The 55,908-nt window shown below is 59.9% G+C and carries 56 protein-coding genes (2 of these 56 running past the window's edge); 3 read left to right on the top strand and 53 right to left on the bottom strand.

Features of this window, described 5'->3' with window-relative positions:
* The 22 genes from CAG25_RS17230 to CAG25_RS17125 all read right to left on the bottom strand — a co-directional run.
* Positions 1-854, bottom strand: partial view of a phage tail sheath subtilisin-like domain-containing protein gene (locus tag CAG25_RS17230; protein WP_064593835.1) — the 5' portion only. The gene continues 643 nt to the left of window position 1, outside the view; the window shows 854 of its 1,497 coding nt (coding positions 1-854); its start codon is at positions 852-854; the stop codon falls past the left edge of the window.
* Positions 854-1,033 (bottom strand): DUF2635 domain-containing protein, encoded by a 180-nt coding sequence (locus CAG25_RS17225; protein WP_039771254.1) that lies wholly within the window; start codon positions 1,031-1,033, stop codon positions 854-856. Before CAG25_RS17225 ends, CAG25_RS17230 begins: the two co-directional genes overlap by 1 nt.
* A complete protein-coding gene (locus tag CAG25_RS17220) occupies positions 1,030-1,614 on the bottom strand; it encodes a hypothetical protein (RefSeq protein WP_085612316.1) in 585 nt (194 codons plus the stop codon). Before CAG25_RS17220 ends, CAG25_RS17225 begins: the two co-directional genes overlap by 4 nt.
* Positions 1,615-1,673: 59 nt before the next feature.
* On the bottom strand, positions 1,674-2,702 hold the full coding sequence (locus CAG25_RS17215) for a phage tail protein (protein ID WP_085612315.1): 1,029 nt from the start codon (positions 2,700-2,702) through the stop codon (positions 1,674-1,676).
* Positions 2,703-2,711: 9 nt separating this feature from the next.
* Entirely contained in the window at positions 2,712-2,924 is a 213-nt protein-coding gene (locus tag CAG25_RS17210; RefSeq protein WP_007954888.1) for a tail protein X, read from the bottom strand.
* Positions 2,917-3,300 (bottom strand): phage tail protein, encoded by a 384-nt coding sequence (locus CAG25_RS17205; RefSeq protein WP_085612314.1) that lies wholly within the window; start codon positions 3,298-3,300, stop codon positions 2,917-2,919. The genes CAG25_RS17210 and CAG25_RS17205 overlap by 8 nt, the downstream gene beginning before the upstream one ends.
* Positions 3,297-5,756 carry a phage tail tape measure protein gene (locus CAG25_RS17200; protein ID WP_085612313.1) on the bottom strand — a complete coding sequence of 820 codons (2,460 nt, stop codon included), beginning with the start codon at positions 5,754-5,756 and terminating at the stop codon, positions 3,297-3,299. The genes CAG25_RS17205 and CAG25_RS17200 overlap by 4 nt, the downstream gene beginning before the upstream one ends.
* 128 nt (positions 5,757-5,884) lie before the next feature.
* Positions 5,885-6,466, bottom strand: a complete 582-nt coding sequence (locus CAG25_RS17195; protein ID WP_085612312.1) for a phage tail assembly protein — start codon at positions 6,464-6,466, stop codon at positions 5,885-5,887.
* A gap of 116 nt (positions 6,467-6,582) precedes the next feature.
* Complete coding sequence (locus CAG25_RS17190; protein WP_011332717.1) at positions 6,583-7,089, bottom strand: phage major tail tube protein; 507 nt, start codon at positions 7,087-7,089, stop codon at positions 6,583-6,585.
* Positions 7,089-8,255 (bottom strand): hypothetical protein, encoded by a 1,167-nt coding sequence (locus tag CAG25_RS17185; protein WP_064379034.1) that lies wholly within the window; start codon positions 8,253-8,255, stop codon positions 7,089-7,091. The genes CAG25_RS17190 and CAG25_RS17185 overlap by 1 nt, the downstream gene beginning before the upstream one ends.
* A gap of 2 nt (positions 8,256-8,257) precedes the next feature.
* Positions 8,258-8,443 carry a hypothetical protein gene (locus CAG25_RS17180; RefSeq protein ID WP_085612311.1) on the bottom strand — a complete coding sequence of 62 codons (186 nt, stop codon included), beginning with the start codon at positions 8,441-8,443 and terminating at the stop codon, positions 8,258-8,260.
* Positions 8,444-8,545: 102 nt separating this feature from the next.
* The gene (locus CAG25_RS17175) at positions 8,546-9,094 is read right to left on the bottom strand and encodes a DUF4376 domain-containing protein (RefSeq protein WP_085612310.1); all 549 of its coding nucleotides are present in this window, start codon (positions 9,092-9,094) and stop codon (positions 8,546-8,548) included.
* Between the two features lie 25 nt (positions 9,095-9,119).
* The gene (locus CAG25_RS17170) at positions 9,120-12,182 is read right to left on the bottom strand and encodes a tail fiber protein (protein ID WP_256575382.1); all 3,063 of its coding nucleotides are present in this window, start codon (positions 12,180-12,182) and stop codon (positions 9,120-9,122) included.
* Positions 12,183-12,818 (bottom strand): phage tail protein I, encoded by a 636-nt coding sequence (locus tag CAG25_RS17165; protein WP_085612309.1) that lies wholly within the window; start codon positions 12,816-12,818, stop codon positions 12,183-12,185.
* Positions 12,815-13,810, bottom strand: coding sequence for a baseplate J/gp47 family protein (locus tag CAG25_RS17160; protein WP_085612308.1), 996 nt, complete (start codon positions 13,808-13,810; stop codon positions 12,815-12,817). The genes CAG25_RS17165 and CAG25_RS17160 overlap by 4 nt, the downstream gene beginning before the upstream one ends.
* On the bottom strand, positions 13,807-14,139 hold the full coding sequence (locus tag CAG25_RS17155) for a hypothetical protein (protein ID WP_007954853.1): 333 nt from the start codon (positions 14,137-14,139) through the stop codon (positions 13,807-13,809). Before CAG25_RS17155 ends, CAG25_RS17160 begins: the two co-directional genes overlap by 4 nt.
* Positions 14,140-14,153: 14 nt before the next feature.
* On the bottom strand, positions 14,154-14,762 hold the full coding sequence (locus tag CAG25_RS17150) for a phage baseplate assembly protein V (RefSeq protein WP_085612307.1): 609 nt from the start codon (positions 14,760-14,762) through the stop codon (positions 14,154-14,156).
* 3 nt (positions 14,763-14,765) lie between these two features.
* Positions 14,766-15,287 (bottom strand): hypothetical protein, encoded by a 522-nt coding sequence (locus CAG25_RS17145; protein WP_085612306.1) that lies wholly within the window; start codon positions 15,285-15,287, stop codon positions 14,766-14,768.
* A 74-nt stretch (positions 15,288-15,361) separates the two neighbouring features.
* On the bottom strand, positions 15,362-15,700 hold the full coding sequence (locus CAG25_RS17140) for a phage holin family protein (protein ID WP_085612305.1): 339 nt from the start codon (positions 15,698-15,700) through the stop codon (positions 15,362-15,364).
* 94 nt (positions 15,701-15,794) lie between these two features.
* The gene (locus tag CAG25_RS17135) at positions 15,795-16,376 is read right to left on the bottom strand and encodes a DUF642 domain-containing protein (protein ID WP_085612304.1); all 582 of its coding nucleotides are present in this window, start codon (positions 16,374-16,376) and stop codon (positions 15,795-15,797) included.
* Between the two features lie 7 nt (positions 16,377-16,383).
* Positions 16,384-16,566 carry a Com family DNA-binding transcriptional regulator gene (locus CAG25_RS17130; protein WP_085612399.1) on the bottom strand — a complete coding sequence of 61 codons (183 nt, stop codon included), beginning with the start codon at positions 16,564-16,566 and terminating at the stop codon, positions 16,384-16,386.
* A 532-nt stretch (positions 16,567-17,098) separates the two neighbouring features.
* Complete coding sequence (locus CAG25_RS17125) at positions 17,099-17,833, bottom strand: XRE family transcriptional regulator (protein WP_085612303.1); 735 nt, start codon at positions 17,831-17,833, stop codon at positions 17,099-17,101.
* A gap of 210 nt (positions 17,834-18,043) precedes the next feature.
* Here CAG25_RS17125 and mutS point away from each other — a divergent pair, with 210 nt between their 5' ends.
* A complete protein-coding gene (gene mutS / locus CAG25_RS17120; protein WP_085612302.1) occupies positions 18,044-20,626 on the top strand; it encodes a DNA mismatch repair protein MutS in 2,583 nt (860 codons plus the stop codon).
* A 163-nt stretch (positions 20,627-20,789) separates the two neighbouring features.
* The gene (gene fdxA, locus CAG25_RS17115) at positions 20,790-21,113 is read left to right on the top strand and encodes a ferredoxin FdxA (protein WP_007908827.1); all 324 of its coding nucleotides are present in this window, start codon (positions 20,790-20,792) and stop codon (positions 21,111-21,113) included.
* 489 nt (positions 21,114-21,602) lie between these two features.
* Here the strand turns inward: fdxA and rpoS are convergent, their stop codons facing one another.
* The 8 genes from rpoS to CAG25_RS17075 form a co-directional block, all read right to left on the bottom strand.
* Positions 21,603-22,610: an RNA polymerase sigma factor RpoS gene (rpoS, locus tag CAG25_RS17110; protein ID WP_007954831.1), complete on the bottom strand. Its 1,008-nt coding sequence runs from the start codon at positions 22,608-22,610 to the stop codon at positions 21,603-21,605.
* A gap of 106 nt (positions 22,611-22,716) precedes the next feature.
* Positions 22,717-23,598: a peptidoglycan DD-metalloendopeptidase family protein gene (locus tag CAG25_RS17105; protein WP_085612301.1), complete on the bottom strand. Its 882-nt coding sequence runs from the start codon at positions 23,596-23,598 to the stop codon at positions 22,717-22,719.
* 211 nt (positions 23,599-23,809) lie between these two features.
* Complete coding sequence (locus CAG25_RS17100; protein WP_170844894.1) at positions 23,810-24,445, bottom strand: protein-L-isoaspartate(D-aspartate) O-methyltransferase; 636 nt, start codon at positions 24,443-24,445, stop codon at positions 23,810-23,812.
* Positions 24,446-24,486: 41 nt separating this feature from the next.
* On the bottom strand, positions 24,487-25,236 hold the full coding sequence (surE, locus tag CAG25_RS17095) for a 5'/3'-nucleotidase SurE (protein WP_085612300.1): 750 nt from the start codon (positions 25,234-25,236) through the stop codon (positions 24,487-24,489).
* Positions 25,224-26,282 carry a tRNA pseudouridine(13) synthase TruD gene (gene truD, locus CAG25_RS17090; protein ID WP_085612299.1) on the bottom strand — a complete coding sequence of 353 codons (1,059 nt, stop codon included), beginning with the start codon at positions 26,280-26,282 and terminating at the stop codon, positions 25,224-25,226. The genes surE and truD overlap by 13 nt, the downstream gene beginning before the upstream one ends.
* The gene (gene ispF, locus CAG25_RS17085; protein ID WP_085612298.1) at positions 26,279-26,752 is read right to left on the bottom strand and encodes a 2-C-methyl-D-erythritol 2,4-cyclodiphosphate synthase; all 474 of its coding nucleotides are present in this window, start codon (positions 26,750-26,752) and stop codon (positions 26,279-26,281) included. Before ispF ends, truD begins: the two co-directional genes overlap by 4 nt.
* Before the next feature lie 43 nt (positions 26,753-26,795).
* Positions 26,796-27,641, bottom strand: a complete 846-nt coding sequence (fghA, locus tag CAG25_RS17080) for an S-formylglutathione hydrolase (RefSeq protein WP_064593801.1) — start codon at positions 27,639-27,641, stop codon at positions 26,796-26,798.
* A 54-nt stretch (positions 27,642-27,695) separates the two neighbouring features.
* Positions 27,696-28,808: an S-(hydroxymethyl)glutathione dehydrogenase/class III alcohol dehydrogenase gene (locus CAG25_RS17075; protein WP_007954819.1), complete on the bottom strand. Its 1,113-nt coding sequence runs from the start codon at positions 28,806-28,808 to the stop codon at positions 27,696-27,698.
* Positions 28,809-28,924: 116 nt separating this feature from the next.
* Here CAG25_RS17075 and CAG25_RS17070 point away from each other — a divergent pair, with 116 nt between their 5' ends.
* Entirely contained in the window at positions 28,925-29,821 is an 897-nt protein-coding gene (locus tag CAG25_RS17070; protein WP_007954817.1) for a LysR substrate-binding domain-containing protein, read from the top strand.
* On the opposite strand, the gene ispD is transcribed toward CAG25_RS17070, so the two are convergent.
* The 23 genes from ispD to rpsB form a co-directional block, all read right to left on the bottom strand.
* A complete protein-coding gene (gene ispD, locus CAG25_RS17065; protein ID WP_085612297.1) occupies positions 29,818-30,525 on the bottom strand; it encodes a 2-C-methyl-D-erythritol 4-phosphate cytidylyltransferase in 708 nt (235 codons plus the stop codon). The genes CAG25_RS17070 and ispD overlap by 4 nt on opposite strands.
* Positions 30,522-30,800: a cell division protein FtsB gene (gene ftsB, locus CAG25_RS17060; protein WP_003222158.1), complete on the bottom strand. Its 279-nt coding sequence runs from the start codon at positions 30,798-30,800 to the stop codon at positions 30,522-30,524. The genes ispD and ftsB overlap by 4 nt, the downstream gene beginning before the upstream one ends.
* A 171-nt stretch (positions 30,801-30,971) precedes the next feature.
* Complete coding sequence (gene eno / locus CAG25_RS17055) at positions 30,972-32,261, bottom strand: phosphopyruvate hydratase (RefSeq protein ID WP_007954808.1); 1,290 nt, start codon at positions 32,259-32,261, stop codon at positions 30,972-30,974.
* A gap of 156 nt (positions 32,262-32,417) precedes the next feature.
* Positions 32,418-33,263, bottom strand: a complete 846-nt coding sequence (kdsA, locus tag CAG25_RS17050; RefSeq protein ID WP_007954807.1) for a 3-deoxy-8-phosphooctulonate synthase — start codon at positions 33,261-33,263, stop codon at positions 32,418-32,420.
* A gap of 5 nt (positions 33,264-33,268) precedes the next feature.
* Positions 33,269-34,900, bottom strand: coding sequence for a CTP synthase (locus CAG25_RS17045; protein WP_011332696.1), 1,632 nt, complete (start codon positions 34,898-34,900; stop codon positions 33,269-33,271).
* A gap of 274 nt (positions 34,901-35,174) precedes the next feature.
* A complete protein-coding gene (tilS, locus tag CAG25_RS17040) occupies positions 35,175-36,503 on the bottom strand; it encodes a tRNA lysidine(34) synthetase TilS (protein WP_085612296.1) in 1,329 nt (442 codons plus the stop codon).
* Between the two features lie 146 nt (positions 36,504-36,649).
* Positions 36,650-37,597 (bottom strand): acetyl-CoA carboxylase carboxyltransferase subunit alpha, encoded by a 948-nt coding sequence (locus tag CAG25_RS17035; RefSeq protein WP_011332694.1) that lies wholly within the window; start codon positions 37,595-37,597, stop codon positions 36,650-36,652.
* Between the two features lie 139 nt (positions 37,598-37,736).
* Positions 37,737-41,258: a DNA polymerase III subunit alpha gene (dnaE, locus tag CAG25_RS17030; protein ID WP_085612295.1), complete on the bottom strand. Its 3,522-nt coding sequence runs from the start codon at positions 41,256-41,258 to the stop codon at positions 37,737-37,739.
* A gap of 76 nt (positions 41,259-41,334) precedes the next feature.
* Positions 41,335-41,961: a ribonuclease HII gene (gene rnhB, locus CAG25_RS17025; RefSeq protein WP_064379016.1), complete on the bottom strand. Its 627-nt coding sequence runs from the start codon at positions 41,959-41,961 to the stop codon at positions 41,335-41,337.
* Positions 41,962-41,972: 11 nt separating this feature from the next.
* A complete protein-coding gene (gene lpxB / locus CAG25_RS17020; RefSeq protein ID WP_085612294.1) occupies positions 41,973-43,103 on the bottom strand; it encodes a lipid-A-disaccharide synthase in 1,131 nt (376 codons plus the stop codon).
* Positions 43,104-43,105: 2 nt separating this feature from the next.
* A complete protein-coding gene (gene lpxA, locus CAG25_RS17015) occupies positions 43,106-43,882 on the bottom strand; it encodes an acyl-ACP--UDP-N-acetylglucosamine O-acyltransferase (RefSeq protein ID WP_085612293.1) in 777 nt (258 codons plus the stop codon).
* Positions 43,879-44,319: a 3-hydroxyacyl-ACP dehydratase FabZ gene (gene fabZ, locus CAG25_RS17010; protein ID WP_003222142.1), complete on the bottom strand. Its 441-nt coding sequence runs from the start codon at positions 44,317-44,319 to the stop codon at positions 43,879-43,881. The genes lpxA and fabZ overlap by 4 nt, the downstream gene beginning before the upstream one ends.
* 106 nt (positions 44,320-44,425) lie before the next feature.
* Positions 44,426-45,481 carry a UDP-3-O-(3-hydroxymyristoyl)glucosamine N-acyltransferase gene (gene lpxD / locus CAG25_RS17005; RefSeq protein WP_085612292.1) on the bottom strand — a complete coding sequence of 352 codons (1,056 nt, stop codon included), beginning with the start codon at positions 45,479-45,481 and terminating at the stop codon, positions 44,426-44,428.
* A gap of 3 nt (positions 45,482-45,484) precedes the next feature.
* Positions 45,485-45,988 (bottom strand): OmpH family outer membrane protein, encoded by a 504-nt coding sequence (locus CAG25_RS17000; protein ID WP_003222140.1) that lies wholly within the window; start codon positions 45,986-45,988, stop codon positions 45,485-45,487.
* 45 nt (positions 45,989-46,033) lie between these two features.
* On the bottom strand, positions 46,034-48,424 hold the full coding sequence (gene bamA, locus CAG25_RS16995) for an outer membrane protein assembly factor BamA (protein ID WP_039769675.1): 2,391 nt from the start codon (positions 48,422-48,424) through the stop codon (positions 46,034-46,036).
* A 74-nt stretch (positions 48,425-48,498) separates the two neighbouring features.
* Positions 48,499-49,851, bottom strand: coding sequence for a sigma E protease regulator RseP (gene rseP, locus CAG25_RS16990; RefSeq protein WP_064593789.1), 1,353 nt, complete (start codon positions 49,849-49,851; stop codon positions 48,499-48,501).
* A 53-nt stretch (positions 49,852-49,904) separates the two neighbouring features.
* Positions 49,905-51,095, bottom strand: a complete 1,191-nt coding sequence (gene ispC / locus CAG25_RS16985) for a 1-deoxy-D-xylulose-5-phosphate reductoisomerase (RefSeq protein ID WP_085612290.1) — start codon at positions 51,093-51,095, stop codon at positions 49,905-49,907.
* On the bottom strand, positions 51,092-51,898 hold the full coding sequence (locus CAG25_RS16980; protein WP_064593785.1) for a phosphatidate cytidylyltransferase: 807 nt from the start codon (positions 51,896-51,898) through the stop codon (positions 51,092-51,094). Before CAG25_RS16980 ends, ispC begins: the two co-directional genes overlap by 4 nt.
* Positions 51,898-52,653, bottom strand: coding sequence for a polyprenyl diphosphate synthase (gene uppS / locus CAG25_RS16975; RefSeq protein WP_007954779.1), 756 nt, complete (start codon positions 52,651-52,653; stop codon positions 51,898-51,900). Before uppS ends, CAG25_RS16980 begins: the two co-directional genes overlap by 1 nt.
* A gap of 14 nt (positions 52,654-52,667) precedes the next feature.
* Positions 52,668-53,225 (bottom strand): ribosome recycling factor, encoded by a 558-nt coding sequence (frr, locus tag CAG25_RS16970; protein WP_011332684.1) that lies wholly within the window; start codon positions 53,223-53,225, stop codon positions 52,668-52,670.
* A complete protein-coding gene (gene pyrH, locus CAG25_RS16965) occupies positions 53,222-53,965 on the bottom strand; it encodes a UMP kinase (RefSeq protein WP_011332683.1) in 744 nt (247 codons plus the stop codon). The genes frr and pyrH overlap by 4 nt, the downstream gene beginning before the upstream one ends.
* 211 nt (positions 53,966-54,176) lie before the next feature.
* Positions 54,177-55,040: a translation elongation factor Ts gene (gene tsf / locus CAG25_RS16960; protein ID WP_064593783.1), complete on the bottom strand. Its 864-nt coding sequence runs from the start codon at positions 55,038-55,040 to the stop codon at positions 54,177-54,179.
* A 190-nt stretch (positions 55,041-55,230) separates the two neighbouring features.
* Positions 55,231-55,908 carry the 3' portion of a 30S ribosomal protein S2 gene (gene rpsB / locus CAG25_RS16955; protein WP_008052780.1) on the bottom strand. The gene runs 60 nt beyond the window's last position, so the window shows 678 of its 738 coding nt (coding positions 61-738); its start codon lies beyond the right edge, outside the window; it ends in the stop codon at positions 55,231-55,233.

The raw sequence follows: 55,908 nt of genomic DNA, 5'->3' as shown, positions 1-55,908 counted from the left end.
ATGTGCTGGTCGTTGCGCGCCTGACCGGCTGCCACCAGCGTGCCGACGGTGCCGCGCTTGGCGCTGTAGACGTGACCGAACAGTTGCTTGGCCCACGACCAGCGACCGGTGCTGTCGTCCATCACCGCTTGCCAGGTGTTGAGGGTGGCCAGGTCGGACCATGGCAGCGCGATGAATTCGAACGGCTCATCACCCAGTGCAGCAACCGCTTCAACCTGGTCAGGCACACCGACGCCGCCGGTCATGGCGGTGATCGCGGTAGTCAGGCCGGCCGGGGTTTCTTCACCGTTGCTCTTGCCCAGGCGATTGAATTGCAGGCTGATGTCGTTGCCGCTCTCGCCGGTCCATTTGGCGTTCAGAGTGACGACGCCTTCGGCGGCCGCAGCGCTCACCGGCAGATCGGCGGTGGCGTTGATTTTCTGTGCCAGGGCGGTGGCCGCCTGGGCAGCGGTGGCACCGTTGACCACGGTGGCCTGGACGCGGACGCCACCGACATACAGGTTGAGCACGCCGGCCTGAGTCGCGGTGCCGGTCAGGGTCAGCACGCCTTTGGCGATGGCGCCGGTGGCGTTGTGCAGCGGCAGGCACCAGATCTCACCGATCGGGTCGGCCTTGCGGAAGGTCTCGTACATCGACGCGAGCATCGAGCCCTGACCGCCAATGCTCTTGGCCAGCGCCACGCTGGAGACCAGCACCAGTTTGCCGACTTCGCTCGGAGCGATGTTGTCGTTGACCTGCGCCACGATCAGGCGGCGCATGGACGAGGACGCGCTATTGGCGGCCGAGTTGTCCATTTCGGCATAGAACAGCGGTACACGAATGTCCGCAGGAATGTTGCTGAATCCGATCGCCATTATTTGGCTCCCTTTTGTTTGGCTGTTGCGGTTTTGAGGGTGATATCGCCGTCGGCCAGACGCCGGCGCCACCAGGCGCTGTCCAGCACTTCACGGCCTTCCAGTGGCAGCAGGTCGCCGGCTTCCGGGTCCGGCACGGCACGGCCAGGGGCCGGCACTACGGTGATGCGGTTGCTCATGGGGTTACGTCTCCAGAGAAAGTCATTTCCACGCGCCCGTCAGGGCCCGGGCGTTTCAGGTTGGGGTCGGCCGGGTCGATCGCATCGACCCGCACGGTGGCCCCGGTAAAGGACGACAAACCGTCCAGTTCGCGTTCGTGCCAACTCTCCGCAGGCTGACTTGGCAGATTGCGGCCCAGCTGGAACTCGGCAAAAAAGCGCAGCCGGTAGAACGCGCGGCTGCTGTTGATCGAGACCGTTTCGCCGCCGTCGTAAACGATGGCGCTGTAGTTGGAATCGGGTTTGAAACCCACCAGTGCACGCCACAGTTCGGCGCGCAGGTCGTGCAACAGATCCAGCGCTTTTGTGGCGTCCGTGGCATCAAGTGCCAGGATGATTTCAAGGCGGTCGCGGATCGGTTGGCTGTAGGAGTTCTGTGCGGTGCTGGCGCTGGCTACGTCGGCCAGCGGTAAAACATGGGCCGAGGGCATCGGCAGATTCGGGTCACCTTGCAACAGCGCCAGGTCGACACCTGTCGCGATATGGCCGGCAAGGCTTGGGCATTGCGCACGCAGCTGCGTGAGGATCGGAGAGATCTTCATGGGGAGCGTTCCAGGTTTTGTGAATGACCACAGAGAGGTGTGGCGGTGAGACCGGGGGATCAGTCCTTGGCTTTTGCCTCGGGATCCCGGCCGGTCGCTTCGATCAGGCAGCGATAGCTTTCCTCGCGCTTGCCGCTGGCCGTGACCTTTTCAATCGACCAGCGACCGCGCATGAAGTCCGGCCAGGTATCGTCGAGTACCAGCAGACCTTCGGCTGCCAGCAGTGGATCGCCCGGGCAGGTGACCTTCAGCTTGTATTTCTCGCGCAGCATCTTGCGCACTTCGGCTTCGCCGATGGCTTTGGCTTCTTCTTCGCTGGCCAGTTTCTGGCGGATGACCTTGTAGGGTTCGGAACCAGTGATCACCTCCCGCAGCTTGCCGAGAGCACCGTCCCAGAATGAGGTTTTGCAACCCTGATTCTGGGTGCGGGCAGTCTCTTCCAGCGTGGCGCTGATGAAGGCGTGATCGCCCGGCCGGTTGTTGTGGGTCACCGACAGCCTGACGTCCGGTATCACCTGGCCCGACAGGTTTTTGAGCTGCGCCGGTTTCGCCAGTACGTAGAGGTTGTTGAACGGTTTGGCCACCGCGTCGTACTTTTTCGCCAGACGTGTGATGAAGCTCATGTCGGTTTCGTTCGACTGGTCGACGTGAGCGATCCTGATCAGCGCCAGTTCGGGATCCACGCGCGGCGAGAAACCGTGCCGCTCAACCAGTTTGCGAAACAGCCCGCCAAGCGTCGTGGGGCCATGACTGGCCGTGCGCCTTTCCTTGAATCCAGTGTCGTCCTTGCCGCTGAATGGCGCGGCGGTCGCGACCAGTGTCAGGCGCAGCGGGAACAGCGTCGGCGTCAGTCGAGTGACCTTGAACTGGCCCTTTTCGACCAGTCCGGTCTCCAGATAGCCCACCCGCAGGCCGATGGTGCCGCCCAGGGTCGGCAAACCTTCGAGGCCTTCCAGGTCGAGCACCAGCGTCAGTTGATCGGACTCCATTCCAGCGGCATCGATGTGTTCCCAACTGATCAGGCGCTGGTTGAGCAGAGCCGCGTTGGCGCCGTAGATGTCGATCGCCGGCGTAAATCCCTGTGCCATGCAGCCTCCTTAATCCCAGGCCAGAACCGGTTTGATTGCAGCCGGTTTCGAGTCGAGCTCCGGCAGCGTCACCCAGACACCTGCCGGCAGAATCGGGCCGTGCTCGGCCAGGGTCGGGTTGAGTGTCCAGAGGGCTTCTTCGGCGCTGTCATCGCTGCGACCGGTTTCGCGGTACAGCAAAAGATTCACCGAATCACCGGCCACGCTTCGTACCTTACGCATTGTTGAACTCCGACAATCCGATGACCCACTTGATTACCATCGCGGTGCCGTCATCGATGACCTCGCTCTGGTTTTCGTCGATGCTGTTGATCCGCCACAAACCCCAGTTGCGGCCGATGCCGTCAATCAACGGCAACGGTGCACGCAGTGCTTGCAGCGCACGCAGTTCATCGAGCCGTTCCATCCCCACGGCGTACATCGAGGTGCCGGAGATGGTCAGGGTTTCTGGCTTCTGCCCTGTCTGATGGGATCTGGGTTTGCTGTTGAGAATCTGCAGGTCAGTCCAGCCACCTTCGGATTTTCGCGTCAGCGTGCTGTAGGCAAAATCCCGGGACAGTCCGAAGATGAAACTGCCCAGTGCCATTTGTTGTTTCATGTGGCGACTCCATCGGTCAGGGCTGCGTCACGGCGGGTGGCGAGAGGATTGGTCGGCATGATCTGGCCCAACTGATTCATCGTTGTCTGCACGACAAGATTGGCCAGTGCCTGGGCACTGCCCTGATCCTGACCGTTGATGTGGATGGTGGAGTTGAACGTGACAGGCTGGCTGGCGGCTGTGGTGGCCAGTGCCGCGGGGATCGTGGAGGTCGCGATCAGGTCCTTACTGACCTGCGCAGAAGAGCCGAGACGATCGACTTGTTTCCCTAGCTTGTCGCCCAGGGAATCACCGATAGCCCCGCCCGCCATGCTCCCCAGCCAGCCGCCAACCATGGTGCCCACACCCGGCAGAATCAACGTCCCCAATGCAGCACCGACAGCGGCACCGGCAGAAGACCCGGCCAACGATGCACCGGACGACACGACAGCACGCTTATCGCCGTTCATGACGCCGGTGACCATTTCATATCCGGCGCTGAGCAACCGCAGCGGCGGTGCCCGTCTGGCAAGCAGTCTGCCTGCCCTGGCGTAAGAACCGGACAGTGGAGCGGCCGGCGCAGAACTGACGGCTGATGAGCCTGCAAATGCCGTCATCGTTCCCGGCCAGTACGTACTGGACATGCGGGGCAGAACGGGTCGTGCCGGCGGTGCACTGATCCGTGGTGGCCGAGGGGTCACCGCGCGGGGGCTTTTCACATCTCGACCGGTTTGCACACCTCTGACTCGAGCCCTGATGCTTGACTGGCGAGGCTTGAGCTTGTCGCCTGTCCGGCCGCCCAGCGGTTTGCAGCAGCAACAGTCATGGCCCGCGCCATTTCCAGCAGATGTTTGCTTCGCTTTCGGGTCTTCAATATCGGCAATCAGACCGCCAAGACCGAACGGCAATTTTGAAGCGACGCCTTTGAGCAGTTTGTCGGTGAAATTGCCGAATGCCTTGGCCATCACCGCCACTACGATGGCCGACAGTCCAGCGCCCGCAAGGGCCAATGCCGTCGAGGTCTTGGGATGGGCTTCGGCCATATCGGCCACGCCATTGGTCATATTCGTCAGCGAGTCCAGCGTGCCGGTCGCATCCGGCGCCAACGCCGTGATCAGACGATTGAGACTGGCATCGAACGCGTTCCAGCTTCGCTGCGGGTCTTTGCCCGTAGGCTCGGCGCTGCGCTCAATCGCGCCGCTGTAAGCCGGTGTCAGTGGATCATCGGGCTTAAGCAATGAAATCGGCGTCTTTGCCTCGCCGGGTTTGCCCATCCATTGACGCACGCCTCCCTCACCCGCGAATGACGATGCCAGGCTGCTCTGAGCCGCTCGCGAGGACACAAGCGTCGACGTTCCTTGCAGTGTGGTCGGAGCGATCAGTGAAAACGCTTTTTGCAGGTCTTCGGGTTTCGCCAGCAGTTTGCGTACACCGTCGTCGCCACTGAAAAGTGTCTTGATCAGCGCCGCTTGCTGCTCTGCCGGTTGCTGCTTCAATGCCGCCAACGCTTTGACAAGGTTGTCCGGTACGCTTTCGGTCAACTTGCCGGGATCAAGCCCCAACGCCTTCCACGCCGACTGCTCGGCCGCCGAGCCTTGGGTGCCTTTGCCCAGGGCTGCGCTGATGCTTTTCACCGCCGCCCCGGCACCGGCCTTGTCGACGTCGGCGTTGAGCAACGCGGCTGACAGCGCCGCCAACTGCTCGGGCAGGATCCCCGCTGCAACGGCCGACTCGCCGGATTGCTGCACGACCGAGCCGATGTCGGCAGCCGTCGCATTCAGTCCGCTGTTGCCCAGACGCTGAGTCGCATCGGCCAGCAGTTGACCTTGAGTACGATCCAGTTTCATCGAGACTTGCCAGCCCGACAGCATTTCACCGGCCGACTTCAGGCTGATGCCGAACGCCGAGGCATTGACCGCTGCATCCCGGGCAAAGTCCAGCAGCACTTGTTCCTTGTCGGTGCCCTTGAGACCCGCGCCAATCCCGGATCTGCCAGCCGCGACTTCGACCTGCACCAGATCCACGACCGTCGCCCCAGTGCCGGCGACCCGTTTGTCGGTGGCCAGTTTGAGGTTGGCTTTCGACAGCGTGTCGAGGTCGCCACTCAGGCCTTGAACCTGCTTGAGCTGGGCCATGGCGGTTTTCAGAGCCATGTCCGATTTCAGGTAGGCCGGAGGCGAGCGTTGTTCAATCTCAGCCTTGAGCTTTGACTTGCTCTCGCCGCCTGCCGCCGGTGCGGCAGTTACAACCGGCACCTTGAACGATGCCAGGGACGTGTTCAGCCCCAAAACAACGGCGCCGAGTTTGATCTGTTCACGCACCAGACTGCGGATGTCCAGGCTGGCCGTGAGCAGCGCCTCTTTCAGTTCGGACAGTGGTTTGATCAAGCTGTCTGTGGCCGATCCCCCTGCCGACAAACCGGAACCTGCGCCGCCGGTTTGCGCGGCGTACATCAGCGAAAACGATGTGTCTGCCATGCCGCTCTACTCCTGTTTCACGCCAAGGCGAGTGATCGCTATGTCGTAGCGGCGCAACGCCTTTTCGGCGTCCCACTCCAGAATTTCCGCCTCACTTACCGGGTAAATGAGCGGCACGATATCGAGGATTACTTCGATGTCGCGTTCTGAAAGAAGGCCGCCGGCTGGTTTAAAAAATCGTCGATGCGCACCTGCAATTGCGTCCAGTCCGGCACGCTCAACAGGGCCAGATCGGGGATCATCAGGCCGGTGCAATGGGCGGTGATGAACTCGGCGCGTTCCTTGGCCGTTTTCAGTTTCTTCATCACTTTGGTGGCCCGCAGCGCCGGCATTTCCAGGCTCAGCGAAGTCACGGTGCGGCCGGTGACGGCGAGCGGCAACAGCAGTTGCACCTGATCGGGATCGTCGGACTGTTCCGCGTCTTCGACCTGTTCGAGAAAGTACGACGCCGGACGGGTCGACATCTCGTGCACGTACTGCGCGATGGTCACGTAGTCCGGACGCTTGAGCTGGTCGAGTTCCTTGACCGACAAGCCGGTGGCCAGCAGCGCCAGTTCGAAGAACTGGTCGTCCTCATCGTCGCCTGCGCGTTCCAGCGCCTCTTTTTGGGCGGCGTAGAACAGCGGCTTGAGCTGGATCGATTCGATCTGCGAGCCGTCGTCACCGGTGATCGGCGACAACAGATCATGCTTGGGTGGCATCCACGACATGTATGAATTCCTTGGTGATTCTTGAGGGGGTGTTGCTAAACATCGGCCAGTCACACTGGCCCAATGTGGGAGCGGGCTTGCTCCCACAGGGGCGAGTGCCTGGTTTGCTTACAGCGTTACGGCATCAGCACCGCACGCCGGGCATCACCGAGAATGTCGACGCCGTTGAGCACGAACTTCTGGGTGCGCACGTCGATGTCGATCACCGGAATGCCGTTTTCCAGGCGGTTGTAGGTGCGGCAGGAGAACTCAAGAGTCGTCAGGGCTTTGCCACCCATTTTGATTGCTTCCTCCCCCATGGTTTTGAGCTTGCCGCCGATGGTGTGATAGGTGAACCAGGTGTTGCCGTCCTGATCCTGACCGGCTTCACGCACGTTCAGCAGAATGTCGTCGCCCAGTTTCACGCCCATCGCCAGCAGCACTTCAGCGCCAGTGCCTTGCAGCTTGAGCGTGGCATTCAGCGCCTTGGCGCTCTTGGCCATTTCCTCAACGATGAAGCGCCCGCCCGTCATGCTTTCCATGTCGAAGTCGATCTTCGGCGGAGTGAATTCCTCAACAGTCGCCGACAACGGCAGACCTTGCAGGGTGGCCGCGATGGCCTGTCTTACGCGGTTGGTAAACATTAGAGAACGTCCTCCAGGAACTGCTCGATGATTTCATCGCGGGCGTTGAGTTGATAAACCATGTGTTCGTTCGGCGCGTAGCGGCCGTAGTCGATGACCACGTACCAGGTGCCGTTCTTGTACTTCTCGACGCTGTTGAGTTCCGGGTGCAGGTACACGCTGCCGCCGGGAATGGTTTCGTCGGCGACCAGGGTTTGCAGCCAGTCGTTGATGCGTTTGACTTCCTGATCCATGAACGACTTGGTCAGGTTTTTCGCCATGGCTTTCTGGCCGGCCTTCACCAGCTTGCGGCTGATGGCGTCTTCCAGACCGACGTAGCTGATGAACTTGCCGGTGATCGAGCGGTTGCCCAGCAGCGAGAAGCCGCCAAGGATGGTGCGGGCGTAATAGCTGACGCCGTAGCGGTTGAGCAGATCGCCTTCGGTGGAGGTGTCGAGGATGTTGTACTCAACGACCCGCGACACGTCTTCGGCGTAGGTCACCTGGTTGCCCGGGCTTTCCCATTGCTTGACCTTGGCCAGCGCGGCAATCGCCAGACTGGATGGCGCGAGGAAGACGTTTTTCTTCGCGGCTTTCGAGTACACGGCGGGCATGTTGTGCACCACCAGGCAACGGTCGAAACCGAGGTCAGCGCCGCCCAGTTCCTGGCTGTACAGCACCTGATCGGCGACCGAGACGTCCTTGCCGTCCAGCACCACACGGGCCTTGATGCGCTTGCCGAACGAGGCGAACTCGCTGGCCACCGCTTTAGTGCCAGTGAAACCCGGTGCGCCGATGATGGTCAGGTCTTCCGGGACGCTGCCCAGTGCCGCCAGACCGAGCTTGCGACCGGTGGCTGGCTCAACACCGCCGATTACCGCGTTGACGGTGTCAGCCGGGGTCGCGCCCGCTTCGACGATCACCACGTAGACCGGCACCTTGACCACTTTGAGGATCTGGTAAACCGCGTGGTACAGGGTGCCCTCTTCCGAACCTGTCGGATCGAGCAGCGCGTGGGTGGTGAAACTGTTGATGCGAAACGGTGCGTTACGCGGAATCAGCGGATCGGCTTTCGGCGCGGTGCCGACCAGACCGATGACGTTGTCACCCAGGCCACCCATGGCCTCGGGGGATTCGGTGGCATTGACGGTAATGCCGTTGTGCTCGAAGTTCAGAACCTCAGCCATAGTCAGTCAGCCTTCTTGGCAGCGGCCTTCACGGCCTTGGTGGTAGATGTTTTCAGCTCCAGTCGACCGGCGCTGTGCAGGGCACTGGCCTCGACATCGAGCAGATCGAGTTCCTGGCCGACGCTCGACCAGTGCCCACCGCCGGTGGGGAATGGAACGAGCACGGTGTAGGTTTGGCGGGTTGCCATTTTTCGTTTCTCCATAAACGGGAAAGCCCCTCAAAGGGAGGGGCTTTGGCGGGTGTTGAATGTAATGGGCGGACAAGAAAACGCCCCGGGGTGCGGGGCGTTTTATTGAGGCTCGGAGGTCGGTCTAGCTGGCATGGAATCGGGCCAGCCTTCCTTGAGCATTTCATCGGAGAACGTGCCGTCCTCGATTGCCTGGAGCAATTCCAGTTCGCGGTCGAAACAAGCCTGCACGTGCGCCCTGACAGCCTGCGCAATTGAGAGAATCTGTGCGGCACCGATTTCGACGAAACCGCTAAGGGTTTTAAAATTGCAGCGGTACTGCGGATCAAGTACTGCGGAGAGACCTGTGCTCGCGATCAAAGCCTGACTCTCACGAGAGGTCTCGATGCGCAATCCCTCTACGGCAATACCTGATGCTTCCCGGGTGAAACGCTCAGCCGCAAACAGAGCCGCATAATCGGGTTCGATGTGAGGAAAAGGTAACTTGACCACCTCACCGTCAACCAACTTCCAGACACCGTCCCTCTCTGTTCTGGTCGCCAGAAATACTGCGTCACTGAGTTCAATCGCTTGTTCAGGAATAACGCTATGAATATCGGAGTCATACCGACCAGTCAGGTCTCCGTGTTCATCAAATGTTGCGAATTTCATAAATAGACCTCGTCACTCCGTTGTATTAGCGACCCACTGCAAAGTAGTAAAACTGTGCAGGTCCCTGACCCAGATTACGAATGGTCACGTTCGCTTTACTGATCCCTTTGATTTGCCCGATGTAGGTCGATCCGACGGGAGCGTCCACGGCCGTATTGGGGTAAGTGATAAATACTGACGGGTTGACCATTGGGTAGGCGACCGGAAACGCCTGCAAATAATTGGCTCCGGATGCGATGGCGGTCGTCATCCCCCACTGGAGGGTCAAGCCTCCGAGCCAGGTTGGGAAAATGACATAGCTGCCGCTCATGTCGCCGGAAACACTGATGGAGAAACCCCAGCGCATTTTTTTCGGGGTCACGAAGGTTTTATCGTCGGCACCTGCATCGACCTGTGCCTGGGTCGCTACCTTCGCAGTGCCTTGATTGAGTTCGGTAGCCTGCTGCGCCAGATCGGACAACGCTGCGACATCAATGCTTCCCTGATTGACCGGGGCGTTCCAGGCCTTGATGCACCACATGACAGCCAGGTTGCGCGGACGGGTGCCAACCAGGTGCCCATCAGTAAACAGCGCCGCCTGATTCAGCGAAACCGGGGAGGTGATTTCGCCAGAAGAGAAAAATGCGGCAGGATAGTCGGCCGCAAAGGCAACGTCGCCTCCGAGTACCGGGTGAGACTTACCGCTATTGTCTGGATTGAGTTTCCACGATGAGGCCGCAGCTTGGATAGCCTGCGCTGTCGAGGTCACTGCATCGTGCGCAACCAACGTCGCTTTTTGCCAGCTACCGACTGTCCGACCAGCGTCAACACCGCGACCATGATCCCAACCTCGCAGGAATTCGCCGCGAGATTCCGGCAACCGGAAATTCCCGGCTCCCTCATCGCCCTTGTTGAATGTAGTGCCGAGATACGCCGCCAGATCCGGATAGGTCGCAATGCTTTGCACGCTACCATCCAGCTCAAGATAACCGGCAGGAGCGACACCCGTTGGAAATGCCATGACCGCGCCAACCGGAACAGAAGATTTGAGCTGCGCGACTTCATTGGCCAGTGCGGCGACGTCGATGTTTCCCTGATTGATCGGCGCGTTCCAGGCTTTGATGCACCACATGACGGCGAGGTTGCGTGGGCGAGTTTCCACCGCATTGCCGTAGTTATAGGTTCTCACACTACCTATAGACAACTCAGCGTTATCGCCCCCGAATGTCGACCGTAGAGCCCAATCTGCTGCTGTATCCTTCAGCACAACAGAAGGAGTTTCTCCATTTGGATCGACTGCCTGTCCACCTCCAGATCCTGTCGGAAGGTAATGAGTATGTGCCTTGAGCGTATCCGCCTGATAGCTTCCGGCAGTTCGCCCAGTATCCACACCACGACCATGATCCCAACCCCGCAGGAATTCACCGCGAGACTCCGGCAAGCGGAAATTACCGGTGCCCTCATCTCCCTTGTTGAATTTTGTACTTATGTACGCCGCCAGATCCGGATAGGTTGCAACGCTCTGCACACTGCCATCCAGCTCAAGAAAGCCAGGCGGTACGATCCCAGTCGGGAATGCCATGACGGCGCCCACCGGAACGGCAGAGCCGAGGCGTGACACTTCCTTGACCAGTGCCGCTACGTCGATGTTTCCCTGATTGACCGGGGCGTTCCAGGCCTTGATGCACCACATGACGGCCACGTTGCGCGGGCGATTTTCATCCGCCGTGCGGGCCTGTCGAGCGTTATCGAAATTGACGTTGGTGTATGCATCTACAGCAGCCGTAACGCCCTTCGATACTCCCGACTTGCTGCCGGCATATACACCATTAAGCGCTTGAGCAAGGCCAGTAGCGTCAGCAGCAGCAATTGCGCCGGTCAAGCGTTGCATCGCATCTAGTTGAGCGGTTCCGAGCCCGCGTCCGGCGTCAACTCCCCGACCATGATCCCAACCCCGCAAGAACTCCCCACGCGCCTCCGGCAACCGGAAATTCCCGACACCCTCATCCCCCTTGTTGAACTTGCCGCCCAGATAGGCACTCAAGTCCGGGTAGGTCGCGCTGCTCTTGACGCTGTTGTCCAACTCCAGAAAGCCCGGAGGTGGCGAGTCAACCGGGAACGCGACAATCGACCCCACCGGCAACGCCGACGCCTTGGCAATCAGCGCCTCGACTTCAGCCTTGGTGTACGAATCCTTGATGCCGAAACCGGCCAGAGTGTCAGGGTTCGAGCCGGCCGTAGCGCGGCCATATTCGTCGACGCTCAGACTCTTGTAAGTCCCGGCAGCAATCCCGGTACGCCCTGCCAGCATCTTGAATGTCAGCGCGGTTGTGCCAAGGGTAATCGGCGCATTGGTGGTCAGGTGCCACAGTGAATCGCCGTTGAGCGTGCCCTCTTCCACCATCACCGTCAGGCCCGGTGTGACCTTGGCGCTGATGTTGGCATCGTTGGCCCGAATCCAGTCGCCGTTGGCGACGATCCACAGGCCGTTGTCCTTGGCCAGGGTCTGGTTCGGCAGCAGCACACGGTCGCCGGCAATCACCGCCACGCCGTCGATCTGCTGCGCACCGTTCAACACCACGTTGGCGGTGGCGGCGACACGTACCGACTGTTTGCCGTCGAGTTTGCCGAGTTCTTCGGCGAGGTAGCTCATGACCCACGCACGTGTGGCCTTGACCACCGTGTCATCAATCAACAACGTCACCAGCGAGGCATTGCTGGTCTCGAAAATCGAGCGGATATAAAACTCTTTGCCCGAGCCGGACGTTGCCAGAACCGGCTTGAACGACTCCGGGTATTTGACGATGGCGTAGAGAATCCCGGTGTCGGTCCACAGACCGGCTTCACGCACGTACCAGCCACCGACGTCCGGCGGAATGGTGACTTCGGCGAGCAGCCAGCTCGGATTTTTCTCGTCCTGGAACAGCGCGTTGAGCGGTCCGCGCCAGACTTCGCGTTTGAGCGCGGTAGCTGTCGCGGCCGGGTTGTAGACCGCGCCGCCGCCATCGCCGACGGAAATCTGCGTCAGCTTGATCGGCAGGCCCGCGGCCTTGCACGCCGTTTCGTAGGCAATCCCTGCGTTGGTGAGCAGGGTGTAATAGTCAGCCATTCAGGCCCCCTGAGGATAAATAGTGGATGTTTCGACGGTGTACAGCGCAGCCGCCATGAAGGCCTCGCCGGATGTCTCGAGCCCTTCGAGGAAAACCGGATAAACCGTGGTCAGCTCACCGCAGAAAGTCGCGGCGCCGATGACGTGGTTGCCGAATGCGCTGAGGCCGACCGACACCGACAGCACGTCCCGCTCGCTCTTGGCATCCGCCAGGCGTCGGTCGAGACGGGCGTCGATTTCTTCGCTGTAGGGTTGTTCGCTGAAGGCCCGCACGGAAAAGCTGTAGGGCTCACCGGGCGGTGTCTGCTCGTACCAGGCGCGGATTTCCGGCCTGAGCTGCAAACCCTTGGCGGCGTTCTCCAACGCCTTGCGAGTGCCGGCCTGGCGCGCGGTGGGCCAGGCCAGTTCGACGGTCAGGCGCTTCTCGGCTTCAGGCGCGTCAGTGCTCCATTCGGCAACACCACGATCCGCCGCCAGATACGGCAGGAACGCGACAGGTGTCGAAGCCGGATTCATCAGTTCGGGAAACGGCGGCGCGACGCGATCAAGCAATGCGCCGAAGCCGATGTCGAGGGCCCGTTCCAGCGCCGAGCTGTTGGCCGGCAGCAGGGTCGGACGCGGTGTCTGATCGGTCATAGCGTCTGTACCTCGACCTCGACCGCCGTGCAGTACGGCGCTTGAAATGCGCTGCAGACGATGGGCGTCAGCGGTTCAAGAATCTGCAATTGCACGGCACCGGCGCTGTGCAGCGTGTAGTCGATCCAGCTCGGATCGACCCGGCCTTCCAAACGATGGCAGCTGTCGGCGTAGGCCTGCAGGTGTTGCTGCGCAGCGACCTTGGTCAGGCCCGAATCCGGGCCGGAATTGATCTTGGCCACGACGCGGATTTTGTAGCGCTGAATCTCGGCGGCCTGCACCGTCACCCTGTCCGTCTCGGGACACACATCAGGCCGAGCAAAGTGTCGGCGCACGCCGTCGAGCAACGTCGGGGACGGTGTACCGTCGCCCTCGCGGGCAAGCACGGTGACTTGCACTTCGCCAGGCGCCGTGCGGCGACCGTTACCGTCCTTGACCTGTGCGGCGAGGCCGTCCGGGTCGAAGGTGTAGGTGACGTTCACGACACCCGCATCGGTGGATTCGACTTTCACCGTCGGCCGTTCGCCCAGGGTGAACACCTCACGGCGATACTGCATCCGCGAGCCCGCCGCCGGCGCATGGGGCGCCAGGTAATAGCGCAGCCGGGCGTCATCGTCGCTTTCGTAGATCGCCGGCACCGGCGGGAATGCCGCCGGGTCGCCCGGATCGAGCAACTGTCGCTCCAGGCCCATGTCCGCCAACCGCGCATCAAGGTTGCTGCCGGTGGCCCACCACGCCAGCATCTGCTTGATGCGAGCGTTGTATTTGCGTTCGTGGGTTTGCAGGCGAACGCAAAAGGCCTCCAGAGCCAGGGTCAGCAATTCGCTTTCGTTTTCCAGGCTGGTCTTGAGTTTTTCCGCGCTCTGCGGCGAGCGGGCGCCGACGTACTCGACCACGAAGGTCTTGAACTCGGCGAGCAGATCCTCGAAGGCATCGACCTTGATCAAGGAGGGTTCGGCCAACTGATTCTGGCCGGGGATCAACATGCTCATGTCACGACCTCGAAAGTCTGTTGGCGGTTTTTCCAGGTACCGGCAAACCGCAGCAGCAAACCGGCGCCCTGTCGGGTGGCGACGATCACGCCGGGCTGGAAATCGCCGATGCCGTTTTGCGGGTTATAGAACGCCTGGGCCGCGTGGCTCTGGGCGAGTAACAGGATGTCGTCGCCCAGGTTCTGCCCCAGCAGCGTGGGGATCAGCGAACCGTACAAGGGCCGTTTTTGCCGGGTGCCCAGCGGCGTGGTCAGGGCCCGGGTCGCGCGCTGCACGAATTGCAGCCAGTCGTCGACCGTGGCCCCGCTGTCTCTATCGATTCCGATCATGGGAAGCTCTTGATTCAGGGGCTGATGACGCGGCCCTGGTGATCCACCAGCGGACCGCTGAAGTGCACGCCAGAGGCGTCGATGGTCAGGCCGACGGCGCCCAGTTGCAGGTTGATCGCTTGCGGGGTCATCGCCAGCCGCGCCGGCCCAATACTCAGCTCAAGCGACTCGCGAGAACCGTTGAAGGCGGCCGGCCCGTTTTGCCAATGCAGCGTGTGCGTGGCGTCGTCGTAGCCGCTTTCGCTGCCGTCCTGATGAACACGACGAGTCAACGTCGGCACCGTCGAGGCTGGCGGAAAACGGTCACTGTTCAGGCCGAACAGCGCCACACTTTGCGCGCCGCTTTCACCGCTGCCGTAGTTGAACAGCAGACACTGTTCGCCCACCGTCGGGATCCGCGACTCGCTCTGCGCGTCGGCGCTCGGGTTGAAGAACTTGATGGCGGGTGTCAGCAATCCACCGTGGCTGACCCTGCAGGTGTTGCTCGCGGCATCGACGTCCTGACAGATGCCGATGCGGCAATAACTTTCGGCGCGCCGGTGCAGGTCTTCGATCTCTGCTTCCATCTCCGCCAGGCGCTCGATGATCGGACCCAGCTGCATTCGAAGTAGTGCGTCGAACATCGGTCAGGCCTCCAGCGTGGTGTATTGGTCGGGATCGTCGATGTCGCTGACTTCCCAGGTGCGGGCGAATTTCGGTGTACCGAGCGGGTCGTCCAGCAGGGTCGGACCGAGGTAGAGGGTCTGGTTGAAAGTCAGCGTCCAGGCTTTGCTCGGCTGATCGGCGCGGATGAGCACTGACGGCAATCCATCAATGTTCATCGGCAGATCGCATTGATCGCCGGACAGGCCCCAGCGGTTGTCGGTGACCAGATTCTTCAGGGCGGCGATCAGGTCACAGGCGGCAAACGCCGTGGCGGACAGCGCCGGAATGACTTGCAGCGACAGCGTCAGCACATGGGCAATGCGCCCGTTGGCGGCGCGCTCTCCCGGTGCATTTCGCTCGATGTCGATCAGCACCCAGGCCTTGTCGCCGGGTGCCGTGAAGTCATCGTGATTGCCGACCTGCACGTTCAGCTCGGAGCTGTTGCGCAAGGCTGTCGCCATCGCCGTGAACAGCTGCGAAGGCTGCTGGATCGGTGTGGGCATGCTTGACCTCCTTTTTCTGATGTCCACGCGAAGTCCCGCCGCACGGCGTGCAGCGAGACAGGAAAGTGAAGGGGTTACTGCGGGTCGCGCGGAGGAACGTCGCAGACGCCGATACGCTTGGCAGCCCAACGTTCGTAAAGGCCGATAGCGACGTCGGCACCGGCCATTGCCGTCAGGCAACCAAATGCCCCGGCAGCCCAGATCGACATGCCGGCGGCGTACAGCAGCATGATCGCCGAGACGCCGCAGATCATGCAGGCGCCGGAACGCAGGGCCAGGCGCCGCAGCAGTGACCAGCCACGGGCGCCCTCCTTGTCGGCGCGCCACATTTCGCCGGACACCCCGCCCACGACGGCAAGGAGGATGACCAGCCAGATCGGCATGTCTGCCAACGCTTGTTGCTCGCTTGTCATGTCACGCCTCCTTGAAAGTTTGATGTGTGATGTATTTTGATCTCAAACGATGTCTCTGAAAGCAGGCACTCAAGGAGTGCCCGCCGGCTATCCCTTAAAGAGGTACTACGCTGACCTTGTCAATGAACGCGAAATGAGCATTGGGATTCTGCTCGTTCCAGAAGCTCAGGGTCGTTTGCGAAGTAGTGGCGGTGAAGTCCAGGGTTCTTGTTTCCCATACGGTTGCATCACCTATCGCCACAGGCGTGTCGAAGCTTGTGGTTTGTCCGGCTACCTTGACGTTGATGACACCATTGCCGGTGCGATTCACATACTTCGAGTTACCGGCGCTGAAAGTCAGGCGATACTTTGCGCCCACGACGGTGTTGATGTTTTGCTGAATTCCGCCGCCGTTTTCGTAAACATAGTTGGCAAGATCAACGGCCATTGCGCCGTCCGCAGCAACCGAACTGCCGATGGCGGCGCGGACATTAATGTACTCGACACCGGACAGGAACGTTGTCCAGCCGTTGATGAAGTCAGCCTGAGCGGGTGTATTCAAGATGCAGTCGTTAGCGCAGCCAGGAGTTTCAAAGCTTCCATTGACAACCAGTTCGGCCGCAAAGGCGGAACCGCTGGCAGCCAGCAGCGTCAGGGACAACAGCATCGAACCCAGATGAGTTTTGATCGATTTCATTTTTTACCTATAGAGTCGGATAGTCTTGTGCACTTGATGTGCTCATGTCGCTCACAGGCGATCGCTCGAGGCTCGCGGCCTTCACATGATTCAATGTTCCGCAGCGGGAACATTTGATCTGGAGTTCTGTGTACTCACCCACCCGGGCGAGCAGTCGTTTGCAATGGCCACAGCGGCATTCTTTCAACATCTGCAAGTCCTTTTGATTCTCCGCCTGACTGGGTTTATGTCGTGAAGCTCCGTTGAAGCGGCCTGCGTCAGGCAGGCATTCCAAAAAGCCCGGCATTTCGCCGGGCTTTTCAGTAATGCGCTCCTTCGCCTTCCTTCAATCCTGTGTACGTGAAGGAAGCTGACTTTTCGGCGCTACTGGCGCGGTACGAGTCCATTCAAATTGTTTTTCCGACCGCGGTCCCTGCCCGCCGGATAACTGCTTCTGGTGCTTTACGCTGCACACCCGGGTCAGTTGCCAACCCTCTGAACCGTTGAGGCCGGTTCATCGCTGCCTGTTCTTGTGGAACTAAAGAGCTGTTGTTGCCAGCCGCTTTGTCGAGCGGCTTGGTGGCAAGAATATGCATGGATGCATATACAGTCAATGCGCAAATGCATTTATTTATGCACTGGAAATGCGCGAATGCATGAAAGCCCCGCCATTCAAGGATTGGCCGGTTTTCTACAGGCGAAAAAAAACCCGCCGAGGCGGGTTTTGTCAGAAAGGAATCAGGTTACCGGGCGTACATGCCCCACCAGAAGACGTGACCGAGGATGACGATCTGCTCTTCCTGCATGTCCTGGAAGCTGTAGTCCTCGTCCGGATGCTCATCGCGATTGAAGCTGCGCAGGCGGATACCGGTGGGCAGGCGATAAAGCTGCTTCACCCGCAGTTGACCGTTGTGGTTGATCGCATAAAGGTCGCCATCAATGATGTCGCCAATCCCGCATTTTCCCGCGTTGACCCCAACCGTGGCACCGTCGCGCAGCACCGGCAACATGCTGTTGCCCCGTACCGTCACGCATTTGGCCTGATCGAACTGCACACCGTTATGGCGCAGGCTGCGCTTGCCGAAGCGCAGGCTCGAGCGCTCGCTCTCTTCGATGACGAATCTTCCTGATCCAGCAGCCAATTCAACCTCGCGAAGAAAGGGTACCGACACCTCGTCGTCATCGACGGGGGTGTCGTCGTCCCACAGGCTTATGTCCTTGAGTTCGGAATGCAACTCGTCGCGTCCGCCGTTGCTGGCGGGCGCAACATCCGCGCGCCCGCGCAACTGATCGGTGCTCACGGCAAAGTACTCGGCGATCTTTGAGATGTGTTTATCCGAAGGATCGACGATCTTCCCGCTGAGAATCCGCGAGAGCGTGGATTGAGGCACGCCGGTGCGACGGTGGAGCTCCGTGGGGGAGATCCCGTGCTGGTCGAGCAGTGCTCTTAAGACGGTAGATACGTTGCGTTTTTGCATAACGCGCATAGTGCTTGAAGTTTTTCGCGAAGACAAATGCTGATTTGCATAAATCGTGCATAGTCGACCTTTTTAAGCCAGATCGTTGTCACCCGGCCGCGATGCCTGCGTCCGACAGACCGCCCATGGTAATCTTGCGCCCATCGCGGAAAAGCCCGGCCACTGCCGCGCTTTTGCCCCACACCTTTGAACGAGTTGCCTGACAATCCGATGAATAAAGCCGTCTCCGACCTGTCCTCCCACACTCCGATGATGCAGCAGTACTGGCGCCTGAAAAATCAGCACCCGGACCAGCTGATGTTCTACCGCATGGGCGACTTCTACGAGATCTTCTACGAAGACGCGAAGAAGGCAGCCAAGTTGCTGGACATCACCCTGACCGCGCGCGGGCAGTCGGCGGGTCAGGCGATTCCGATGTGCGGGATTCCGTATCACGCGGCGGAAGGCCACCTGGCGAAACTGGTCAAGCTCGGCGAGTCGGTGGTGATCTGCGAGCAGGTTGGCGACCCGGCCACCAGCAAGGGCCCGGTGGAGCGTCAGGTGGTGCGGATCATCACCCCGGGTACGGTCAGCGATGAGGCGCTGCTCGATGAGCGTCGCGATAACCTGATCGCGGCGGTGCTGGGCGATGAGCGTCTGTTCGGCCTGGCGGTGCTGGACATCACCAGCGGCAACTTCACCGTGCTGGAGATCAAGGGCTGGGAAAACCTGCTGGCGGAGCTGGAGCGGGTCAACCCGGTCGAGTTGCTGATCCCGGATGACTGGCCGAAGGATCTGCCGGCGGAAAAACGCCGTGGCGTTCGTCGCCGCGCGCCGTGGGATTTCGAGCGTGATTCGGCGCTGAAAAGTCTCTGCCAGCAATTCTCCACCCAGGACCTCAAAGGCTTCGGTTGCGAAACCCTGACCCTGGCGATCGGCGCCGCCGGTTGCCTGCTGGCGTATGCCAAGGAAACCCAGCGCACCGCCCTGCCCCATCTGCGCAGCCTGCGTCATGAACGGCTGGACGACACCGTGGTGCTGGACGGCGCCAGCCGCCGTAACCTGGAGCTCGACACCAACCTGGCCGGTGGCCGCGACAACACCCTGCAATCGGTGGTCGACCGTTGCCAGACCGCCATGGGCAGCCGTTTGCTGACACGTTGGCTCAACCGTCCGCTGCGCGACCTGACCGTGTTGCTGGCGCGTCAGACCTCGATCACTTGCCTGCTCGACCGCTATCGCTTTGAAAACCTGCAACCGCAGCTCAAGGAAATCGGCGACATCGAGCGGATTCTGGCGCGGATCGGCCTGCGCAATGCCCGCCCTCGCGACCTCGCCCGCCTGCGTGATGCACTCGGCGCGTTGCCTGAACTGCAAGTGGCAATGGCTGACCTGGAAGCGCCGCACCTGCAACGCCTGGCGACCACCACCAGCACGTACCCGGAACTGGCCGCGCTGCTGGAAAAAGCCATCATCGACAACCCGCCGGCGGTGATCCGCGACGGCGGCGTGCTGAAAACCGGTTACGACAGCGAGCTCGACGAGCTGCAGTCGCTGAGCGAAAACGCCGGCCAGTTCCTGATCGATCTGGAAGCCCGGGAAAAGGCCCGCACCGGCCTCGCCAACCTGAAAGTCGGCTACAACCGCATCCACGGTTACTTCATCGAACTGCCGAGCAAACAGGCCGAGTCGGCGCCCGCAGATTACATTCGCCGTCAGACCCTCAAAGGTGCCGAGCGCTTCATCACGCCAGAGCTGAAAGAGTTCGAAGACAAGGCACTGTCGGCCAAGAGCCGTGCCCTGGCCCGCGAGAAGATGCTTTATGAAGCATTGCTGGAAGATCTGATCAGCCAGTTGCCCCCATTGCAGGACACCGCCTCGGCTCTCGCCGAACTGGACGTGCTGAGCAACCTCGCCGAACGTGCGCTGAATCTCGACCTGAATTGCCCGACGTTCGTCAGCGAACCGTGCATGCGTATCACCCAGGGCCGTCACCCGGTGGTCGAGCAAGTGCTGACCACGCCGTTCGTGGCCAACGACCTGAGCTTGGATGACAACACCCGCATGCTGGTGATCACCGGCCCGAACATGGGCGGTAAATCCACCTATATGCGCCAGACTGCACTGATCGTGCTGTTGGCACATATCGGCAGTTTTGTGCCGGCAGCGAGTTGCGAACTGTCGCTGGTGGACCGGATCTTTACCCGGATCGGTTCCAGCGATGACCTCGCCGGTGGGCGTTCGACCTTCATGGTGGAAATGAGTGAGACCGCGAACATTCTGCATAACGCTACCGAGCGCAGCCTGGTACTGATGGACGAAGTTGGTCGCGGGACCAGCACCTTCGACGGCCTGTCCCTGGCCTGGGCAGCGGCTGAGCGTCTGGCGCAATTGCGGGCCTATACTCTGTTCGCGACACACTATTTCGAACTGACTGTGTTGCCGGAAGCCGAACCGCTGGTGGCCAACGTGCACCTCAATGCGACCGAACACAATGAACGCATCGTGTTCCTGCACCATGTGTTGCCAGGCCCGGCAAGCCAGAGTTACGGCCTCGCGGTCGCACAGCTGGCCGGTGTGCCAAGCGAAGTGATCGTGCGTGCTCGTGAGCACCTGAGCCGCCTGGAAGATACCGCGCTGCCACATGAGGCGCCAAAACCGGCCGTCAAGGGCAAACCGGCGACACCGCAGCAGAGCGACATGTTTGCCAGCCTCCCGCATCCGGTCCTGGATGAGTTGGCGAAACTGGATCTGGATGACGTCACACCGCGTCGTGCACTCGAAATGCTCTATGCACTAAAGAACCGGATCTAAGCACCGACGAACCGGATATAACGCAAACGGCTTCAAGCTGTTAGAATCTCGCGCGGTTCGGGATGCTGCTGGCTAATAGCCTGGCTGGCAGACATCGCTCCCGAACCTGGCGACCCCAACCGTGAAGGGGCAACGCTGCCGCCGCCTGAGGAGAAAATTAGAAATGACCTTCGTCGTCACCGACAACTGCATCAAGTGCAAGTACACCGACTGCGTAGAAGTCTGTCCGGTGGACTGCTTCTACGAAGGCCCGAACTTCCTGGTGATTCACCCGGATGAGTGCATCGACTGCGCCCTGTGCGAACCGGAATGCCCGGCCGTGGCCATTTTCTCCGAGGACGAAGTTCCGGAAGAAATGCAGGAATTCATTCAGCTGAACGTCGAGCTGGCCGAAATCTGGCCGAACATCACCGAGAAGAAAGAATCGCTGCCTGATGCCGAAGAGTGGGATGGCGTCAAAGGCAAGATCAAAGACCTCGAACGCTGATCTGTCCCGCGTTCGAATGAAAAGGCCCCTCGCGGGCCTTTTTGTTTTTGCGGGTTTGGCTTTTCTTCAGGCAAAAAAAGGGGCGGTTTGACCCGCCCACATTTTTTCCCTATTCCCTGTGTTCCTTTTCATCGTCCTGATGAATCGCGTCCTGCGATGTCCATTCCCCTCGTCCTTGAAGGGCGTGTCTATCCGTCGACACAACCCAGATACTAAAGAGTTGCCCGCCGGGGGCAACTGGCCTCCAGCGTACGAACCTGTTGTCATAAGCCCTTAACATTAAAAAATAACCATATAAATCAATATTTTACTAATCATCGATGAACGCAATCGCCTTCGGCAGCAGTGTAAAAATAACGAACACTTACGATACAGTCAGCAAAGGCTTACAGCGCAAACCTACAAGGTGGGAGTAACTGCCGCTTTCAGCACACAAACAAAAAGCCCCGAACCAGTCGGGGCTTTCTGCATAGCGGTCAGGCGGGCGGCTTATTGAAACAGCGACTCGCTCGACAGGCCGTTTTTCTCGAGAATTTCCCGAAGGCGTTTGAGGCCTTCCACCTGGATCTGTCTCACCCGTTCCCGGGTCAGGCCGATCTCCAGGCCTACATCCTCCAGCGTGCTGCTCTCGTGACCGCGCAGGCCGAAGCGGCGTACCACCACTTCGCGTTGCTTGTCGGTCAGCTCCGAGAGCCATTGATCGATGCTCTGCGACAGGTCGTCATCCTGCAGCAGTTCGCACGGATCGGTCGGACGGTCATCCGTCAGGGTGTCGAGCAGGGTTTTATCCGAATCCGGACCCAGCGAGACGTCGACCGAAGAAACCCGCTCGTTCAGGCCCAGCATGCGCTTGACCTCGCCCACCGGTTTTTCCAGCAGGTTGGCAATTTCTTCGGGTGAAGGTTCGTGGTCGAGCTTTTGCGTCAGCTCCCGTGCAGCCCGCAGGTACACGTTGAGCTCCTTGACTACATGGATCGGCAACCGGATGGTCCGGGTCTGATTCATGATTGCGCGTTCGATGGTCTGACGGATCCACCAGGTCGCGTAGGTCGAGAAGCGGAAGCCGCGCTCGGGATCGAACTTTTCCACCGCGCGGATCAATCCGAGGTTGCCCTCTTCGATCAGATCCAGCAGCGACAGCCCCCGATTGACGTAACGCCGGGCGATTTTGACCACCAGCCGCAGGTTACTTTCGATCATGCGCTTGCGCCCGGCAGGATCGCCACTTTGCGACAAACGCGCAAAATGAACTTCTTCTTCCGGGGAGAGCAGAGGGGAAAAGCCGATTTCGTTGAGGTACAGCTGCGTGGCATCAAGTGCCCGAGTGTAATCGATGTACTTATGTTGTTTAAGTGAAGCGGAGTGTTTGGATTTGGCACGAACGGAAGGTGGAGCAGCCCCTTCATCATTCGACATCGAATCCGAATCGATGCCGGTCTCCATCAGGAGAACCTCATCGTCGATGTCAAACTCCGGCACTTCTTTACTGAGAGCCATTGTTATAGTCCTTTGGTGAGTTCGACCCCAAGCTCAAGCGACGCCTTTATCCTTGGCAACGCTGGAGCCTGTCCCCTCTACGTGACGGAACAGGCTGGTCTGCAAATCAACGTCTTGGCAGGAACTGCAGCGGATCTACAGGTTTACCTTGTCGGCGAATCTCAAAATGCAGTTTCACCCGGTCTGTACCCGTTGACCCCATTTCGGCAATTGTCTGTCCGACCTTGACCTGCTGCCCCTCCCGTACCAACAGCCGACGGTTGTGTCCGTAAGCACTGACGTAGGTTTCGCTGTGTTTGATGATGACCAATTCGCCGTAGCCCCTTAAGCCACTCCCGGCGTATACCACCGTCCCATCAGACGCAGCTAAAACAGGCTGTCCCAAATCTCCGGCGATATCAATTCCTTTATTCAAACTACCGTTTGAAGAGAATTTTCCAATGAGAATGCCATTAGATGGCCATCCCCAGCCGGTCGGGGCCGGGCCCGGTGGAGGCAGTGGAGCAGGTGTTTGCTTGTTGGCGACGGACGGTACAACCGTCGTTGAAGCCGCGCCGGAACCCGTGGTTGTGGTGGTTGTCGTGCCATTTGCCTGGCGCCGGATAACCGTGGTTTTGCTGGACGAAGACGCTGAAGAACCGGAGTTGCTGACGACCGCCGTCGACGTTGAACCGGTACGGCCGTCGAAGCGAATCGTCTGACCCGGATGTATCGTGTATGGCGTAGGAATATTGTTCCGGGCGGCGAGGGCTTTGTAGTCCCAGCCGTAGCGAAAAGCGATGGAAAACAGGGTATCGCCCGGACGGACTACATACTGCCCGGTCGTCACGACCGGACGCTGGGCCACCGTATTGTTGCGATCGACGACCCGAACGTTGCTCGATTTTGTGCTGGAGCAACCGACCAGCAAGGTGCTCAAGACAAGGCCAGTCACCAGGCGCTGAAAGCTCGTGTTACCCATACGCTGCGCAATGACTGTGAGACTCACCCGCCGCTCCCTTTGTGGTGGCTGAAAAATATGGAATAGCGATTCCGGCATGAAACTTCGCAAGTATAACGGGCGCAACCGGCTTTACCTTTATAGAAGCGCTATCGCTCGGCGCACACGTTTGCTTGTAGACGATCCGTCCTGTTTAAACACTCGCTGCCGCTGTAAGACAGGCACGCGCGAAAGGAATTCAGCGGCCTCGAACAAATGCTCAGGCCAGCGGCCCATTGAGCAATGGCACGAAACGCACCGCCCCGAGAACGTGTCGAGAGAAGCCGTTTTCTTCACGCACGATCAGCATCAATTGCTGCACTTCACCAGAGCCGACCGGGATCACCATCCGCCCGCCCGGTGCCAGTTGGTCGAGCAACGCCTGAGGCACGTCGGTGGCGACTGCCGTGACGATGATGCCGTTGTACGGAGCCAGCGCCGGCCAGCCTTCCCAGCCATCGCCCCAGCGAAACACCACGTTGCGCAAGTTGAGCTCGACCAGGCGTTCCTTGGCCCGATCCTGCAGCACCTTGATGCGCTCGACCGAGAACACCCGCTCGACCAGTTGCGATAGCACCGCTGTCTGGTAACCGGAACCAGTGCCGATCTCCAGCACTTTATCCAGCGGCCCGGCCTCCAGCAGCAGCTCGCTCATGCGCGCCACCATATAAGGCTGGGAAATGGTCTGGTTGTTGCCGATCGGCAGCGCGGTGTCCTCATAGGCCCGGTGCGCCAGCGCTTCATCGACGAACAGGTGCCGCGGGGTGCGACGGATCACTTCCAGCACGCTGGCGTTGGAAACGCCCTCTTCATACAGACGCTGGATCAGGCGCTCACGGGTTCGCTGGGACGTCATCCCGATGCCGCTGCGCAGCCTGTCGTCTTGTTCACGAGCCATTAATTGAGCCCCTCCAGCCAGCCGTCGAGACCTCTGAAGGCATCATTGAAGGTGCGATCGAGCTGCAACGGAGTGATGGATACGTAACCCTGCATCACCGCGTGGAAATCGGTGCCCGGCCCGCCGTCTTCCGCGTCACCTGCAGCAGCGATCCAGTAACCGGCCTTGCCGCGCGGGTCCACGACTTTCATCGGCGCCGCCGCACGGGCGCGATGGCCGAGACGGGTCAGTTGAATGCCGCGAATGTGATCGATCGGCAGATTCGGAATATTCACGTTCAATACCGTGCGCGGAGGCAGATCGAGCCCGGCATGGGCTTCGACCAGTTTGTGCGCAAAGTAGGCGGCCGTGGGCAGGTTGTCGACCTGCCGCGAAACCAGCGAGAAGGCAAACGACGGGCGCTCGAGAAAGCGGCCCTCGAGGGCGGCTGCCACGGTCCCGGAATACAGCACGTCATCACCCAGGTTGGCGCCCAGGTTGATCCCCGACACCACCATGTCCGGCTCACGTTCAAGCAAACCGTTGAGCCCCAGATGAACGCAGTCGGTCGGCGTACCATTGAGGCTGATAAAGCCGTTGGCCAGGTATTGCGGGTGCAATGGACGGTCGAGTGTCAGCGAACTGCTGGCACCGCTCTTGTCCTGTTCCGGGGCGATAACCACGCACTCGGTGTAATCCGCCAGCGCAGCATAAAGCGCGGCAAGACCGGGCGCAGTCACCCCATCGTCGTTAGAAATCAGAATACGCATGGGCTGTCCGTCTGCCCCACCGGCACCAGATCAACGAGTTCGCGCACCAATACGGTGGCGAAGCATCCGGCCGGGAGGACGAATTCCAGTTGCAGAATGTCAGGCTCGGGATAATGCCACGTCAACCCGCCAATGGGCAGCCGCAGGATGCGACGTTCGTGGCTCATACCGGCATTAATCAACCAATCGCGCAGATCCGCCTCGCGTGCGGCAATCCCCTGCTCCAGATCATGGACAACCCCGGCCGCCGGCGAGTCACCTTCGCCCCACTGCGGACCGGTCGGGTGCAGGTCGAGAATCGCCAGACGCGGATCACTGCACTCGGCTTCACCGGCCGGGAAAAAGCTGCGGCTATCGGTGAACGCCAGCAGATCGCCGACCTGGGCACGCTGCCAGGTGCCATCGGCGACCCGTGCTGCGAGCACCTGATTGAACAGAAAACTGCGCGCGGTCGACAGCAGGCGCGAGCGCACATTGCGCTGCTCCGGCAGTGCCTTGCGCGCGGCCCAGGAGCGGGCATCGACAACGTTGCCACCGTCATGGCCGAAACGCTGGGCGCCGAAGTAATTCGGGATGCCCTGTTTGGCGATCAGTTGCAGACGCTCGTCGATGGCGGCCTTGTCGCCATTGAACTGGGTCAGGCGCAACGTGAAACCGTTGGCCGAATGCGCACCGCGTTGCAGCTTGCGCTTGTGGCGAGTGGTCTTGAGGATTTTCAGCGTGTCGTTTTCCGCCGCCGACAGATCCGGATCGGCCTTGCCCGGCAATTGCACGCTGAACCACTGGCGGGTCAGCGCCTGACGGTCTTTCAGACCGGCGTAACTCACCGTGCGTAGCGGCACGCCGGCGGCCTTGGCGATACGGCGTGCGGCCTCTTCCGTATTCAGGCCGCGCTTCTCGACCCAGATCCACAGGTGCTCGCCGTCACCGCTGAACGGAATGTCGAGGACTTCATCGACCTGGAAATCTTCGGCGATGGCTTTCAGGATCGCGGTGCCGAGGGCATCGCCATAGGCCCGCGGGCCGAGCAGTTGCAGTTCGTTCATGCGCGCAGCAACAAGGCAACGGAATGCACGGCAATGCCTTCTTCGCGACCGACGAAGCCGAGCTTCTCGGTGGTGGTGGCTTTCACGTTCACTTGATCCGGTTCTACTTGCAGATCCGCGGCAATCAGCGCGCGCATCGATTCGATATGGGGGGCCATTTTCGGTGCCTGGGCCACGATGGTGTTGTCGACGTTGCCGACCTTCCAGCCTTTGGCGTGGATCAGACTGACCACATGGCGCAGCAGGACACGGCTGTCGGCACCCTTGAATTGCGGGTCGGTGTCCGGGAAATGCTTGCCGATATCACCCAGCGCCGCCGCGCCGAGCAAGGCGTCGCTCAAGGCGTGCAGCAGGACGTCACCGTCGGAGTGAGCGAGCAGCCCGAAGCGGTGTGCGATTCGCACGCCGCCCAGAGTAATGAAATCGCCTTCAGCGAAACGGTGCACATCATAGCCGTGGCCAATACGCATAAAAAAACGCCCCGAATTTTGTCAGGGCGTGATTCTACCTGCATTAGGCCTTGAGGGCGCGCGCGTGATGCTGCAAGTGGTCGTCAATGAAGCTGGCGATGAAGAAATAGCTGTGGTCGTAGCCCGGTTGCAGACGCAACGTCAGCGGGTGGCCCGCTTGTTTTGCGGCTTGTTGCAGGGCTTCCGGTTTGAGTTGGGTGGCGAGGAAATCGTCGCGGTCACCCTGATCGACCAGCAATGGCAGCTTTTCGTCCGCCTCGGCGATCAGCGCACAGGCATCCCACTCGCGCCACTTCGAACGGTCTTCGCCCAGATAGCGGGAGAACGCTTTCTGGCCCCACGGACAATCAATCGGATTATTGATCGGCGAGAACGCTGACACTGACTGATAACGCCCCGGATTGCGCAACGCACAGACCAGCGCACCGTGACCACCCATGGAATGGCCGCTGATGCTGCGTTTGTCCGACGCCGGGAAATGCGCTTCAACCAGTGAAGGCAATTCCTGCACAACGTAGTCATGCATCCGATAGTGCCGCGACCAGGGTTCCTGCGTGGCATTCAGATAAAACCCGGCACCGAGACCGAAATCCCAGGCCCCGTCGGGATCACCCGGTACATCCGGGCCGCGCGGACTGGTGTCAGGTGCCACGATGATCAGCCCCAGTTCAGCCGCCATGCGCATGGCACCGGCCTTCTGCATGAAGTTCTCGTCCGTGCAGGTCAGGCCCGACAGCCAGTACAGCACCGGCAGCTTGCCGCCCTGCTCTGCCTGGGGCGGCAGGTACACGGCGAACACCATGTCACAACCGAGCACTTCGGAACGATGGCGATAGCGCTTGTGCCATCCGCCGAAACTCTTCTGACAGGAGATGTTTTCCAGACTCATGTAGGACTCCTACGCACCACGGCCGCGCGGTGGCGGCCGTGGCATCGGGATTGATCAGAAATGAATGACGGTACGGATGCTCTTGCCTTCGTGCATCAGGTCGAAGGCCTTGTTGATATCTTCCAGACCCATGGTGTGGGTGATGAAGGTATCCAGCGGGATTTCGCCGCTTTGCGCCATGTCGACATAGCTTGGCAGTTCGGTCCGGCCACGCACGCCACCGAACGCCGAACCGCGCCAGACGCGACCGGTCACCAGTTGGAACGGACGGGTGGCGATTTCCTGGCCGGCGCCGGCAACACCGATGATCACCGACTCGCCCCAGCCCTTGTGGCAGCACTCGAGGGCTGCGCGCATCAGCTGCACGTTGCCGATGCATTCGAAGGAGAAGTCGACGCCGCCATCGGTCATGTCGACGATCACTTCCTGGATCGGGCGGTCGAAGTCTTTCGGGTTCACGCAGTCAGTGGCACCCAGTTGTTTGGCGATTTCGAACTTGGCCGGGTTGATGTCGATGGCGATGATGCGCGAGGCCTTGGCCTTCACCGCGCCAATCACGGCCGACAGACCGATGCCGCCGAGGCCGAAAATCGCCACGGTGTCACCCGGCTTGACCTTGGCGGTGTTGATCACTGCGCCGATACCGGTGGTCACGCCGCAACCGAGCAGGCAGACCTTTTCCAGCGGCGCGTCCTTGGAGATCTTGGCCACGGAGATTTCCGGCAGCACGGTGTATTCGGAAAAGGTCGAAGTACCCATGTAGTGGAAAATCGTTTGGCCCTTGTAGGAAAAGCGCGAAGTGCCGTCCGGCATCAGGCCCTTGCCCTGGGTGGCCCGAATGGCCTGACACAGGTTGGTCTTGCCCGACTTACAGAATTTGCACTGGCCACATTCCGGGGTGTACAGCGGAATCACATGGTCGCCGACGGCCACCGAGGTCACGCCTTCGCCGATCGCTTCAACGATGGCACCGCCTTCGTGGCCGAGGATCGACGGGAAGATACCTTCCGGGTCCGCGCCGGACAGGGTGTAAGCGTCAGTGTGGCAAACACCGGAAGCCACCACGCGCAGCAATACTTCACCGGCCTTGGGCATGGCGACATCGACTTCTACGATTTCCAGCGGCTTCTTGGCCTCGAAGGCAACGGCGGCGCGCGACTTGATCATGCTGACTCTCCAGTGAATCCATTGAATAAAAAAGCAGACAGGGAGTGTAGTCCAGCGCTGCTTGATGAATAATCCGGGCAAAAGCAAAACATTATTGCCATACAGGGATAATCCCTATGTCCGAAAACCGCTGGGAAGGCATCGACGAGTTCGTCGCCGTTGCCGAATGCAGCCAATTCACCGCCGCTGCGGAACGCCTGGGCGTTTCTTCCTCGCACATCAGTCGACAAATCGTACGGCTGGAGGAGCGTTTGCAGACGCGACTGCTGTATCGCAGTACTCGGCGCGTCACCCTGACCGAGGCGGGTCAGACTTTCCTGCAACATTGCCAGCGTCTGCAAGACGGTCGTGAAGAAGCGTTGCGTGCAGTCGGCGACCTGACCAGCGAACCCAAAGGCATGCTGCGCATGACCTGCGCCGTGGCGTATGGCGAACGCTTCATCGTGCCGCTGGTGACCCGGTTCATGGGGCATTACCCACAACTGCGCATCGACATTGAGCTGACCAACCGCCAACTCGATCTGGTGCATGAAGGCCTGGATCTGGCGATCCGTCTTGGTCGACTTCAGGATTCACGGCTCGTAGCGACCCGCCTGGCACCCCGGCGCATGTATCTGTGTGCGTCGCCTTCCTACCTGGAACGGTACGGGCGCCCACACAGTTTGTCGGAACTGGGACGGCACAATTGCCTGATCGGCAGCTCGGACATCTGGCAGCTTGAACAAAACGGGCGGGAATTTTCCCAGCGGGTGCAGGGAAACTGGCGCTGCAACAGTGGGCAAGCGGTGCTGGATGCGGCGCTACAAGGCGTCGGACTGTGTCAGTTGCCGGACTATTACGTGCTGGAGCATCTGCACAGCGGCGCGTTGATTTCTTTACTGGAGGCGCATCAACCGCCGAATACAGCGGTGTGGGCGTTGTATCCGCAGCAGCGGCACTTGTCGCCGAAGGTGCGCAAACTGGTGGACTTTCTCAAGGAAGGTTTGGCCGAACGGCCTGAGTATCGGATTTAACGACGGTTGGTCCAGCGCTGGCGCAGCCATTCCAGATCTTCAGGCCGAGTGACCTTGAGATTGTCCGCACGACCTTCGATCAGACGCGGCGCCATGCCGGCCCACTCCATTGCCGAGGCTTCATCGGTGATCACAGCATCAGCCACCAGACTGTCGGCCAGTGCACGGTGCAAGGCACCGAGGCGGAACATCTGCGGCGTGTAGGCCTGCCAGATCACGCTGCGATCCACGGTTTCCACCACACGACCGTGCTTGTCGACCCGTTTCAGGGTGTCGCGCGCCGGCACGGCCAGCAAGCCGCCGACCGGATCGTTCGCCAGTTCAGTAAGCAATTTGTCGAGATCATCACGGCTCAGGTTCGGTCGTGCCGCATCGTGCACCAACACCCAATCGTCATCATCGGCACCTTGGGCGTGCAGATGAAGCAAGGCGTTGAGCACCGAGCCGGAACGCTCGGCACCACCGTCAACCCGTTGAATGCGCGGATCGCTGGCGCTGGCCAGATTCGGCCAATAAGGATCATCAACGGCAAGACTGACCACCAGGCCCTTGAGGCTTGGGTGATCGAGGAAACAGCCGAGGCTGTGTTCGAGAATTGTGCGCCCGCCCAGTTGCAAGTACTGCTTGGGACGGTCCGCAGCCATTCGGGCACCGACGCCCGCGGCAGGAATCACGGCCCAGAAGGCCGGCAGGGAGTCGATCATTGGGCCAACTGGTAAAGGGTTTCGCCGTCCTTGACCATGCCCAGTTCGTGACGAGCCCGCTCTTCAACGGTCTCCATGCCCTTCTTCAACTCGCTGACTTCAGCGTCCATCACCCGGTTGCGCTCCAGCAAGGCTTCGTTCTCGGCGTGTTGATCAGCAATCTGCTGATTCAGTTCGGCGACTTGCGCCAGACTGCCATTGCCCACCCACAGGCGGTACTGCAGACCGGCCAGCAGCAAGAGCAAAACGAGAAACAACCAGTAAGGACTGCGCATCGAATATCAGGTATCCAGTGAAAAAAGACAGCCACGCCAAAACTTTGAAGCATCTGATAGCACGAAGCCTGGAATATCCAGGCTTGTGCATATAAGGCATCAGATTAGTGGCAAATCCATCGCTGTCACGACTTTTCCGACACAATCCGGTGTCTTTCTATCATTTACTGCTCAGCCGCGAAACTCGCTGCGACCGTTGTACTTGGCCTTGCCATTCAACTGCTCTTCGATACGCAGCAGTTGGTTGTACTTGGAAACGCGGTCGGAACGGCACAGCGAACCGGTCTTGATCTGGCCAGCCGAAGTACCCACAGCCAGGTCGGCAATGGTCGAATCTTCGGTTTCGCCCGAACGGTGCGAGATCACGGCGGTGTAACCGGCAGCCTTGGCCATCTGGATGGCTTCCAGGGTTTCGGTCAGGGTGCCGATCTGGTTGAACTTGATCAGGATCGAGTTGGCGATCTTTTTATCGATGCCTTCTTTCAGGATCTTGGTGTTGGTCACGAACAGGTCGTCACCGACCAGTTGGGTCTTCTCGCCGATCTTGTCGGTGAGGATCTTCCAGCCAGCCCAGTCGGACTCGTCCAGACCGTCTTCGATCGAGATGATCGGGTAACGCTCGGTCAGACCTTTGAGGTAGTCGGCGAAACCTTCAGCGGTGAACACCTGGCCTTCGCCGGACAGGTTGTACTTGCCGTCTTCGAAGAATTCGCTGGCCGCGCAGTCCAGAGCCAGGGTCACGTCGGTGCCCAGCTTGTAACCGGCGTTAGCCACCGCTTCGGAGATCACTTTCAGTGCGTCTTCGTTGGAAGCCAGGTTCGGCGCGAAACCACCTTCGTCACCGACAGCAGTGCTCAGGCCACGGGCCTTCAGCACGGCTTTGAGGTGATGGAAAATCTCGGTGCCCATGCGCAGACCTTCCGAGAAAGACTTGGCGCCAACCGGCTGAACCATGAATTCCTGGATGTCGACGTTGTTATCGGCGTGTTCGCCACCGTTGATGATGTTCATCATCGGAACCGGCATCGAGTACACACCCGGGGTGCCGTTCAGATTGGCGATGTGAGCGTACAGCGGCAGGTCCTGATCCTGTGCAGCCGCCTTGGCCGCAGCCAGGGATACGGCGAGGATGGCGTTGGCGCCCAGGGTCGCTTTGTTTTCAGTACCGTCCAGCTTGATCATCGCGTGATCCAGGGCTTTCTGGTCGCTTGGGTCGGTGCCCAGCAGCAGATCGCGGATCGGACCGTTGATGTTGGCTACCGCCTTGAGCACGCCCTTGCCCAGGTAACGGCTCTTGTCGCCATCACGCAGCTCGAGCGCTTCACGCGAGCCAGTGGATGCACCGGACGGCGCACAGGCGCTGCCGATGATGCCGTTGTCGAGAAGCACGTCCGCTTCCACGGTGGGATTGCCACGGGAGTCGAGAACTTCACGACCTTTGATGTCGACGATTTTTGCCATTGTTGTAAACACTCCAAAGTTGACGAAAACGACGCAGCTAGAGGAAATCTTTTTACCGTCGGCAAGTGGTGTGCAGCGGGCAGCTTGCAGACGACAACGCTCATACCCGAGGGCATGAGCGACAAATCGTGCGGTACTTTACCGGAGAATTGAGGTTTACGCGGTTTCTACCGTCGGAAAACTCTTCACCAGTTCGTCCAGGGCTTTGAGCTGGGCCAGGAATGGCTCCAGTTTGTCCAGACGCAAGGCGCAAGGGCCGTCGCATTTGGCGTTGTCGGGATCCGGGTGCGCTTCGAGGAACAGGCCCGCCAGCGACTGGCTCATGCCAGCCTTGGCCAGGTCGGTGACCTGGGCGCGGCGACCGCCGGCGGAATCGGAACGACCGCCAGGCATTTGCAGCGAATGGGTTACGTCGAAGAATACCGGGTACTCGAACTGCTTCATGATGCCGAAGCCGAGCATGTCGACCACGAGGTTGTTGTAGCCGAAGCTCGAACCGCGCTCGCAGAGGATCAACTGATCGTTACCCGCCTCCACGCACTTGTTCAGGATGTGTTTCATTTCCTGAGGCGCGAGGAACTGGGCTTTCTTGATGTTGATGACGGCGTTGGTCTTGGCCATCGCGACGACCAGATCGGTCTGGCGCGACAGGAAGGCCGGCAGCTGGATGATGTCGCAGACCTCAGCGACGACCGCGGCCTGGTCAGGCTCGTGGACGTCGGTGATGATCGGTACGCCGAAGGCTTGTTTGATGTCCTGGAAGATGCGCATGCCTTCTTCCAGGCCAGGACCGCGATAGGAGGTCACAGAAGAACGGTTGGCCTTGTCGAAGCTGGCCTTGAACACGTAAGGGATACCGAGTTTTTCGGTGACCTTCACGTACTCTTCGCAAACCTGCATGGCCATGTCACGACTTTCCAGCACGTTCATGCCGCCGAACAGCACCATGGGTTTGTCGTTGGCAATCTCGATGTCGCCGACGCGGATGATCTTCTGTGCCATCGGGGTTACGCCTTCTTCTGGTGTTGAGCCAATGCCGCTTTGACGAAGCCGCTGAACAGCGGATGGCCATCGCGTGGCGTCGAGGTGAACTCAGGGTGGAACTGGCAAGCGACGAACCATGGATGATCCGGCGCTTCGACCACTTCAACCAGCGCAGCATCGGAAGAGCGACCGGAAATTTTCAGGCCGGCTTCGATGATTTGCGGCAGCAGGTTGTTGTTCACTTCGTAACGGTGACGGTGACGTTCGACAATCACATCCTTGCCGTAGCAGTCGTGCACCTTGGAGCCGGCTTCGAGCAGGCATTCCTGAGCGCCAAGACGCATGGTGCCGCCCAGGTCGGACGCTTCGGTACGCACTTCAACGGCACCGGTAGCGTCTTCCCACTCGGTGATCAGGCCGACAACCGGATGGCCGCTGGCACGATCGAACTCGGTGGAGTTGGCGTCTTTCCAGCCCAGCACGTTACGGGCGAACTCGATGACCGCCACTTGCATGCCCAGGCAGATACCCAGGTATGGAACCTTGTTTTCGCGAGCGTATTGAACGGCAGTGATTTTGCCTTCCACGCCGCGCAGACCGAAGCCGCCCGGTACGAGGATCGCGTCGACGCCTTCCAGTAGCGCGGTGCCCTGGTTCTCGATGTCTTCGGAATCGATGTAGCGCAGGTTGACCTTGGTGCGGTTGGTGATGCCGGCATGACTCATCGCTTCGATCAGCGACTTGTAGGCGTCCAGCAGTTCCATGTACTTGCCGACCATCGCGATGGTGACTTCGTGCTCCGGGTTCAGCTTGGCATCGACGACCTTTTCCCACTCGGACAGGTCGGCGCCATTGCATTGCAGGCCGAAACGCTCGACGACGAAATCGTCCAGACCCTGGGCGTGCAGTACGGCCGGGATCTTGTAGATGGTGTCGACGTCTTCCAGGGAGATCACCGCACGCTCTTCAACGTTGGTGAACAGCGCGATCTTGCGACGCGACGACACATCCACCGGATGGTCGGAGCGGCAGATCAGCACGTCTGGCTGCAGGCCGATCGAACGCAGTTCCTTCACGGAATGCTGGGTCGGCTTGGTCTTGGTCTCGCCAGCGGTGGCGATGTACGGAACCAGGGTCAGGTGCATCAGCATCGCGCGCTTGGAGCCGACTTCCACACGCAACTGGCGGATGGCTTCGAGGAACGGTTGCGATTCGATGTCACCCACGGTACCGCCGATTTCCACCAGCGCCACGTCGGCATCGCCGGCGCCCTTGATGATGCGACGCTTGATTTCGTCGGTGATGTGCGGAATCACCTGGATGGTTGCACCCAGGTAGTCACCACGACGCTCTTTGCGCAGCACGTGCTCGTAGACACGGCCGGTGGTGAAGTTGTTGTTCTGGGTCATGGTCGTGCGGATGAACCGCTCGTAGTGGCCCAGGTCCAGGTCGGTCTCGGCGCCGTCGTGGGTGACGAACACTTCACCGTGCTGGAACGGGCTCATGGTGCCCGGGTCGACGTTGATGTACGGATCCAGCTTCAGCATGGTGACCTTAAGCCCCCGCGCCTCCAGGATGGCCGCCAATGAAGCCGATGCAATGCCTTTCCCCAAAGAAGAAACAACACCGCCCGTGACGAATATGTAGCGCGTCATGAAAAACCCTAGAAGTCTGCGTTAAAGCGGTCCGAGCCGCCGGGGAAAGCGAAGGAAGGCCGAAGCCCCCGATCACCTGCATTAATCACAGTGCACCTTTCAAAAAAACCGCCGCGTTGGGACAGACCGGAAGTGAAAACACCGGTACGTTGCTCGCTACACATTTTTTGGAATCGCCCAGCAAAGACTGCTTGGTAATCGGCAACTCCTGCAATTCAGGCGAATCCACAGAAGTTGTATCAAGAAGGGAGCGTAGTCTACCGGAATGCCCCCTTCATCTCAAACCTTGATCTTCGTCCGAGGGCTGCCAATGCAATCGCCAGCCTTCCAGCACATGGCCGTCGAGCCCCGGCAGGTTCGCCACGGCGAGCAATTCTTCACCGCGAAACAGCAGCGGCAATCTGCCACGCACGAAGCCCGGCACCGCGCGCTCATTAAGCAGGCGCTTGAGATCACGATGACCGCGATCCGCCAGATGCATCACCTCGCCGCCCTGCCGATAGCGGACTTGCAGCGGCCCGGCGGGAGTCTGACCGCTGAACATGACACGTCCGTTATCGGGCAAGCGTAGCGCCAGCGACGGCTCGTGCCAGTCGCCGCTGACCACCGGTGTACGCAACCATTGTCCGCTGAGCCACCACAGGCGACCGGCGCTTCGGTGCAGCTCGCCATCCGCCAGACGCCAGATCGGCGAGGCATCGTTGCCGGCGTCACGCACATCGACCCAACCCGACCAATGGTCGGTATCCGGCAGTCGGGTCAAAGGTCCAAGCCAGTGGCTGAGTGCATTTCGCTGACGGGCATCGGACAATTTCGCGATGGCCGCGAACTCCAGCGATGGCAATCCCGACCACTCGAACTCAGCGGGCAATTTCGCAGTAGCCAGATCGATTTGCGCCAGCTCATCGAGCAAACCTTGCGCCTCACGCAGATGCGCCGCACTGCGGGCCATGCTGGCGTACGCCTGAGGCCAGCGACCGCTCAGCAACGGCAGAACCTGATGCCGTAGATAGTTGCGCGAAAACTGTCGATCCTGATTCGAAGGATCCTCGACCCAACGCAGGCCATGGTCCCGCGCATAGGCTTCCAGCTCTGCGCGTGTGATGTCGAGCAACGGCCGCACCAGACTGCCCTGCCCCAGCGCTCGCGTGGCCGGCATTCCGGACAACCCACGCACGCCGGCGCCACGCAGCAGACGGAACAACAGCGTTTCAGCCTGATCGTCGCGATGCTGCCCGGTCAGCAGCACATCATTGGCCTGAGTCGCCGCACTGAACGCCGCATAGCGCGCATCCCGTGCCGCGCGCTCTACACTCGCCCCCGGCTGCACCTGCACACGCTGCACTTGCAACGGCACCAACAGTTCGTCGCAGACATCCTGACAATGCGCCGGCCACGCATCGGCCGCAGCCTGAAGGCCGTGATGAACATGAATGGCGCTTAGCGCCGGAAGGGATTCGGTTTTGGCGAGATTGGCCAGGAGGTGCAGCAGAACGGTGGAGTCGAGGCCGCCGGAGAAGGCGATGCGCCAATGGGAAGCACCGAGCCAGGGCTTGAGATTGCGCAGAAGCCTGGAAGGCAAATCAATCGAGGGCTGACCCATTTTTCTACCTTTTCACAAACCAAATGTGGGAGCGGGCTTGCTCGCGAAAGCGATGAAACAGCCAACACAATTGTTGAATGTTACATCGCATTCGCGGGCAAACCCGCTCCCACAGTGTTTTGCATCGTTGGCCGAAACGGCTCGACTTAGAGACCGTAGCTCATCAGACGATCATAACGACGCTTGAGCAGCGCTTCGTTGTCGAACTTCTTCAGCATCGCCAGTTGCGAGCTCAACTCGGCGCGGATCGAGGCAGCGGCAGCGGCCGGATCACGGTGGGCGCCGCCCAGAGGCTCGCTGATCACCTTGTCGACGATGCCCAGGCCTTTCAGACGCTCGGCGGTGATACCCATCGCTTCAGCAGCATCCGGCGCCTTCTCTGCGGTTTTCCACAGAATCGAAGCGCAGCCTTCCGGCGAGATCACCGCGTAGGTCGAGTACTGCAGCATGTTCAGCTGATCGCACACGCCGATCGCCAGTGCACCGCCGGAACCACCTTCACCAATCACGGTGGCGATGATCGGGGTTTTCAGGCGGGCCATGACGCGCAGGTTCCAGGCGATCGCTTCGCTCTGGTTACGCTCTTCAGCATCGATGCCAGGGTACGCGCCCGGAGTGTCGATGAAGGTCAGGATCGGCATCTTGAAACGCTCGGCCATTTCCATCAGGCGGCAGGCCTTGCGGTAACCTTCCGGACGCGGCATGCCGAAGTTGCGGCGTACCTTTTCACGCACTTCACGGCCCTTCTGGTGACCGATCACCATCACTGGCTGGTCTTCCAGACGTGCCACGCCGCCCACAATGGCCGCGTCGTCGGAGAAGTGACGATCACCGTGCAGTTCGTCGAACTCGGTGAAGATGTGCTCGATGTAGTCCAGGGTGTAAGGACGTTTCGGGTGACGCGCCAGACGTGCGATCTGCCAGCTGGTCAGCTTGCCGAAGATGTCTTCGGTCAGCGTCTTGCTCTTGTCCTGCAGGCGGGAGATCTCATCGCCGATATTCAGCGAATTGTCATTACCGACCAAGCGCAACTCTTCGATCTTGGCTTGCAGGTCGGCGATCGGCTGTTCGAAATCTAGAAAATTCGGGTTCATAGGCGTCCGTCTTGGGTCGTGTCCCAAATGAGCTTGGGCCGGCCGGTTGTCTATTCGCGCCCTACCTTAAGGGAGAGGCGCGCTGAGGTCGAGATTAAAAATTCAGGTTGTGGGCAGGCGCTTTGATGGCACCTCCCGGTCAACGGTATTGGAGGAAGACGTTGTCTCGCCCGAACTGGTCACGCAGGGCTTGAATCAAGGCATCCGCCGGGTCAATCCGCCAGGTCTCGCCGAACTGCAGCAAGGTCTTCGCATCGGGACTGGTGTATTCCATGGTGATCGGGCACGCCCCGCGATGACGCTTGAGCAATTCACCCAACCAGCGTAGCTGATCGCCTTTCAGGTCTTGGGTCTGCAACTTCAGGCGCAGGCTCTCGGCGAGGTTGGTGCGCGCATCTTCCATGCTCATCACCCGCTTGACCCGCAGGCGCAGGCCGCCGGAGAAGTCATCGTTGCTGACCTCGCCTTCGACCACCACCATTGCGTCGGTCTGCAGCAGCGATTGCGCGGAGTGGAACGCATCGGCGAACAGCGACGCCTCGATCCGCCCGGAGCGGTCGTCGAGGGTGATGAAGCCCATCTTGTCGCCCTTTTTGTTCTTCATCACCCGCAGGGCGATGATCATCCCCGCCACAGTCTGGGTGTCCCGGGCCGGTTTCAGGTCGATGATGCGCTGGCGGGCGAAACGGCGGATTTCGCCTTCGTATTCGTCGATCGGGTGGCCGGTCAAGTACAGGCCCAAGGTGTCTTTTTCACCTTTGAGCCGTTCCTTGAGGGTCAGCTCCTTCGCCTTGCGGTGGACCGCGTAAACGTCCGCGTCCTCCTCGACGAACAACCCGCCGAACAGGTCGGCGTGGCCACTGTCGCGGGTGCGCGCGGTCTGCTCGGCCGACTTGATCGCCTCTTCCATCGCCGCCAGCAGCACGGCGCGGTTGCGGTCGATATTGGCCTGGTAAGCCTTTTGCTCGTCATGGAAGTACGGGCCGAGGCGATCCAGCGCGCCGCTGCGGATCAGACCGTCCAGCGTGCGTTTGTTGATGCGTTTGAGGTCGACCCGGGCGCAGAAGTCGAACAGATCCTTGAACGGGCCGGCCTGACGGGCCTCGGTGATCGCTTCCACCGGGCCTTCACCGACGCCTTTGATCGCGCCCAGGCCGTACACGATGCGGCCTTCGTCGTTCACCGTGAACTTGAACTCCGAGGTGTTCACGTCCGGCGCGTCGAGGCGCAGCTTCATCGTGCGCACTTCTTCGATCAAGGTCACGACCTTGTCGGTGTTGTGCATATCCGCCGACAGTACCGCGGCCATGAACGGCGCCGGGTAGTGGGCTTTCAGCCAGGCGGTCTGGTACGAGACCAGGCCGTAGGCGGCGGAGTGGGATTTGTTGAAGCCGTAACCGGCGAATTTCTCTACCAGGTCGAAAATGTTACCGGCCAGATCCGCGTCGATATTGTTCGACGCACAACCCTCAATGAAACCGCCGCGCTGCTTGGCCATTTCCTCGGGTTTCTTCTTGCCCATCGCCCGACGCAGCATGTCCGCACCACCGAGGGTGTAACCGGCCATGACCTGGGCGATCTGCATCACCTGTTCCTGATACAGGATGATGCCGTACGTCGGCGCCAGTACCGGTTGCAAACCTTCGTACTGGTAATCCGGGTGCGGATACGCAAGTTCAGCGCGACCGTGTTTACGGTTGATGAAGTCATCCACCATGCCCGATTGCAGCGGGCCCGGACGGAACAGGGCCACCAGTGCGATCAGGTCTTCGAGGCAGTCGGGCTTGAGCTTTTTGATCAGCTCTTTCATGCCGCGGGATTCAAGCTGGAACACCGCGGTGGTTTCAGCTTTTTGCAGCAGCTGATAAGTCGGCTTGTCATCCAGCGGGATGAACGCGATGTCCAGCGGCGGTTCGTTGACCTTGGCGCGGTCACGGTTGATGGTCTTCAGCGCCCAGTCGATGATCGTCAGGGTCCGCAGGCCGAGGAAGTCGAACTTCACCAGACCGGCCGCCTCGACGTCGTCCTTGTCGAACTGGGTCACCAGACCGTCGCCGGCCTCGTCGCAATAGATCGGCGAGAAGTCGGTCAGCTTGGTCGGCGCGATCACCACACCACCGGCGTGTTTACCGACGTTACGCACCACACCTTCGAGCTTGCGCGCCATCTCCCAGATTTCCGCCGCTTCTTCATCGACCTTGATGAAGTCGCGCAGGATTTCTTCCTGCTCGTAGGCTTTTTCCAGGGTCATGCCGACTTCGAACGGAATCATCTTCGACAGGCGATCGGCCAGGCCGAACGACTTGCCCTGGGCCCGCGCCACGTCGCGGACCACAGCCTTCGCCGCCATGGAACCGAAGGTGATGATCTGGCTCACCGCGTTGCGGCCGTACTTTTCGGCCACGTAATCGATCACCCGGTCGCGACCATCCATGCAGAAGTCGACGTCGAAGTCGGGCATCGATACCCGTTCCGGGTTGAGGAAACGTTCGAACAGCAGGTCATATTCCAGCGGGTCGAGGTCGGTGATCTTCTGTACATAGGCCACCAGCGATCCGGCACCCGACCCTCGGCCAGGGCCCACCGGCACGCCGTTGTTCTTGGCCCACTGGATAAAGTCCATCACGATCAGGAAGTAACCGGGGAACCCCATCTGGATGATGATATCCAGCTCGAAATTCAGCCGGTCAACGTAGACCTGACGCTTGGCCTCGTAGTCCTCGGTGGTGTCCTTGGGCAGCAGCACGCTGAGGCGTTCTTCCAGCCCATCGAACGAGACCTTGCGGAAATACTCGTCGATGGTCATGCCATCGGGAATCGGGTAATCCGGCAGGAAGTGCTTGCCCAGTTTCACATCGATGTTGCAACGCTTGGCGATCTCGACGGTGTTCTCGATCGCATCCGGCAGGTCGCTGAACAGCTCGGCCATTTCCTCGGCGCTTTTCAGATACTGCTGGTCGCTGTAGTTCTTCGAACGCCGCGGATCGTCGAGGGCCCGGCCCTCACCGATGCAGACGCGGGTTTCGTGAGCGGCGAAGTCTTCCTGCTTGATGAAGCGCACGTCGTTGGTGGCTACCAGCGGCGCGCCGAGCTTGTCGGCCAGGGCCACGGCACCGTGCAACTGTTCTTCGTCGTTCGGACGATTGGTGCGCTGGATTTCCAGATAGAAACGATCCGGGAACACCGCCATCCATTCGCGCGCCAGGGTTTCAGCTTCGGCGGGGTTGCCGCCGATCATGGCCATGCCGATCTCGCCTTCCTTTGCGGCGGACAGCATGATCAGGCCTTCGTTGGCCTCGGCGACCCACTCGCGCTCGATGATGACCATGCCGTTGCGCTGACCGTCGATGAAGCCACGGGATATCAATTCGGTCAGGTTGCGATAGCCCTGGGCATTCATGACCAGCAGGCTGATGCGGCTCAGCGGACCATCCGGGTCCTTGTTCGACAGCCACAGGTCGGCGCCGCAGATCGGCTTGATCCCGGCACCCATGGTGTTTTTATAGAATTTGACCAGCGAACACATGTTGTTCTGGTCGGTCACCGCAACGGCCGGCATGCCCATGCCGGTCAGGGCCTTGACCAGCGGCTTGATCCGCACGAGCCCATCGACCAGGGAGTACTCAGTGTGCAGGCGTAGATGAACGAATGAAGCCGGCATAGTGATCCTGTCCAGTTACATAGAGACAACAAGGCCCGGATTGTACCGGGCCCCGAACAAAACATCAGCCTTGCCGCTAAACCTGCGTCAGGCCTTCCAGCGCTTCGTAAGCCTGACGCACCGGGGCAAACGAACGCCGGTGAATCGGCGTCGGCCCGAGGCGTGACAGCGCTTCCAGATGAACGGGGGTCGGATAGCCTTTATGGCCGCCGATGCCGTAACCCGGGTAGATCAATTCGAACGCCGCCATCTCGCGGTCGCGGCTGACCTTGGCCAGAATCGATGCCGCTGCAATCGCCGGCACCTTGCCGTCGCCCTGCACCACCGCTTCGGAACGCATCGGCAGTTTCGGGCAGCGGTTGCCGTCGATCATCGCCAGTTTCGGCTGGATGTGCAGGCCAGCGACCGCGCGTTGCATCGCCAGCATGGTGGCGTGAAGGATGTTCAACTCGTCGATTTCTTCGACCTCGGCGCGGGCGATGCACCAGCTGAGCGCCTTCTCGCAGATTTCGTCGTAGAGCTTTTCGCGCTTGGCTTCGGTGAGTTTTTTCGAGTCGTTGAGACCGAGGATCGGCCGATTCGGATCGAGGATCACCGCTGCGGTGACGACCGCTCCGCACAACGGACCGCGACCGACTTCATCGACGCCGGCCACCAGCTCTTCGACTTCGGCGACCAGGGTGAAATCCAGGCCCATCTGCATGCTTGTCTTGCTCATCGTGTTTGCCCGATCAGGTTCAGAACGGCGTCAGCCGCCTGATTGGAAGCGTCCAGGCGCAGGGTGCGATGGATCTCGTCGAAGCCACGGGTCTGCTCTTCGCCACCATCGATCAACGGCGACAGGGTCTGGGCAAGCGCCTCGACCGTCGCATCATCCTGCAACAATTCCGGCACCAGCAGTCGCTGGGCCAGCAAGTTCGGCAGGGACACGTACGGGCTCTTGACCATGCGTTTGAGAATCCAGAACGTCAGCGGCGCAAGACGATAGGCCACGACCATCGGGCGCTTGTACAGCAGCGCTTCGAGGGTGGCAGTACCGGACGCAATAAGAACCGCGTTGCACGCCGCCAGCGCCAGATGGGATTTGCCATCGAGCAGGGTCACTGGCAGATCGCGGCCAGCCAGCAATTCTTCAAGCTGGGCACGACGCTCGGGGCTGGCGCACGGGATGACGAAACGCACACCCGGGCGCATGGCCCGCAAGCGTTCGGCGGTATCAAGGAACAACGCACCCAGACGGCTGACTTCGCCGCCCCGGCTGCCAGGCATCAAAGCCACCAGCGGACCGTCCGGCAGACCGAGTTCGGCCCGCGCAGCAGAGCGATCGGCCTCCAGCGGAATGGTATCGGCCAGCGTATGGCCGACGAACCGCACCGGTACGCCCTTCTCTTCGTAGAAGCTGGCTTCGAACGGCAGCAGCGTGAGCATCAGGTCGCAGCCTTCGCGGATCTTCAGCACCCGCTTCTGCCGCCACGCCCACACCGACGGGCTGACGTAGTGCACGGTCTTGATTCCGGCCTGACGCAGCTTGAGTTCGATATTGAGGTTGAAATCCGGTGCGTCGATGCCGATGAACACATCCGGTTTTTCAGCGATAAGCGTAGCGATCAGGTCTTTGCGGCGCTTGAGCAGTTCACGCAAGCGCCCCAGGACTTCCACCAGGCCCATGACCGACAGACGCTCCATCGGAAAATAGGACGTCAGGCCTTCGGCCTGCATCAGCGGGCCACCGACACCGATGAACTCCACCGCAGGGTGCTGTGCCTTGAGGGCACGCATCAGGCCTGCGCCCAGAATGTCACCGGAAGCCTCCCCCGCCACCAGCGCAATACGCAGATTGGCCATGGTCAGCGGGTGATGCCGCGGGTCGACGACTGGATGGAGTCACGGAACATCGCGACCTCCGGGAACTGGGCGGATGGCTCGGCCAGTTCGGCCAGCGCCTGCTCGACGGTCAGACCCTGGCGATACACCGTTTTGTACGCACGGCGCAGCGCGTGAATGGCGTCTTCGCTGAAACCGCGACGGCGCATGCCCTCGAAGTTCATGCTGCGCGCTTCGGCCGGGTTGCCGAATACGGTGACGAACGCCGGGACGTCCTTGCCGATCGCTGTACCCATGCCGGAAAAGCTGTGGGCGCCAATGTGGCAGTACTGATGAACCAGGGTGAAACCGGACAGGATTGCCCAGTCATCAACGTGTACATGGCCGGCCAGCGCGGTGTTGTTGACCAGAATGCAGTGGTTGCCGATGACGCTGTCATGCCCGATGTGGGCATAGGCCATGATCAGGTTGTGATCACCCAGAGTCGTTTCGGAACGATCCTGAACGGTGCCACGGTGGATTGTCACACCTTCACGGATGACGTTGTGGTCACCGATCACCAGACGGGTTTCTTCGCCCTTGTATTTCAGGTCCGGCGTGTCTTCGCCTACCGAGGAAAACTGGTAGATGCGGTTGTGCTTGCCGATACGGGTCGGACCTTTGAGGATCACGTGTGGCCCGATGACCGTACCCTCGCCGATTTCCACACCTGCACCGATGATCGACCACGGGCCGACCTCGACGCCATCGCCCAACACGGCCGACGGATCGATGATTGCGCGAGGGTCAATCAAACTCATAGCTTGCGTTCCGCACAGATGATTTCAGCCGAGCAGACCGGTTTGCCGTCGACCGAAGCCTGGCATTCGAACTTCCAGATCTGACGCTTGCAGCTGATGAACTTGGCTTCGAGGATCAACTGATCCCCCGGCAGCACTGGCTGGCGGAAACGCAGTTTGTCGGAGCCGACGAAGTAATAAAGGGTGCCGTCGGCCGGTTTCACGTCAAGCATCTTGAAACCGAGGATCCCGGCAGCCTGAGCCATGGCTTCGATAATCAGCACGCCCGGCATGATCGGGTGCGCTGGGAAGTGACCGTTGAAGAACGGCTCGTTGATGCTGACATTCTTGTAGGCGCGAATGCGCTTGCCTTCCGTATCCAGCTCCACTACCCGGTCCACCAGCAGGAACGGGTAACGGTGAGGCAGGTATTCGCGAATCTCGTTGATGTCCATCATTTCGGGGGGAAGCCTATGTAAAGATTGGGAGCGCGACTGACGCGCACTCCTCTAGCAAATCAAGGAGGCAGTCCAGAGGCTGTGCACACTTGATATGGAAATGGTATCAGCCTTCAGATGAAGCATTACCGCCAGGGGTCACTTCCCCGGAGCGCTTTTCCAGCTGTTTCAAACGTCGCGCGATGTCATCGAGCTGACGAATACGGGCCGCGCTTTTGCGCCATTCGGCCGCCGGTTGCATGGCTGTGCCGGAAGAATAGGCACCCGGCTCGGTAATCGAGTGGGTCACCATGGTCATCCCGGTCAGGAATACGTTGTCGCAAATATCGATGTGCCCTACCAGGCCAACACCCCCGGCGAGCATGCAGTGCTTGCCGATTTTGGTGCTGCCGGAAATCCCCACGCACGCGGCCATGGCGGTGTGGTCACCGACTTGCACGTTGTGGGCGATCTGAATCTGGTTGTCGAGCTTCACACCATTGCCGATCACGGTATCGGCCAGCGCACCGCGGTCGATGGCGGTATTCACGCCAATCTCCACATCGTCACCGATGGTCACGCCACCGATCTGGGCAATTTTCTGCCAGATGCCCTTCTCGTTGGCGAAGCCGAAGCCTTCACCACCAAGTACGGCACCAGACTGGATCACCACGCGTTTGCCGATCCGCACATCGTGATACAGCGTGACCCGCGGGGCCAGCCAGCCGCCCTCGCCGATTTCACTGCGCGCACCGACAACGCAATGCGCGCCGAGTGTCACACCCGCACCAATTCGAGCACCGGCTTCGATCACCACGAAGGGACCGATACTGGCGCTCGGATCGACCACGGCACCCTCGGCAATCACTGCCGTCGGATGAATGCCGGCAGCGGCCTTGGGCTTCGGATCGAACAGATGGGAAATGCGTGCGTAAGCCAGGTAAGGATCCGGCACCACCAGCGCATTACCGGCATAACCTTCCGCGTCGGCAGCCTTGAGCAACAGGGCTGCGGCTTGCGTGCCAGCCAGGTATTTACGGTATTGGGGGTTTGCCAGAAAGCTCAACTGAGCTGGGCCAGCCTCCTGCAAGGTGGCTAGCCCAGTGATTTGCTTCTCGGGGTCGCCACTCAGGGTGGCGCCGAGGAACTCGGCCAACTGGCCGAGCTTGATAGTCACGGTCATGGGTTACTTCAGCTGATTCATGCGCTCGATAACCTGGCGCGTGATGTCGTACTGAGGTTTGACATCGATCACTGCGCCACGCTCGAACACCAGGTCAAAACCACCTTTCTTGATGACTTCTTCCACTGCGCTATCCAGTTTCGGCTTCAGTTGCTTGAGCATTTCACGGTCGGCAACAGCCTTGGCTTCGTTCAGCTCCTTGGACTGGAACTGGAAGTCACGAGCCTTTTGCTTGAACTCAAGCTCCAGACGCTCGCGCTCACCTTGCTGCATCTTGTCGCCACCGGCCATCAGACGATCCTGAATGCCCTTGGCACTGCTTTCCAGGGTCTTGAGCTTGGTCAGTTGCGGGCCAAACTTCTTCTCGGCATCCACGGCGTACTTCTTCGCCGCGTCGGATTCCAGCAGAGCCATCTGATAGTTCAGGACGGCGATTTTCATGTCGGCAAATGCCGGGCCTGCCACCAGTACGGAGGCCAGGAGAACCAATTGAGTCAACTTACGCACGATGCACTCCTACAAAATCCATTGTCGTTGTCTTGGGTCAGACGCTTAGAACGTCTGGCCCAGGGAGAATTGGAACACTTGAGTTTCAGCTTCATCCGGTTTCTTGATCGGCATCGCCAGTGCAAAGCTCAGCGGGCCCAGTGCGGTGACCCAGGTCACGCCGACACCGACGGAGCTGGCCATGTTGCTCAGACTGATGTCGTTGCATTGGGTGGCAGAAGTCGAGCCGACAGTCGCGTTGGTAGTCTTCTCGCACTTGGAGTCAAATACGTTACCCACGTCCCAGAATACCGAAGTACGCAGCGAACGCTGATCCTTGACGAATGGCAGCGGGAACAACACCTCGACACCACCCTGGATCAACACGTTGCCACCGAACGGCAGCGGATCCTGATCCGGGTCACGCAACGTACCGGCGTTACCGGTCACACCGGCGCCACGACTAGGGGTACTGCGTGGACCCAGCGTGCTGTCTTTAAAGCCGCGGACCGAGTTGAAACCACCAGCATAGTAGTTTTCATAGAACGGCAAGCCGTCGGTCGAACCGTAACCATCGCCATAGCCCAGCTCGGTGTGCAGGCGCATGGTGTAGTTCTCGCTCAAAGGCTGGAACAACTGGCCACGGTAATCGAGCTTGAAGAACGACAGATCGCTGCCTGGAATGGTGGTTTCCAGGGTCAGGCTCTGGGAACGACCACGGGTTGGCAGCACCCCCTTGTTCAGGGTCGACTCGGACCAGCCGGCCGAAGCCTTGAAGTTCAGGTAGTTGTCGCCTTCACGCTTAACGAAGTCGAAAATCTCGTCAACGGTGTACTGGCCGGTCTTGATCTTGTCCTGCTGAGCGGACAGGCCGAAGGTCAGACGCGAAGTCTCGCTGATCGGGTAGCCCACGTTCACGCCGGCACCCAGGCTGTCTACCGCATAGCTCGCTACGTCGACGTCGAGGTCTTTGTAGTCGGTGGTGCGGTAGAACGCGTTGTAACCCAGGCTCACGCCATCGGCGGTCCAGTACGGGTCAACGTAGCCGAAGTTGTAGCGGCTCTGGTATTCGCTGCGGGTCAGGCCGACGCTGACGCGGTTACCGGTACCGAGGAAGTTGTTCTGGGTGATCGAACCACCGAGGATCAGACCGGCACTCTGGGCGAAACCGACGCTGGCGGTGATCGAACCGGAAGCCTGCTCTTCAACGCTGTAGTTCACGTCAACCTGGTCATCGACACCTGGCACGGCCGGGGTCTCGACGTTGACCTCTTTAAAGAAGCCCAGACGCTCCAGACGGGTCTTGGACTGGTCGATCAGGTAGGTCGAAGCCCAGCCACCTTCCATCTGACGCATTTCACGACGCAGCACTTCGTCCTCGGACTTGGTGTTACCACGGAAGTTGATGCGGTTGACGTAGGCACGCTTGCCCGGATCGACAGCGAACAGGATATCGACGGTGTGATCTTCATCGTGCGGTTGTGGCACGCCGTTGACGTTGGCGAAGGTGTAACCCTCGTTACCCAGACGACGGGTGATCAGTTCGGAAGTGGTGGTCATCAGCTTGCGCGAGAACACCTGACCCTTCTGCACCAGCAACAGCGACTTGACCTGGTCCTCAGGGACTTTCAGGTCACCGCTGAGCTTGACGTCACGAACGGTGTACTTCTCGCCTTCATTGACGTTGACGGTGATGTAGACGTGCTTCTTGTCCGGGGTGATGGACACCTGGGTCGAAGCGATATCCATGTTGATATAGCCACGGTCCAGGTAGTAGGAACGCAGACGCTCCAGGTCACCGGACAGTTTTTCACGGGCATACTTGTCGTCGTTCTTGAAGAACGACAGCCAGTTGGTGGTTTTCAGTTCGAACAGGTCGGTCAGGTCTTCCTCGGGGAAAACCGTGTTGCCCACCACGTTGATGTGCTGAATGGCGGCGACGGTGCCTTCGTTGATCTTCACTTTCAGGCCGACGCGGTTGCGCGGCTGCGAGACCACTTCGGTATCGACGGTAGCCGAGTAACGACCTTGTGCAACGTATTGACGTTGCAGCTCGTTACGCACGCCTTCGAGGGTCGCGCGCTGGAAGATCTCGCCTTCGGCCAGACCGGACTGCTTGAGGCCTTTCATCAGGTCTTCGGTGGAGATCGCCTTGTTGCCTTCGATCTCGATGCTGGCGACCGAGGGACGCTCGACGACAGTGATCACCAGAACGTTGCCTTCGCGGCCCAGCTGGATATCTTGAAAGAAACCGGTTTTGAACAGCGCACGAGTGGATTCCACCAGGCGACGATCATCCGCCTGCTCGCCGACGTTCAACGGCAAGGCACCAAAGACGCTACCCGCGGAGACCCGCTGGAGGCCATTGACGCGAATATCAGAGATAGTGAAGGACTCGGCGTGAACTTCGGCGATCATCAATACGGTGAGAACCGCAGTTAGCAGCAGACGTTTCATGAAGTCCTTTCTTATTCCAACTGGCAATAAACAAACTGCCGCAAAATGCGGCAGATTCGCAATTCAGCGAAGCGTTACAGACGACCCAGATCGTTGACCAGAGCAAGCAACATCACCCCGACCACCAAGCTGATACCGATCTGTATCCCCCAACCTTGCACCCGATCCGACAAGGGACGACCACGCGCCCACTCGATCAGATAAAACAACAAATGCCCCCCATCCAGTACAGGAATGGGCAGCAAATTCAGAACCCCCAGGCTAATACTCAGATAAGCAAGGAAATTCAGGAAATCAGCGACGCCCGACTGGGCAGAAGCGCCCGCCACTTTAGCAATGGTTATCGGTCCACTCAAGTTTTTTACCGAGAGCTCGCCGAAGAGCATTTTCTTCAGTGAATCCAGCGTCAGTACGCTCATGGTCCAGGTACGACGGGCACCCTCGCCAATCGCCGCCAAAGGCCCGTAACTGACCTCGCGAATCATTTCCGGCGGCCAGTCGACAGCCTTCACGCCCGCCCCAAGGTAACCGCTTGGCGACTTTTTATCGCCACGCGCAGCCAATGTCACAGGGACGTCGATTTGAACACCGTCGCGCTCGACGCGCAGCACGATTTTGGTATCAGGACGCGTACGAACGGTATCGACCACCTGCTGCCAGTCATCCAGCGCCTTGCCATCCAGTTTCAGCAGACGATCGCCGGTTTTCAGCCCGGCTGTCTGGGCCGGGCCTTTCGGATCAAGTTCGGCCAGCACCGGCGGCAATGCCGGGCGCCAAGGACGAATACCGAGGGAGCGAATCGGATCCGGCTCGTCGGCCCCTTTGAGCCATTTATCAAGCGCCAGCTCACGAGGCGAGTCAGCCGTGGAGCCAGGCTCGCGCACCATCAATTGCAGTGAGCCGCTTTCCCCCAGGCGTCGCACCAACTGCAGGTTGACCGCAGCCCAGCCCGAGGTCGGCTCTCCGTCGATGGCGACGATCTCCTGACCGGCGCTCAGCCCAGCCGTTGCGGCGATGCTGCCGGACTCCACCGAACCGATGACCGGACGAATCTGCTCGCTGCCGAGCATCGCCAGCACCCAGAAGAACACCAGCGCCAGCAGAAAGTTAGCCACAGGGCCGGCCGCGACGATGGCGATACGCTGACGAACAGACTTGCGATTGAATGACTGATGAAGCTGATCGGCCGGCACTTCGCCTTCGCGCTCGTCGAGCATCTTGACGTAGCCACCCAGCGGAATCGCGGCGACTACAAACTCCGTACCCTGCTTGTCATGCCAGCGCAGCAGCGGCATGCCGAAGCCAACGGAGAAACGCAGAACCTTGACGCCACAGCGACGCGCGACCCAGAAGTGGCCGAATTCGTGAAAGGTGACCAGCACACCCAGAGCGATCAGGGTGCCGGCAATCATATAGAGCGCGCTCATCTACTTTCTCCGCAATCCTGTCCAGTGCCGCGTGAAGCCATGTATTGCAAGACCTATCGGCCGTGACGACTCAACCACTGCCCGGCCAATGTCCGGGCGGTTGCATCAGCGGCGAACACCGCATCGAGATCATCCAGCGCCACCACAGGCTCGAGATTCAAGACTTCCTCGATGATACTCGCGATTTCCAGGTAGCGAACCCGTCCGTCGAGAAACGCGGCAACCGCCACTTCATTCGCCGCGTTGAGCATGGCCGGGGCACTGTTTCCCGCCTCGGCGGCCTGCCGCGCCAGGCGCAGGCACGGGAAACGCTCCTCGTCGGGAGCTTCGAAATCCAGGCGCGCCACAGCGAACAGATCCAGCGGCGCCACGCCCGAATCAATGCGCTCTGGCCAGGCCAGGGCGTTGGCAATCGGCGTGCGCATATCGGGATTGCCCAACTGCGCCAGCACCGAGCCGTCCACATAATCGACCAGCGAGTGAATCACGCTCTGCGGATGAATCACCACTTCGACTTGCGATGGCTTGGCATCGAACAACCAGCAGGCCTCGATCAGTTCGAGCCCCTTGTTCATCATGCTGGCCGAATCCACCGAAATCTTGCGCCCCATGGACCAGTTCGGGTGCGCACAGGCCTGATCCGGTGAAACATGCGCCAGTTCGGCCATCGGCGTTTGACGAAACGGACCACCGGAAGCCGTCAGCAAAATCCGACGGACCCCAACGTTACTCAGCCCGCGAGCATAGTCCTGCGGCATGCACTGAAAAATCGCGTTGTGTTCGCTGTCGATCGGCAACAGGACCGAACCGCTCTTGCGCACCGCCTGCATGAACAAGGCGCCGGACATGACCAGCGCTTCCTTGTTGGCCAGAAGAATCTTCTTGCCCGCCTCGACTGCCGCGAGAGTCGGACGCAGGCCGGCAGCGCCGACGATGGCGGCCATGACGGCGTCCACCTCGGGCGCCGCAGCGACCTGACACAATCCTTCCTCGCCGACCAGCACCTGCGTCGACAGGCCTGCCGCACGCAAATCGTCCTGCAGGCCGCGAGCAGCGCCGGCTTCCGGCACTACTGCATATTTAGGAAGATGACGGACACACAGGGCAAACAGTTCGCTCAGGCGGGTAAAACCGCTCAGGGCGAAGGCCTGATAACGCTCCGGATGCCGGGCGATGACATCCAGGGTGCTCAGACCGATCGAACCGGTCGCGCCCAGGACGGTAATCTGCTGTGGGCGACTCACGACGCCGCCATCCACAACAGCACCGCGAATACCGGGATCGCCGCCGTCAGGCTGTCGATGCGATCCAGTACACCACCATGGCCGGGCAGCAGATTACTGCTGTCCTTGATGCCGGACTGGCGTTTGAACATGCTTTCGGTCAGATCGCCCACCACCGAGATGAAGACAATCACCGCCGCACCGATCAAACCCTTGAACAGTTGTGCCACCGTCCAGTCACGGAACAGCGCGACCAACGTAGTGATGACCAGACTTAACGCCAGACCGCCATACACGCCCTCCCAGCTTTTGCCGGGACTGACTTGCGGAGCCAGCTTGCGCTTGCCGAACGCACGACCGGAGAAGTACGCCCCGATATCAGCCCCCCAGACCAGCACCATCACCGCCATGATCAACCAGTTACCGAGCGGGTATTGCTTGATCAGCATCAGCCCTTGCCAGGCAGGCAACAGAATCAGCAAACCGATTACCAGCTTGGCGGCGGCGCTGGACCAATGCTCGCTGGAGCGCGGATACGTCAGCACCAGCCAGGTCGCCAGCACCCACCAGATCACCGACGCGCCCAGCACCCATGGTGCCAGCCCCGGCAGGATGTACATGACGAACAGCATCAGCGCGACCACCGCCGCGTAGCCGACACGGAATGCCTGCGCGGTGAAGCCGGCCAGGCGTGCCCACTCCCAGGCACCCAGACTCACGACCAGCCCGATGAACAGGGCAAAACCGGACCCTTCGAGCAGGAAAAAACCACCCAGGGCGATCGGCAATAGAATCAGTGCAGTGATGATGCGTTGTTTAAGCATTAAACCCGGGCTCCAGCTTCGACCTGCTCACTCGTTTTACCGAAGCGACGCTGGCGCAAAGCGAAATCGGCCAGCGCATTGCGCATGGCTTCGTGTTTGAAGTCCGGCCAGAACAGGTCGGAGAAGTACAACTCGGCGTAGGCCAACTGCCACAAGAGGAAGTTGCTGATGCGATGCTCGCCGCCGGTGCGGATGCACAAATCAGGCAACGGCAGATCACCAGTGACCAGACAGGTCTGCAGCAGATCCGGGGTGATGTCTTCCGGCCGCAAATGCCCGGCCTGAACCTCACGCGCCAGACGCTGTGCCGCTTGCGCAATGTCCCACTGACCGCCGTAGTTGGCAGCGATTTGCAGGATGAAACGGTTGGCACCGGCGGTCATCGCTTCAGCTTCACGCATGGCTGCCTGAAGCTCGGGATGGAACCGCGTGCGATCACCAATGATGCGCAGACTGATGTTGTTGTCGTTCAGGCGCTTGGCCTCACGACGCAACGCCTTGAAGAACAGATCCATCAAGGCGCTCACCTCATCGGCCGGGCGCTGCCAGTTTTCACTGGAAAAAGCGAACAGGGTGAGTACCTCGACCTTGGCCTCGGCACACACCTCGATCACCGCCCGTACAGCATCCACGCCCGCTTTATGCCCGGCGACACCCGGCATGAAGCGTTTTTTCGCCCAGCGATTATTGCCATCCATGATGATCGCGACATGGCGCGGCACCGCGGACGGCGCAGTCTGCTTGGTCTTGTCCATTTAAAACTCGACCCTTATACGGCCATCAGGTCTTTTTCTTTCTCGGCCAGCTTGGCGTCGATTTCAGCCACGAACTTCTTGGTCAGATCGTCGATCTCGCCGGCTGCGCGACGCTCTTCGTCTTCACTGATTTCCTTTTCCTTGACCAGATCCTTCAGGGAGCTGTTGGCATCGCGACGGATGTTGCGCACAGCAACACGAGCGTCTTCAGCCACATCACGCGCCTGCTTGGTGAAACCGCGACGGGTTTCTTCAGTCAGGGCCGGCATGCTGATCAGCAACAACTCACCCAGGTTGGTAGGATTCAGGTTCAGACCTGCACTGCCGATGGCCTTGTCCACGGCACCCAGCATGTTGCGCTCGAACGCAACGACTTGCAGGGTACGGGCATCCTTGACGGTGATGTTGGCCACTTGTTTGATCGGGGTATCAGCGCCGTAGTAAGGCACCATCACGCCTTCCAGGATGCTCGGGTGCGCCTGACCGGTGCGGATACGGCCGAAGTTGTGAGCCAGGGACTCAACGGACTTCGTCATGCGCTCTTTAGCGTCTTTCTTGATTTCGTTGATCATTGTTGGACTTCCTCGATCAGAGTGCCTTCAGCGCCACCATGCACGATGTTCAGCAGGGCGCCCGGCTTGTTCATGTTAAATACGCGCAGCGGCATCTTGTGATCGCGGCACAGGCAGATAGCCGTCAGATCCATTACACCCAGCTTGCGATCCAGTACTTCATCGTATGTCAGATGATCGAACTTCTCGGCATGCGGGTCTTTGAACGGGTCAGCGGTGTAGACGCCATCGACCTTGGTCGCCTTGAGCACGACATCAGCGTCGATTTCAATAGCGCGCAGGCAGGCTGCCGAATCCGTGGTAAAGAACGGATTGCCGGTACCGGCCGCGAAGATCACCACGTCCTTGGAGTTCAGGTGGCGCATGGCCTTGCGACGGTCATAGTGATCGGTTACACCGACCATGGAGATGGCCGACATCACGATGGCGGAGATATTGGCACGTTCCAGCGCGTCGCGCATGGCCAGGGCGTTCATCACAGTGGCCAGCATGCCCATGTGGTCGCCCGTGACCCGATCCATGCCGGCCTTGCTCAGCGCTTCACCGCGGAACAGGTTGCCACCGCCGATCACCAGACCGACCTGAACGCCGATGCCGACCAGTTGGCCGACTTCCAGCGCCATGCGATCGAGCACTTTCGGATCGATCCCGAACTCTTCCGAGCCCATCAGGGCCTCGCCGCTAAGCTTGAGTAGAATGCGTTTATAGCGAGCCTGATAACCACTGCCCTGCTGAGCCATTGCGAATCTCTCCTGCGGCGTATTTTAAAAATTCTTTGCGAGCTGTTTACAGCTGGCGTTCACTCTAGCTTGGCGCTGCTTCAGCGCCATCGGAACATGGCTTTGTAAGTCAGTTCCAAGGGGAAACCAATTAAAAATTGGTAACCCTATCTGAAAAGAGGCTGCGCGCGTGAGCGGGCAGCCTCTTTCGGGCGACAGTTGAAAAACCGTCTTATTGCTTGGCGGCAGCCAGCTGGGCAGCAACTTCTTCAGCGAAGTTGTCGACCGGCTTCTCGATGCCTTCGCCTACTTTGAAGTAGGTGAAGGAAACGATTTCAGCGCCGCCTTTCTTGGCCAGCTCACCAACCTTGATTTCAGGGTTCTTGACGAACGCCTGCTCAACCAGGCTTGCTTCTGCCAGGAACTTGCTGATACGGCCCTTGACCATGTTCTCAACAATGTTTTCTGGCTTGCCTTTGATTTTTTCTTCGTTCAGCTGCAGGAACACAGCCTTTTCACGCTCGATCGCTTCGTCGGAGACTTGCGAAGGCAGCAGGAACTCAGGGTTGCTTGCAGCAACGTGCATTGCGATGTCTTTGGCCAGCTCGACGTCGCCGCCTTTCAGGACAACAGCAACACCGATCTTGTTGCCGTGCAGGTAGGTGCCGACTACGTCGCCTTCTACGCGCACCAGGCGACGGATGTTGACGTTCTCGCCTACTTTGGCAACCAGTGCTTCGCGAGCGGCTTCTTGAGAAGCGATCAGCGGAGCTGCATCGGTCAGCTTGTCAGCGAATGCTTTGTCAACGCTGGCAGCAACGAAGTTTTTGAAGTCGTCCTGCAGAGCCAGGAAGTCGGTCTGCGAGTTGACTTCGATCAGAACGGCAGCCTTGCCGTCGTCCTTGATGGCGATAGCGCCTTCAGCGGCAACGTTGCCAGCTTTCTTGGCAGCCTTGATGGCGCCCGAAGCACGCATGTCATCAATGGCTTTTTCGATGTCGCCGCCAGCCTTTTCCAGGGCTTTCTTGCAATCCATCATGCCTTCGCCGGTACGCTCGCGCAGTTCTTTGACCAACGCTGCAGTAATTGCTGCCATTTTCAAATTCCTCTTGGATAGGTTTTCAACCATTCCACCCGATCGAACGGGCGTTCAATTCTTCCCGAACCTGTTTGTAGCCGCTGCACGTTACAGATGCTGTAGCTGCGCTGCCGACAGATGGTTTTCGAGGTGGCAAAAAGGGGGCCAAGCCCCCTTTTTGCTTACTGAGTCAACGCCAGGGCGTCAATTACTCAGCTGCAGCCTGAGTTTCTTCAGCTGCGAATTCTACAGTACCGCCAGCAACGTTGTTGCGACCGCGGATGACTGCGTCAGCCATCGAACCCATGTACAGCTGGATAGCGCGGATTGCGTCATCGTTGCCTGGGATGATGTAGTCAACGCCTTCCGGGCTGCTGTTGGTATCGACAACGCCGATGACCGGGATGCCCAGCTTGTTGGCTTCGGTGATCGCGATGCGCTCGTGGTCAACGTCGATCACGAACAGTGCGTCTGGCAGACCGCCCATGTCCTTGATGCCGCCCAGGGAACGATCCAGCTTCTCAAGATCGCGAGTGCGCATCAGCGCTTCTTTCTTGGTCAGCTTGGCGAAAGTACCGTCTTCGGCTTGTACTTCAAGGTCACGCAGACGCTTGATGGAAGCACGAATGGTCTTGAAGTTGGTCAGCATGCCGCCCAACCAGCGGTGATCGACGTACGGCGAACCGCAACGTGCTGCTTCTTCAGCAACGATCTTGCCAGCGGAACGCTTGGTGCCGACGAACAGAATCTTGTTTTTGCCCTGGGCCAGACGCTCTACGAAAGTCAGAGCTTCGTTGAACATTGGCAGGGTTTTTTCAAGGTTGATGATGTGAATCTTGTTACGCGCGCCGAAAATGTATTTACCCATTTTCGGATTCCAGTAACG

The sequence above is a fragment of the Pseudomonas sp. B16(2017) genome (assembly GCF_002113205.1).
Classification (GTDB): domain Bacteria; phylum Pseudomonadota; class Gammaproteobacteria; order Pseudomonadales; family Pseudomonadaceae; genus Aquipseudomonas; species Aquipseudomonas pharyngis.
Note: the sequence above shows the minus strand (reverse complement) of the source record. Positions and strands in the feature narration are given on the sequence as shown.

What these genes read in the sequence shown, in the direction of transcription:
- CAG25_RS17175 (WP_085612310.1), bottom strand. Translation starts at nt 9,094, where the DNA reads ATGAAATTCGCAACATTTGATGAACACGGAGACCTGACTGGTCGGTAT.
- CAG25_RS17210 (WP_007954888.1), bottom strand. Translation starts at nt 2,924, where the DNA reads ATGCGTAAGGTACGAAGCGTGGCCGGTGATTCGGTGAATCTTTTGCTG.
- CAG25_RS16980 (WP_064593785.1), bottom strand. Translation starts at nt 51,898, where the DNA reads ATGCTTAAACAACGCATCATCACTGCACTGATTCTATTGCCGATCGCC.
- CAG25_RS17100 (WP_170844894.1), bottom strand. Translation starts at nt 24,445, where the DNA reads ATGACGTCCCAGCGAACCCGTGAGCGCCTGATCCAGCGTCTGTATGAA.
- CAG25_RS17160 (WP_085612308.1), bottom strand. Translation starts at nt 13,810, where the DNA reads ATGAGCATGTTGATCCCCGGCCAGAATCAGTTGGCCGAACCCTCCTTG.
- dnaE (WP_085612295.1), bottom strand. Translation starts at nt 41,258, where the DNA reads ATGCCGGCTTCATTCGTTCATCTACGCCTGCACACTGAGTACTCCCTG.
- CAG25_RS17215 (WP_085612315.1), bottom strand. Translation starts at nt 2,702, where the DNA reads ATGGCACAGGGATTTACGCCGGCGATCGACATCTACGGCGCCAACGCG.
- CAG25_RS17220 (WP_085612316.1), bottom strand. Translation starts at nt 1,614, where the DNA reads ATGAAGATCTCTCCGATCCTCACGCAGCTGCGTGCGCAATGCCCAAGC.
- CAG25_RS17045 (WP_011332696.1), bottom strand. Translation starts at nt 34,900, where the DNA reads ATGACGCGCTACATATTCGTCACGGGCGGTGTTGTTTCTTCTTTGGGG.
- eno (WP_007954808.1), bottom strand. Translation starts at nt 32,261, where the DNA reads ATGGCAAAAATCGTCGACATCAAAGGTCGTGAAGTTCTCGACTCCCGT.
- fghA (WP_064593801.1), bottom strand. Translation starts at nt 27,641, where the DNA reads ATGAGTCTGGAAAACATCTCCTGTCAGAAGAGTTTCGGCGGATGGCAC.
- fdxA (WP_007908827.1), top strand. Translation starts at nt 20,790, where the DNA reads ATGACCTTCGTCGTCACCGACAACTGCATCAAGTGCAAGTACACCGAC.
- rnhB (WP_064379016.1), bottom strand. Translation starts at nt 41,961, where the DNA reads ATGCAGATGGGCCTGGATTTCACCCTGGTCGCCGAAGTCGAAGAGCTG.
- uppS (WP_007954779.1), bottom strand. Translation starts at nt 52,653, where the DNA reads ATGGACAAGACCAAGCAGACTGCGCCGTCCGCGGTGCCGCGCCATGTC.
- frr (WP_011332684.1), bottom strand. Translation starts at nt 53,225, where the DNA reads ATGATCAACGAAATCAAGAAAGACGCTAAAGAGCGCATGACGAAGTCC.
- lpxB (WP_085612294.1), bottom strand. Translation starts at nt 43,103, where the DNA reads ATGGCCAATCTGCGTATTGCGCTGGTGGCGGGGGAGGCTTCCGGTGAC.
- CAG25_RS17165 (WP_085612309.1), bottom strand. Translation starts at nt 12,818, where the DNA reads ATGACCGATCAGACACCGCGTCCGACCCTGCTGCCGGCCAACAGCTCG.
- CAG25_RS17145 (WP_085612306.1), bottom strand. Translation starts at nt 15,287, where the DNA reads ATGCCCACACCGATCCAGCAGCCTTCGCAGCTGTTCACGGCGATGGCG.
- CAG25_RS17070 (WP_007954817.1), top strand. Translation starts at nt 28,925, where the DNA reads ATGTCCGAAAACCGCTGGGAAGGCATCGACGAGTTCGTCGCCGTTGCC.
- CAG25_RS17125 (WP_085612303.1), bottom strand. Translation starts at nt 17,833, where the DNA reads ATGCAAAAACGCAACGTATCTACCGTCTTAAGAGCACTGCTCGACCAG.
- CAG25_RS17195 (WP_085612312.1), bottom strand. Translation starts at nt 6,466, where the DNA reads ATGTCGTGGATGCCACCCAAGCATGATCTGTTGTCGCCGATCACCGGT.
- lpxD (WP_085612292.1), bottom strand. Translation starts at nt 45,481, where the DNA reads ATGACCGTGACTATCAAGCTCGGCCAGTTGGCCGAGTTCCTCGGCGCC.
- ftsB (WP_003222158.1), bottom strand. Translation starts at nt 30,800, where the DNA reads ATGCGCAGTCCTTACTGGTTGTTTCTCGTTTTGCTCTTGCTGCTGGCC.
- mutS (WP_085612302.1), top strand. Translation starts at nt 18,044, where the DNA reads ATGAATAAAGCCGTCTCCGACCTGTCCTCCCACACTCCGATGATGCAG.
- CAG25_RS17075 (WP_007954819.1), bottom strand. Translation starts at nt 28,808, where the DNA reads ATGATCAAGTCGCGCGCCGCCGTTGCCTTCGAGGCCAAGAAGCCGCTG.
- CAG25_RS17225 (WP_039771254.1), bottom strand. Translation starts at nt 1,033, where the DNA reads ATGAGCAACCGCATCACCGTAGTGCCGGCCCCTGGCCGTGCCGTGCCG.
- truD (WP_085612299.1), bottom strand. Translation starts at nt 26,282, where the DNA reads ATGAACGAACTGCAACTGCTCGGCCCGCGGGCCTATGGCGATGCCCTC.
- CAG25_RS17185 (WP_064379034.1), bottom strand. Translation starts at nt 8,255, where the DNA reads ATGGCTGAGGTTCTGAACTTCGAGCACAACGGCATTACCGTCAATGCC.
- CAG25_RS17170 (WP_256575382.1), bottom strand. Translation starts at nt 12,182, where the DNA reads ATGGCTGACTATTACACCCTGCTCACCAACGCAGGGATTGCCTACGAA.
- pyrH (WP_011332683.1), bottom strand. Translation starts at nt 53,965, where the DNA reads ATGGCTCAGCAGGGCAGTGGTTATCAGGCTCGCTATAAACGCATTCTA.
- ispD (WP_085612297.1), bottom strand. Translation starts at nt 30,525, where the DNA reads ATGATCGACTCCCTGCCGGCCTTCTGGGCCGTGATTCCTGCCGCGGGC.
- CAG25_RS17150 (WP_085612307.1), bottom strand. Translation starts at nt 14,762, where the DNA reads ATGTTCGACGCACTACTTCGAATGCAGCTGGGTCCGATCATCGAGCGC.
- CAG25_RS17190 (WP_011332717.1), bottom strand. Translation starts at nt 7,089, where the DNA reads ATGTTTACCAACCGCGTAAGACAGGCCATCGCGGCCACCCTGCAAGGT.
- CAG25_RS17200 (WP_085612313.1), bottom strand. Translation starts at nt 5,756, where the DNA reads ATGGCAGACACATCGTTTTCGCTGATGTACGCCGCGCAAACCGGCGGC.
- fabZ (WP_003222142.1), bottom strand. Translation starts at nt 44,319, where the DNA reads ATGATGGACATCAACGAGATTCGCGAATACCTGCCTCACCGTTACCCG.
- rseP (WP_064593789.1), bottom strand. Translation starts at nt 49,851, where the DNA reads ATGAGCGCGCTCTATATGATTGCCGGCACCCTGATCGCTCTGGGTGTG.
- rpoS (WP_007954831.1), bottom strand. Translation starts at nt 22,610, where the DNA reads ATGGCTCTCAGTAAAGAAGTGCCGGAGTTTGACATCGACGATGAGGTT.
- CAG25_RS17205 (WP_085612314.1), bottom strand. Translation starts at nt 3,300, where the DNA reads ATGAAACAACAAATGGCACTGGGCAGTTTCATCTTCGGACTGTCCCGG.
- CAG25_RS17135 (WP_085612304.1), bottom strand. Translation starts at nt 16,376, where the DNA reads ATGAAATCGATCAAAACTCATCTGGGTTCGATGCTGTTGTCCCTGACG.
- bamA (WP_039769675.1), bottom strand. Translation starts at nt 48,424, where the DNA reads ATGAAACGTCTGCTGCTAACTGCGGTTCTCACCGTATTGATGATCGCC.
- CAG25_RS17155 (WP_007954853.1), bottom strand. Translation starts at nt 14,139, where the DNA reads ATGATCGGAATCGATAGAGACAGCGGGGCCACGGTCGACGACTGGCTG.
- CAG25_RS17130 (WP_085612399.1), bottom strand. Translation starts at nt 16,566, where the DNA reads ATGTTGAAAGAATGCCGCTGTGGCCATTGCAAACGACTGCTCGCCCGG.
- surE (WP_085612300.1), bottom strand. Translation starts at nt 25,236, where the DNA reads ATGCGTATTCTGATTTCTAACGACGATGGGGTGACTGCGCCCGGTCTT.
- ispF (WP_085612298.1), bottom strand. Translation starts at nt 26,752, where the DNA reads ATGCGTATTGGCCACGGCTATGATGTGCACCGTTTCGCTGAAGGCGAT.
- tilS (WP_085612296.1), bottom strand. Translation starts at nt 36,503, where the DNA reads ATGGGTCAGCCCTCGATTGATTTGCCTTCCAGGCTTCTGCGCAATCTC.
- tsf (WP_064593783.1), bottom strand. Translation starts at nt 55,040, where the DNA reads ATGGCAGCAATTACTGCAGCGTTGGTCAAAGAACTGCGCGAGCGTACC.
- CAG25_RS17180 (WP_085612311.1), bottom strand. Translation starts at nt 8,443, where the DNA reads ATGGCAACCCGCCAAACCTACACCGTGCTCGTTCCATTCCCCACCGGC.
- CAG25_RS17035 (WP_011332694.1), bottom strand. Translation starts at nt 37,597, where the DNA reads ATGAACCCGAATTTTCTAGATTTCGAACAGCCGATCGCCGACCTGCAA.
- kdsA (WP_007954807.1), bottom strand. Translation starts at nt 33,263, where the DNA reads ATGGCACAGAAGATCATCCGCGTCGGCGACATCGAGATTGCCAACGAC.
- lpxA (WP_085612293.1), bottom strand. Translation starts at nt 43,882, where the DNA reads ATGAGTTTGATTGACCCTCGCGCAATCATCGATCCGTCGGCCGTGTTG.
- CAG25_RS17140 (WP_085612305.1), bottom strand. Translation starts at nt 15,700, where the DNA reads ATGACAAGCGAGCAACAAGCGTTGGCAGACATGCCGATCTGGCTGGTC.